Raw genomic sequence first — 57,671 nt, 5'->3', positions numbered from 1 at the left:
CAATCAGCTCCGGCACGATGTCGATCGCCGCCAGATCCTTCGGCGACAGCAGATACGTCACATCTCCCATCAGGTGATGCTCCCCATCCACCATCATGTCATAAGGCAGGCGGCAGGCCTGCGCGCATTCCCCGCGGTTGGCGGAACGTCCGCCCCACATCTCCGAGGTCAGACACTGTCCGGAATACGATACGCATAGCGCCCCGTGCACGAACACTTCCATCGGCAGCTGCGCCTGCTCGCCAATCTTCTGAATCTGCTTCAAATTGTTCTCCCGGCCGAGCACGACACGCTCCATCCCGTACGGCTTCGTGAACTCCGCCGCCTCGGGAGACGTAATCGTCATCTGCGTCGAGCCATGAATCGGGAAATCAGGCGAAATATCGCGAATCATTTTGACCAGACCAAGATCCTGCACAATGACCGCATCCACACCCGCATCGACGCAAGCCTCAATCAACTCTTTCGCGTCCTCCAGCTCATTTTCGAACACCAAAATATTAAACGTCAAAAACCCTTTGACCCCATAGCTGTGCAAATAAGCCATAATGTCAGGCAAATCATCCATGCGAAAGTTATTGGCGCGCGCCCGGGCATTAAATTTCTCTACCCCAAAAAATATCGCATCCGCGCCGTTCGCCACCGCCGCCCGCATACAATCCCAATCGCCGGCCGGCGCCAACAGCTCTATATCTCCACGCGTTATCCCCTGCTTTATTGTAGTCATGCTCATCCTCCAAGCTAAATTCCTCAGCGCCGCAGCATGAGCTGCGTATCTATCTCTTTTTTTCTGCTGAAGATGCATAAATTAGTATAGCGATCTTTGCGCCGAAACTCCAGTAAAGGCTAGAACTTCCTGATGCTCTCCTGAAGCGGGCCAGCGGGCGATCAACAAAGCGCCCTATCGGACAGCCACTCAAGCCTTCCGAAGCGGGCGCTTCCTCTCTTTATTCCGTTTCAATGATTGCCCAATGCTGTAAATAGGCTGTTTCTTATTTGAAAGTAAAGGACTTGGTTGCCTGCTTCAAACTGTCCATCAGTTCAGGTGTCATAGACGCATCATAAACCGTATACAGAACTGTATACACGTGACCGTTATCGGCGACTAATTGCATGCGGGTCGTATACGGTGCGTTAATGTCCACGTCTCTGCCCGTCAACTCGACCAGATAGGCCGACTTCCCCTGCAGCGTCGTCTTTTCCTTTTTCACAAAGTGAACCGCATCATCTTCTAACAGTACTTCTTCCCAACGAGCCAACGCTTCATCTACCGTTCGCGCCTCTTCGATATAGATGAAGAAATTGCTGTTCGGCAATGAGTAGCTGGCAATTGTGCCTTCGCCGAGCTTATCCTCATAGCCTTCCATAACATAATAGTTGGCGTCGTGCAGCCACCATTCAGGTATTTGCACAGTAAAGCCGAACAGCTTCCCGTCGCGCTGCACAGACTTCTCCCAAGACATCAGCCAATTTTCCCCCGAAGGGAGCGCGTTCAAGTCGTCCTGCTTCTCCTTCATCTTGCCGTCCACACGCACCGAGGCGAGAATGCGGTCACCGACTTTTCTATCTTCCGCATTATCCTGTCCATAGAAAGACACCATATATTGAACGCCCTCATCCATCGCGATGAGATGCATGCTCAAGCTCCAATCCTGCTCATTATAGCGGTGCTTATATACGCTCAGCTTGGCTAAAGTCCCGTCTGCCAAGGAGATGTCCTTGGTTTCGACCAACTTCACATATTCCGGCTTGTACAGCTTCTTCAAGTAAGCTTCATGCCGCTTCACCAAGCCGTCCGGCGTCATTCCCTCTTCCGCCGTTCCATAGTAATATTCTACACTTTTCCAGTCTCCAGCACCCGCCAGCACGCGCGGTATCCCATACTCTTTGTACCAGTCCACTGGAAAATCAACGGACAGTCCTTCTCCCCACAGCTTCATATGACGATAGCCATCCTTAACCGTGCTCACATTCGTAATCGTACCCTGTCCTGCTGCATAGCTCGGACGGAATGTATTCAAGAAAGGCTCATATTGAAGCAGCTGCTTCGACTGTTTTGCCGCATCATCGAAAATCCGCACGACGTACCGTTTGCCATTCGCGCTAAACACCCGCGCCAGATACATCCCATCTCCGTCATCAGAGACGCCTTGGGCATAAGCCACCCCTTCCAGCTTCCCGGTGCGCTGATATACTAGATCTCCTGCATAAATCACTTCCGTCTGCAAATGTTCCATTAACTGCTTCTCGGTCGCCACGCCTTGGAACGCACTCGTCAGATGTTCCAACTCGCCTGAATTCCAGTCCGTCACTTCCACTTGCGCCACGACAGAACTGGATTCATTGCCGAGCACGACCACACTCTCTGTTGGCGATGTCACCTCATAGCTCCAACCTTGCGGGAGCACCATGGACCACAGGTAATAGGAGTCTCCGATACGCGGCGCCGTTGCGTTCACATGAATCGAAACGGCAGCCAACGGCTCAGGTCGCTTCCAGCTCAGCACCATCGTCTGGTCTGAATCCGTCTTGCAGGTTGCCCCGAATGCTTCCGCTATCTGCTTAAGCGGCACCATCGTCGTTCCATTCACCAATTCAGGCGCGACCAGAAGCGTTGTCAGCTTCCCGTTCAGCATAGCCTGCTTCTGACCGATTCTCATGCGGATGGAAGAGTGGTCATTGGTTAACGTTACCACATCGCCCGTTTCCAGCTTAAGCGACGCATCGAACGCGCGTGTAAAAATGCTCAGCGGCACCATCGTCGTGCCTTGCTTCACATAAGGCTTCACGATCGTGATCGCTTCTCCGTTCAGCGATGCATTGGTGCTGCCCGTCTTAAAGCGCAGTTGATCCTGAATCGCCGCCGTTGCAGCAGCTGCCGACACCGGAGATGCCGTCAGCCCCACGACTCCCGTTACCATCGCTATCAGCGTCAGAGCCACAATGGCTGAGCGGATGCATTGACGCGGCCTTTCTTCGCGGAACGTCGTCGGCTCCATAAAAACACTCCCCCTAGAATAATTCCAGTTATAAAAAGTGTTGTATTTACCTGTCTTATTAGCGATTCTTTTTATTTCTACGCTTTTTGGCAATTCCCTGCTCAATCCGCGACTTCTTTGCTCTGTTGCTCCTCAGACTTCTTCACGGGCTTTTCTTCCGTCAACGTTACCGTCCGAGCGACGAGGTCGCCGCCCGACTGCATCATCAGCTTCACCTGCTGGCCCGGAAGCTTCAGCTTCAGCGCTTCATGCACATCCACGATCGTCTTTACAGACTTGCCGTTAATGGAATACAATACGTCACCAGCTGCTATGCCAGCCTTCTTCGCCGATGCGCTCTGCACGGTCGTCACCTTAATTGGATCATCCGATGGCAGCCCGACATACGCAGCCCAGCTTTCCTCCATTTCTACACCGAGTGAAGCCCGCTTTATCTTCCCGAATTTGAAAAAGTGCTGTACAGCCATCTTCACGGTGTCGGCAGGGATGGCAAAGCCCATATTTTCAATGCCAACCGCAGCGAACTTCATACTATTAATGCCGACGACCTCGCCTTTCATGTTCACAAGCGGGCCGCCGCTATTGCCCGGATTTATGGCTGCATCCGTCTGAATCAGCTTATAGCTGGATTCTACTGCACGATCGGTTCCGCTAATAATGCCCGTCGTCGCCGAATTGCGCAGCGTGAAGGACACCGGCGTGCCCAATGCTACGACCGATTCCCCTACCTGCAATGCCGCATCAGGCTGTACGAAAGAGACCGGCTGCAAGCCCGTTACAGCAATCTTCGCGATCGCCAGATCGCTTTCTTCGTCGGCGAACCATTTTGTGACCGGATATGATTTTCCGTTCGGCGTCACGACCAGCGGATGCACCAGCTCCGAGATGACGTGCGCATTCGTAACAATCCACCCATCTTGACGCACTACGACGCCAGTGCCGTGAGCCAGCCAATTGTCCGAATTATCCTCCGCATCCCGGTGCTTTCCAATGATGGAGACGACCGATGGACTGACCTTTTTTACGATGGCTGGAATATCATTTGGCGCGTAACGGTATGTCTTCGTCTTGGCATCATACATCCCTTTGCTCCCCGTCATTTGCTCGAACGCATCCGCCTCGATGTATACCTTGTCTTTCACCTTCGTTGCTTTCATCGTAACTGAATTTGACGCTTGCCCGGACACACTCGTGACCCCCAGCGTCAGTCCCAGCACGATACTGATCCCCACGCGCCACGTCCGCCGTCCGATGCTGTTCTTACGCCGCTCTCCCATTTGTTTGCTCCTTCCTTGCTCTGCAGCCTCTACTGCTCTACATACCAATATTGATGATATTCCCCTATTACGCAAGCGAAAAAAAGGCTCTTTGATGAATTCCCACCAAAGAGCCTGTCTGTTCTGAACTTTCTTATGTATCGCGCAACTTGACCATGCCATCTTATCCCGCGATGTAATAATCCGTGTTTAAACTAAACTACCTCTAAATATAGAATCGTGGAGGGATGCCCCTACCAACCCTGAATCATGATCCAGTCTGCAAACAAGAACACAAGCAAACTGACTACGGCAAAGCCGAGTGCTAATAAATTACGTTGGCGCTGCTTCACTTGACGAATAACCGCCCACACCAGGATGATCGTAAACACGATCATGAATATGTCGAACAATTGAAATAAACTTTCAGTTTGTTGTGCTCCCTCGGCCAGAAACATGGTGCGACCTCCCTCTACACGCGCATTTTACCTATCTGAGTCTATGTTATATTTACCCAGCTTCAGATGCAAGTCAAAATCATTATATTTAACAAGATTGTCACCAATTTTTCACGTTTTATGCTTGATGCAGCCTGAATTCGATGACTGATGTCATAGATAAAGGGATAACGCTTACTTTCAGCCATTTCATAAGCAATTTCGCGATCATTTATCAGAAAGAGTAATACCTTTTTTTACCTTGCCTTATTGTGGGCCTTCTGTAAATATGCTACGATGAGCTAAAGCTTAATTCATACTATTTATATCGGAATTAATCAGATTAGAATTTAGATGAGGAAGCGAGGGATTACCTATGGCGTATGAGCCGGTGTGGATGCAGGACCCTTCGAAGTTGAATAAGTTTGAGTTTGTCAAAATGGAAAAGGACGGACTGGATGTCATCCGCGACATTATTGAGACGTATGCGCTGCGAGGCTACGAATCCATTCCCGAAGACGACAAAGGCCGTTTTAAATGGGCGGGCGTCTACGAACAAAAGCCAAAGGATGGCTATTTCATGATGCGCATCCGCATTAATTCAGGAATTATGAACGTGGCCCAAGCCAGAGCGTTGGCGGATATTGCCCAACTGTACGGGCGCAGTCTGATGGATGTGACGACGCGGCAAGCGATTCAATATCATTGGCTGCGCGTGGAGGACCTCCCAGATATTTTCAAGCGGCTGGAAGACGTCGGCTTATATTCCTATGAAGCCTGCGGCGACTGCCCTCGCACGATTGTTGGTAATCCCCTTGCTGGCATCGATCCAAATGAGTTAATGGATACGACCGCGCTCGTGAACGAAGTAAACGACTTTTTCCTATTGAATCGTGACTTCTCCAACCTTCCCCGCAAATACAAAATGTCCATCTCCGCCAACCTTTACAACAATGCGCACGCGGAAATTAACGACCTCGCCTTCACTCCAGCCGTAAAAGAGATCGACGGCGAGCAGGTGCTCGGCTTCCACGCCCATGTGGGCGGCGGGTTATCAGCGAAGCCGTTCTTGGCCAAGCCGCTCGATATGTTTATTCGTCCTGAGGAAGTGCTCAAGGTGGCGATCGGCGTAACGACGTTGTTCCGTGATAACGGCTTCCGGGAGAAGCGCCATCAGGCGCGGCTCAAGTTCTTAATCGCTGCCTGGGGCGTCGAGAAATTCCAAACGCAATTGGAAGAACTGATCGGGAAGTTCCCGGCACGTGGCGACGATAAAACGCTTGGCTGGCAGGCTGCCTATTTCGATGGCGTTCATCCGCAGCATCAAGCGGGGCTGCATTACGTAGGACTTAATGTGCCTATCGGGCGCCTGAACGCGGAGGAGTTCCATCAGTTGGCTGATCTGGCTGAGAAGTACGGTGACGGCACCCTGCGAACGACCATGTCGCAAAATATAATAATAACAGGGATTCAGGAGAAGCATCTGGATACCGTGCTGTCGGCTCCCGTGCTGCAGCGGCTCACCCCGTTCCCGAAGCCGTTCATGAGCCGCACCGTGTCCTGCACGGGCAACGAGTTCTGCAACCTGGCCATCGTCGAAACGAAAGAGCGCGCCCGCCGCGTTGCTGAGTATTTGGATGCGCGCGTGCCAGAGCTGAACGAGTTCATCCGCATCCACTTTATCGGCTGTCCGAATGCTTGCGGGCAGAAGCACGTGGCAGACATCGGCCTGCAAGGAGCGTTGGTAAAGACGGAGCAAGGCATGATCGACGCCTTCGATATCGCCGTGGGCGGCATTCTTGGTCCGAATGCCCGCTTCAACACGACACTGAAAGGCCGTGTGAAAGGCGACGACGTTCCGCATGTGTTGGAGCAACTGCTGCTCTACTATAAACAGGAACGTCACGCAGGCGAATCGTTCCATGCCTTCTTCCTCCGTGTCGGAGCAGAAGCCTTCCAGGCGAAATTAACGGAGGTGTTAACCGCAACAGCCTCGGCGTCTTAGTCAATTCGTGACAACTGAAACCGTATATTACAATCATCACCCTTCAATGCATCCTTATTTATGGTATTATTTCTATAGAAATTCGTTTTATTATAGTCATACATGAATAAACTAATAAAGACCGCAGATGCTGGAACATCTACGGTCTTGCAATAGATTGCCCTTAGGGCAGTCGACTAAGATTGACAGAAAGTAGACCTCCTGGCCATCTAAGCTCAAGGGAGGTCTACTTCTTGTTATGGAAGGACAGCATGGGAACGTATTTTCCTATTCCTCTGCATATAAAACCAATAAATTCCTTCAATAGCAAAAAAAACCTCTTATCCGACTAGCTATCGGATAAGAGGGGTTTTTTCATGCTCTATTATTATAGCGTCAGCTCGATTTCATCATACGCGCGAATCATGACATCTGCCTTAGCCGGCTTGACATCGAATTGGCGCTCCTCATCAATGAACACCTGCAACACCGAGCCCGCGCTGTGGCCCATCTCCATATCGCCAACGGAATCGCCGATAACAGCCACTTCATGCGGCTGCAAGCCGAGCTCCCGGCAAGCGAGCTCCACCATATCCGGATACGGCTTGCCATGCTCCACGCAATCGTCGCCAATAACAGCAGCGAAATAGTGGCGGATGCCCATCTTTTCCAGATGCTGCTCTGACGGACGCTTGTCGTCCGCTGTCACTACGGCCATAGGCAGACCGAGCTCGCGGCAACGTTCTAAGAACGGCACGACGCCGGATATCGGCACGATGTTCGCACGCTCCAGCACTTGATCGTTCGCATACTCGAACACTTCCGTCACTCGCTGAACCGCTTCGTTCCATGGCACGCCTTCCTTATATAGCAGGTATGTGGCAATGCCTATCATTTGTGAAGGCGAGCCCATCGCGAGCGGCCCTTGGCGATCATGCTTGCGCACGGAGCCATCCTCTTCAATGTACACGCCCAATATATAACCCGGCTGATCCGGTAATTCGCCGCCTTCTTTCTTCAGCTCCCGTTCCAATCCCGAAAGCACCGTCTCTGCCCACCAACCCCACAGGCTAATAAATTGCAGCAGCGTCCCGTCCTTATCGAACAGAATGCCGCGCACCTGTGCGCTGCAGCCGCCGACGTTCATCTGTACCATCCACATCTCCCTTTCCCCGGTTGATGGTATCATAGTTCGGCGCACGGAGCATATTTCCTGCTTTCCCGTACAAGATTATTCGTTATATTTTTAGGCGTCCAACCGCTCCGTCCGTGTATACGCGGCGGCTGACACCATCCACTTGGCATATGTCTCTTGCTGAACCGTCACTAGATAATCATCCAATTGCTGGCTCAGCATGACGATCTCATCATCCGTGAAGCTCTTCTTCTCGTTCACCGCCTGCACCAATTCACGTCGAATTCGTTCAATTGTCTGCATCAACGCTTCTTGCGTGCGTTTCCCCGATAAATGAGCGATATTCATTAGCTAGGTCACCCTTTCCGGCTGGAAACGGTCTGACGACAATTCGTTATCCAGATTCTGTATTCTGACCTAGTATAACCCATGTTTCTCGAAACCTCGCTTTTGGATTCTCTAGAAAACTCAATAATTATACTAATCTGTAAAATAAAAGAACACCCTTCCTGAAGGGCGTTCCATGGAAAATTTCCGCTACGGTATAACGAAATGTTTTACCACTCCACTACTCCGCCGCCGGCGCCCGCGAACGCTTTAAATACGTCAGACTGCACAACCGTCTCGAACAGAGGATAGACAAATACGGCAACACCCAGTGCCATAACTGATAAATTGCTCCACATTTTTTTCATTGTAAAACCTCCTGATGGATATTTTTCAGCGCATGAAACGCTGCTCTTACCTTCTGCAGTAAACCGTATAGCTGTTCGATGTTTTCATTCTTTGCTCTGATCTCGCCTAATAGCCGATCAAACAGCAGCTCAAAACAACTATGAGCGTTATTTTTCCTATCTATCTTAAAAAACAAGGTCGCGCTTTTTAGCAAACAATCAACGGATTCTTCTTTCCTGTTCAGCCTATAATAGTAGTCGCTTTTTAACTTGTAATAAAAAGATTGATCGGAAATAACGAGGGGATTTAACCGAGTAAGCTCGATATAATCCTTTTCATTTGCAATAAGCTGATCGATCGCTTTAAAGTTGTTCTGATGAAGATACAAATCGATGAGCTCGCATATAATGTATATTTTTCCGGGGTTTCTCATCAAACAGCCTTGCAACTGGTTAGTAGCCAAAGCAAGCCTTCCTTTTTTTGCATTCAGTTTTCCCCGCATGAACTGTACATTTTCTAAAACAGCAGGAAACGAGTAGGTTTCATATTTATTGATATTCGCTTCAGCCATATCGTAATTGCCGATAAAAAAGCAACAAAAGCTGACCAAGAGAACAGCATCCGCTTTTAATTTGCTTTCCGTAACGTCCAGCTTTTCGACATAATGGAGCGACTCTATCGCCTCTTCGTATTTATTCAGGTGGTAGGCATGAACGCCCAACTTGTAATAAAGCTTAATTTGTTCTTCGATCGTCAAGAATTGAACATAATTCAAAATACTTTTTCCGGTGTGATATGTAGTTTGCAATTCTTCATACTTATCTCGTTGAATCAGGTACTCCTGCAGCAGCGCCTTAGCGTAGTACGTTTGGATGCCATGTGAACGCGTATAATCAATGATAAGCTTGTACAAGGCTAATCTAATGGCTAGATTGTCTTTGACCGTTCCAACAAAGGTGTATAACTCTTCTACCAAATCGTAGCTGTCTTTTCGCTCGTCTAGTAAATAGCGGGAGGCAATGCGGGTACATAATGAGGGCGCGCTGGTGACGGATTGTCTTAAGATGGACATAAGCACGTCGGCTCTTTGTTCCACGGAGAGATATAACTCCACAATGTCTGCATAAGGAAAGTCAAGGGCGCTCGCGAGGGCCTGCATCGTTTTGAAATCTGGACGCTTCGTTTCCCCGTTCTCAATCTTGGAAATAATCCCTTTTCCTACGCCAGATCTCTCTTCCAGCACGGTTAAAGTTAAATTGGCTTCCTGTCGGCGTGTTCTGATGAGGTCGCCAATAGATGTGAACTCTAGCGACTCCATTCTCATTCCCTCACCCTTCCAAATAACACTTATCGACTTTTCATTACATTTTACCACATATTCCCTAATAAGTGAATAACCATTGCTTAATAACTTGCAAGTTTCCACCCATCTCCATACGACTGTGCAGGCCTTCCAACTGTTCAACGATAATCTGTTCCTTAAAGAAAGTGCCCCCGTGAATCATGAAGATCACAAGGGCACCTATGCTTTTAGCTCGCCAAGCTCGTTAACTCAAGCGCTTCCGGCAATACTTTTTTGGCGGCATCCAGCCACGTGCGCGCCTCAGGTCCGATGCGGAATACACGGTTAGAAGGATTGTTCACAATTTGAGATAACTCGGAATAGATAGGGTAATCCTCCTCTAAGGCACTATATACACTATGGCGTGCCGGCAGGAGATATTGCGGATATTGGCCGTCAGTATGAGGCCGCAGGGCTTGTTCCACCGTATCCGAAGCGGCCACGACATTCGCTAGCTCTTTGGCTAGTTCGGGATGGGATGTCTGAGAGTTCACACCTACAGCATCACTGTAGAAGAGCGGAATGTCTTGAGCGGCCGATGACGAAATCGGTTTAAACCCTACCTGATCTGCGTAAGCCCCCATTCGCATCATCGACTCGCTGTAGCCGATAAAGGCTCTGCCACTGCCCTGCGCGAACCAGGAGGCTCTTGCATACGCGTCGCCATCCTCCGGATAATATTGCGACTGATTTACACCTGCCATATCGATTAGCAGCCTCAAGCCGCGAATGGCCTTCTCATTCAGATGGTCCAGCGGCGGAAGAACGTCATATTTTGTATAACGGTTGGTTACATCGATGAGCGCTTCCAAATACATGCTCGCCTTGGTCGTACCTCCAGACATGTCGATCAGCAGCCCCTTATTTGCCGGAGGCGGGATTTGATCGGAATGATTGGTGCCGACTTGCTTGTATAGCTCATAAATATTATTTACTTGCGCCATTTTCAGATCATCTTTCCGGTAAAAGAGCAGGTTCGTGCATAAAATTTGCGGAAGGGCATACACTTTCCCGTTTCGTTTCGCGCCCTGCAGCGCAAAGTGCACAAAATCATCCGCCTGGTCGATTTCATTGCTGCTGAAAGGGAGCAAATACCCTGCATCCACGAAATGGCTGAGGAAAATCGAATCTAACACGAACACGTCCAGATCCTCAGGCGGTTCCGTTGAATAGGAATCCCAAGCCACAAACTCCAGCTTGACGTCTGGCTCCTTCCGCTCCCACTGTTCGAGAACGGCCGCTTCAAACCGGGAAGAATCAGGCACGTAGGGATATACCGCTACCTTCAACGTAATATTTGCAGGTACGTTGAGATGGTCCGCTCCAGCCCCTGCCGGACTGACGACAACAAGCAACAATGCCAGCATAATCATCATATTTCTGTAAATGATTCCTTTAAAACTTTTCATGCCGCTATCACCCGCCTCTATTAAAATGCAAATCACCATCTAACTTGATAGATTTCGAGTCAACGAAAAAAAGAGATAGATTCATCCGCCAGGGCGTCCGCGATCCACCGGGGATGCATCGTCAACATATTATCCGGCAGCGCATCCAGTTCAAAATATTGCACATCCAAGGTTTCGTCCCCTTCTCTGACCAGCGTTCCGCCCACCACCTCACAACGAAAGTACGTCGTCACAAAATGGCTGACCTTCCCGTTGGGATACGAAAAAACTTGGGAATCAGGGTTCGAATATACCCCGATCAACCGCGTCACTTTTACGTTCAGGCCGGTTTCCTCGGCGATTTCCCGAACGATCGCTTCCTCTACGGTTTCTCCCAGCTCGACATGACCCGACGGAATCCCCCAGCACCCATTATCTGCACGCTTCATCAGGAGAACCCTGCGGCGTTCATCCATAATCATGCCCGCTACCCCCGGCTTGATGTCATCCGGCCAAGGAAAAGCCGGGGCCGCCCAAGGCTCCAAGCGTACCTCTTGATCCCATAAGCTGCGCAAATCGGGAATGATAGCATCGGGTTTGCGAAAATCCCGCGCAGATGGAAACTCGGAACGTGGAACGCTTGATACGAGAATTGCCGATATGCCCATCCGGTGTGCGCCAACAATGTCCGTATCGGGAGTGTCACCTATCATGACTGCGCGGGACAAGTCCTCCACATATTCAAGCGCCTGCTGGAACATATAAGGAAATGGCTTGCCCACAACGTCCGGGGTTATTCCCGCAGACATCTTGATAGCTTCAACAACCGTTCCGACCGCCATCATAGGCCCTTCTGGACCCGGGAATATCCTGTCCGCATTGGTGGCAATGCATTTTGCGCCCTTAACAATTCGCGTCACGGCTCCCTGTATCTCCCGGAGTGTAAGTTCATCACTCCAGCCGACGACAACAGCTTCGGCGCTGCTCACATCAACAAGCTCAAGGCCTGCCTGACGGCATTCCCATTCCAAATGCTCGTCCCCCAGCACATATACAGAATGGACTTGCTGCTCACTTAAATAACGCGCTGTTGCCCATCCCGATGTGACGACTTCACCAACTTTCGCTTCAATCCCGAGGCCGTTCAACTTAGCCGCGACTTGCTCGCGCGTCATGCAGGGATTATTGGTCAGAAACCGAACCGTCTTGCGTTTGGTCCGAAGGCGTTCGAGCGCTTGAACTGCACCCGGCAGGGCCTCGGACCCAATATAGATCACGCCATCCAAATCAAACAAGAACACATCAAATCTATCCAGCAACACGTCATTCCTCCTTACGTTCACTCTGCCGTTTTGCCATGAGGTTATCTCCCGTCTCTGATTGGGAAATCGGTGCTCACGCGTCTTTGACTGCCCGATAAATGAGGAAGGGAGGATAATCCCGCTCCATTTTCCATTGATCAAACTGACTCGCTTGCTCTATTTCTCTTAATTCATCCGGAGGGATATGCCGTAAAGTAGGCTCCAAACATTCAATATTTTTGAAACCAACCTCCTGTAGGAGCTCGTGATACATCTCTTTAGGCCAGTGGAAATCATGAAGAATCATATCCTCCCGATCCGGAAGATGGAGCCATTCTTGCCGCGCTTCACCATGTTTATATTTTCTTCCCGGCTCCCCATTGCGGAACGTCGAAAATTCGATACCCGTCGAATCCGGATGCGTGTCCAAAATCGCGTAGGGAGCACCCGGGGCCAGTACCCGATGAATCTCCCTCATAATTCGCTGGATTCGATCTTGGCTGCTTGTATTGATGAACACATAGCAGGTCATGGCGCCATATACCGAATTGTCCTCTAGAAATGTTAATTGATCATTTTCGATTCGGTGGTAGTCCACCTGAGGGTGGGAACGTTTTTGAACGGCAATATCAAGCATATTGCTTGATTCATCCACGGCAATAACATTCAAATCCATGCTCTCTGCCAGCCGGTAAGCTACTTTTCCGGGTCCGCACCCATAATCCAGCACCCGCTTCCCTCCGGGAACGGAGCTTAAAATATCAAACACAAATCGAAACCCCAAAGTCTGCTCCAGAATGTCATTGTAAGCCTCGAACTGATTAGCTACGACCTCTTGCTTCCACGACGTCTGCATCCCTTTGCCCCCTTATCACTGCTGGATATGCTGCATATTTGATATAGACAGATCAGGCCACTTATTTTGCAACAGCCTCTGATAGATCGGCCACAGAGCATGGAACACGGAAGCATCCACCGGTCTCTTATAAGCTACAGATTGGTAGAAGCTGAACAGCAGCAATACCTGCCGCCAGTAAGCAGGCATGTCCAGCGCCTCAATATCCGGGCCTGATAAGGTGATTTGGTCTTCTCTCAGCAACGATTCATACTCCAGTATGGTCTGAATATAAGGCCACTGGCTTCCCGAAGGCATTTCGGGAAAAGTGTCAACGCTCTGATTGTCATGCGTCTCAGAATGAGCCTCTTTCAGCACCTTCTCCACGACATGATTATCCGGCTGATATATATGTACCGAACCGACCACATGATAATAATCGCCCAACTCCAGCTGAAGCTCCCTGGCAAGCAGCTCCTGCATGAACGTGAATGAAAAAACATCGCTGACCATGCCTCGAAACGCATCGTTCGCACGCATGTAGGCGACAGTATACAACTTCCGCTCCCGCACAAAAAATTGGAGCCCAATCGTACAGGAAACATCAATGTTTGCTGATTCCAGCGATTCATTGGCATCAAAAATCTGGATAAAAGCCCGCTTGGAATCCGGGTCATCTTGACCCAGTAAATGCGCGATTCGTTTCCATTGATTCACCTTGTCAGATCCGAAACGAAAAATTTTGGGGCCGTAAGCCGTTCCTGTAAGCGTACGGCCATTCATAGAATAATCGTTCATTTTCCGATTGTAGTAGCCGATATAATCCAGATCGTCCCTACCCGACAGATACCACAATGCTTCGGCAAAATTGAATATGATATTCGTGCGGCGGCTCGACAAATAACAGACGCGCTCCACGGGATTCGCGAGGGCAAATTGATAATTCAGCCTCTCGCGGCTCTGATGACCACGCGGCGCATTAGAGAACTGCGGTTTGTTATAAATTTCGTCTAACGTAGCTATATAAGAATCGTGAAAATGGTCGAAGCGCACCAACCTCTCCTCCTTCTATTCCGCAATGCTAAACATTTGTTCGAGCTTGGACAGGTAATCTTTTTCTTCTTGATAGGAAATGAACGTCACATCGGCGACTTTACTGAGCCCCCTGATTAAGAATGCATAATCCTTGTTCTCCTCCAGCAGCAGAATGATAGGCTTGCCGAAGGCAGAAGCCCAGCCGATTTCAATATGCGTGCCTGGAGAAGCGGGCGATCCGGGAAATGCAACGAACAGATCGCAGGCGCGGATTTCCTCGAAGTCAATGGCCGTACATTGTTCAGGCGTCATGAAATCTTTGCCCCAGCCTTCGCGCTTATGCGCATTATGAACAGCATAATTTCTCGCTTCAAAAAAAGAGATCAGCTGGATCAGTCTTTGCTGCTCGCTTTCTTGCATGCAGCCTGTTTCGGCATCTACCAAACTTTTGAATGGTCCCGCCAAAAACAACTTCTTGATACCCGATTTGTTCACGATACTCATCTCGCAGCTTCCACCTTTCAAATTTGGCTATACATTGACGGCCAATGATTGATTTATCGTCCCCTAGCTGTTCATTTACGGCTCTAGCCGGCGTATTCTAGCCGCCGATTCACGAATGTCATTCCCCCCGGTTATCGCCGAAATGACGGCTACGCCATCCGCGCCCGCTTGCATGACCGCAGCGGCGTTCGCAGAAGTAATCCCGCCGATTCCGGCGAGAGGCACATCGATCCCCGCTGCGCGCATCTGCCGAATGATGGACACGCCCTGCACTTCATGCGCATCGTCCTTGGAGCGGGTAGGGTATATTGGCCCGATTCCCAAATAATCCGCTCCTTGTTCCACGGCGAGCCGCGCCTCCGCAACCGTATGCGCCGATACTCCGAGTATTTTATCGCCGATCTTCGACCTAACACGATCTGCCTGTTCATCATCCTGACCAATATGGATGCCATCTGCATCGAGCTCGAGCGCAAGTTCGATATCATCATTGACGATAAATGGAACGCCGATCCTGCGGCAGAGGGCTTGAATCTCCAATCCCAATTGCCTTTTCCTGTCTCCGGTCAGCGCGCCCGCTCCCTTTTCGCGATATTGAAACAGCGACACGCCTCCCGCTAGCGCTTCTCGCACTACATATAACGGATCCAGCCGGCAATTGACGCTTCCCATCACCATGTAGAGCCGCAAGTATGCGCGCATCCGTTCCGCTGGAATTCGGCTCACGACCGCACCGCCCTTCTGCGGCCGTAAGCCCAGTGGTTGGTCGGACCATGACCTTGGCCGATGCCAAGCGTATCTTCAAGCGCCGCCTGAATGAACGCGCGGGCTGTCCCTACGGCATCAACGACAGACGAGCCTTTGGCCAGTTCTGCCGTCAGGACTGAAGAGAAGGTGCATCCCGTTCCATGCGTATGCCGGGTATGAACCCGCTTACCATCCAGCTCGGTGAAGTGTTGTCCGTCATATAGCAGGTCCGTCACCTGCTCATTCTCCTCGCTATGACCGCCCTTAATGACGATATAGCGGGGACCGTAAGCACCGATCCGCTTAGCGGCTTCACGCCGGTCTGCCATTGTTCGGATGGACATGCCGGTTATGGCCCCGGCCTCGGGAATATTCGGCGTGACGATTAGAGCAAGCGGCAACAGACGCTCTTTCAATGCTTCCACCGCCGCCTGCTGCAGCAACTCGGAGCCCCCTTTGGCGATCATCACCGGATCGACCACGACCGCTTTCCAGCCGAAGTGCTCAATCCGATCTGCCACGGCCGCAATAATATCCTTGCTGAAAAGCATACCTGTCTTGACCGCATCCGGCGCAAGATCGGACCCGATCGCGTCCATTTGACCGGTCACTGCTGCGGTAGGAAGCGGGTACACGGCCTGAACGCCCAGCGTATTCTGCACCGTAATGGCCGTAATCGCAGACATCCCGAACACGTCCAGCTCCTGGAACGTTTTGATATCCGCCTGGATCCCCGCGCCGCCTCCACTGTCCGAACCGGCAATCGTCAGAGCTTTATATACGTTCATTGCGCTTCACCTTCCTTTACGGAAGACGGCAGGAATTCCCGCACTTCCGTATTTGCCGCCAGAGAATCCCTGTTCAGCCTAGATAGTTCATCGATAAGGGCGATTTGGAAGCTCCCCGGTCCCGCAGCTTCCGTTCGCTCTGCAGCCCGGTAGGCGGCAGCTCCGTAAAAAGCAAGCCCAGCAGTTCCTGCCAGCTGCAAATCCCGTTCCACAGCGGCAAATGCCCCCAGCACCGATGTCAATAAACATCCGGCACCCGTCACCTGCATCAACAGACGATGGCCGCCCTTCACGATGCAACCGGTCTGTCCGTCAGTAATGACGTCTTCCGGTCCCGTTACAGCGACGACCGTACGTAGCTTTCTGGCAGCTCGGGCTGCTAATTCTACTCTCTCGTCACCCGCTGATTGTCCGGCATCCACCCCTTTAATGGCTCGATTTTCTCCATTCAGGTGCGCTACTTCGGCAGCGTTGCCCCGGAGCAAGGACACCTCCACCTCGCGTAAGATACGCAAGGCAGACGCCGTCCGAAACGGTGTCGCTCCCGCCCCTACCGGATCGAGCAGCACTGGGACCCCGTGTGAGTTGGCAGATTGCCCAGCAATAATCATCGCTTCTACCAGCTCCTCAGAGAGAGTGCCAAGATTCAACACCAGCGCTCCAGCTATTTTGGCCATATCAGCCACTTCCTCGCGCGCATACGCCATCACCGGCGAAGCGCCCAGCGCCAGCAATCCGTTGGCCGTAAAATTCGTCACCACCACATTCGTCATATTGTGTATGAGCGGCTGTTCCTTGTGAAGTTTATCAATGAGAACGGATACTTGGTGTAAGGACATGATCAATCCAACCTTTCTTTAGGGCCGGGAGCCTGCAGAGGGCAGATGATAGTCATGAGATTTATAGACTGCTAGCGTTTTCCTAACCTTTATAGTGGTTGTTCAACAAGCCTCCTTTTGATCACGCGCTTATGAAAATGATAGACGGATTATGATTGACTGAGTTTACAACTGGATTGAACGATTGCAGGAAGGAAACAGAGCACAACGCAACATAAGCAAGCATTTTCCAGACTCCGATAGACTTGTGGTACAAGAAAGCTTGTTATAGTAAGGGGATGAAAATAGTATTTTTACAACAAAAAACACATGCGAACAGCATGCGTCGTACATTTACATGTTCGCTTCCTACGCTGGCATTACCCAACAGGTTCAATCGGTCTACAACAGACTAGTTGTACTCTCAGCTTGCTTCAGCAGGCTCCCGCTAGTTATTTTTGTTAATTTTCTACTTTTGTTCTTTCTTATTTCATATTATAGGTTAAATTTGTAAAATGCAATGACATATTTGGAAAGGAATGCGATCAGAGTCTCCTTACTGGAAAATATGCTGTTTTTATCGCACAAATACAGTCGATGAAACTAAGGGTGGTAGGAGCAATTGTGCATTCGTGATCCCTCAATCCTATTTCGATTCCACCTTTGGTTCACTCTCCCAATGATTCAGATTGTTCCAATGAATAGCTCTGCAGTGAATTGACTCATACATGCAATGAATGGGCTAGTGGGCAGAAGAGTTTCCTGGACGAGAAAGATCGACTTCGCACAATTGTTGGAGCAAGCCAAGCGTTGAGAGATGCATTCGTAAATGGACGGTCTGAAAGGTTCTTCTCCCCTTCGTTCAGAATGGCAGCCCCCTTTCCTTTTCAAACGAGAATAGGTTGTCGGACTACTCGGCAAATGGTCCTTATGTCCATTCTCCCATACCGTCAGGAAGGATGAAGACGTGGATGAGATACATGCCAATTTGAATATACCTTGCCATAACGCGGCCGCTCATGATGGCAGATAACCAGAGTCGTCCTTGGTCGTGGCGCCTCCTGAAGGATGGGGAGAATGAAGCAAAGGGGGCGATGAAGCAGAGCACCGTCAGTCTGAACGCGCCATGACACGAGCGGAACATTTCGTTCATGATGAAAAATCAATGAAAGTATAATCCCATCAGCAAAAAACCGTCGCCTGCCCACTCGGCAGACGACGGTTCATCGTCAAGTTGTGCTCAATTGCATGTTACGCGTCCTTTGTTGCTGCGACGAGCGACTTCTCTGTCCGCTCGCGGTCGCGTTCAAGGACAGGCTTCAAGTAGCGTCCGGTGTAAGAGGCATCTACCTTCACGACGTCTTCCGGCGTGCCTTGGGCAACGAGCGTTCCACCGCCGTTGCCGCCTTCCGGACCTAAATCGATGATATAGTCCGCCGTCTTGATGACATCGAGATTATGCTCGATGACGAGCACGCTCTCACCGGAGTCAACGAGGCGGTGCAGCACCTGCAGCAAGCGGTCGATGTCAGCTACGTGCAGACCGGTCGTCGGCTCGTCCAAAATATAGAACGTCTTGCCAGTGCTGCGGCGGTACAGCTCAGCTGCGAGCTTCACCCGCTGCGCCTCGCCGCCGGACAACGTCGTCGCCGGCTGGCCAAGCTTCATATAGCCAAGGCCGACATCCAAGATCGTCTGCACCTTGCGGTGAATGCGCGGCACGTTCTGGAAGAACTCTACTCCATCTTCTACCGTCATTTCAAGCACATCGGCAATGTTCTTGCCTTTATACTTCACTTCCAGCGTTTCACGATTGTATCGTTTGCCCTTGCATATCTCGCACGGCACATATACATCCGGCAGGAAGTGCATCTCAATCTTAATAATCCCGTCTCCGCGACAAGCCTCACAGCGGCCGCCCTTCACATTGAAGCTGAACCGGCCCTTCTTGTAGCCGCGAATCTTCGCTTCATTCGTCTGTGCGAACAGATCGCGAATATCATCGAACACGCCGGTATAGGTGGCCGGGTTGGAACGCGGTGTCCGCCCTATAGGCGATTGGTCAATTTCGATTACTTTATCGATATGCTCTAACCCGCGAATTTCACGGTGCTCACCTGGACGAACCTTGGCTCTGTTCAGATCGCGCGCCAATGTCTTGTACAGAATCTCGTTCACCAGTGTCGATTTCCCCGATCCAGAGACGCCCGTGACTGCCGTGAATACGCCAAGTGGAATTTTCGCATTGACGCCACGCAAATTATTCTCCTTGGCTCCGCGCACTTCGATCCATCTTCCGTCCAACGCCCGGCGCTCCAGCGGAACCGGAATGAACTTGCGCCCGCTTAAGTATTGGCCGGTGAGCGATGCCTGATCCGCCATAATTTCCTTCGGCGTGCCTTCAGCAACGACCTTGCCGCCATGTATTCCGGCTCCCGGACCGATATCAATAATATAGTCAGCCGCAAGCATCGTATCCTCGTCGTGCTCTACGACAATCAGCGTATTGCCCAGATTGCGCATATGCTCCAACGTCTCAATGAGGCGGTCGTTATCGCGTTGATGCAGTCCAATGCTTGGCTCGTCCAATATATACAATACGCCCATCAAGCTGGACCCAATCTGCGTCGCGAGACGAATCCGCTGTGCCTCGCCGCCGGACAGCGTTCCTGCCGCACGGTTCAGCGTCAAATATTCAAGTCCGACATTCACGAGAAATCCGAGGCGCGAATTAATCTCTTTCAAGATGAGATTGGCAATCATCTGCTCCTTCTCGCTCAGCTCCAGACCAGAGAAGAAACGCTGTGCTTCCCCGATCGACAGCGATGTGACATAGGCCATGTTCTTATCATTCACGGTCACCGCCAATATTTCCTTGCGCAAGCGATGACCTTTGCATACGCTACACGGCTTCGCGCTCATAAACCCTTCGATGTACTCGCGGATGCCTTCCGAGGCCGTCTCACGATAGCGACGTTCCAGGTTGTGAATTACGCCTTCGAACACAACGTGAGCTTCCTTCGAATGTCCGAAATCATTCTCGTAACGGAACTTCACCTTCTCGCTGCCCGTGCCATGCAGCAGCTTCGTCATCTGATCCGGCTCGAGCTGCGCTATCGGAATATCGGTCGGAATGCCGTAATGGTCGCAGACCGACTTCAGGAACTGCGGATAGTAGTTCGAAGTGCTCCCGGCCCATGCTTCGAACGCTCCGTCATCAATGGTTTTCTCCTGATTAGGAATCAACATCTCGGGATCGACAATCATCTTCATGCCAAGTCCGTCGCATTCCGGACAAGCGCCGAACGGACTATTGAACGAGAACATCCGCGGAGATAATTCATCCATGCTGAAGCCGCAAGTCGGACAAGCCAGATTCGAGCTGAATATGAGTTCTTCTTCGCCGATAATATCGACGAGCAGCTTGCCGCCTGACATCTGCAGCGCCGTCTCGATCGAATCGGCCAAGCGAGCTTGAACATCATCCTTGACGACGATCCGGTCAACGACGACTTCGATGCTATGTTTGCGGTTCTTGTCGAGCTCAATGCTCTCCGATACTTCGCGAATCTCGCCATCTACGCGTACGCGCACGAAGCCCTGCTTCTGGATGTCGGCGAGCACCGTCTTATGCTCGCCTTTGCGTCCGGAGATGACTGGCGCCAAGAGCTGCAGCTTGGTCCGTTCTGGATAAGACATGATGCGGTCCACCATCTGCTCGACCGTCTGCGACGTAATCTCAATCCCGTGCTCCGGGCAATGTGGATGCCCGATGCGGGCGAACAGCAAGCGCAAGTAATCGTAAATTTCCGTGACTGTTCCAACGGTGGAACGCGGGTTGCGGCTTGTCGTCTTCTGGTCGATCGAAATGGCTGGAGATAAGCCGTCTATCGAATCGACGTCCGGCTTCTCCATCTGTCCTAGAAATTGGCGTGCGTAGGCAGAGAGCGACTCCACGTAACGCCGTTGGCCTTCCGCATAAATGGTATCAAACGCTAAAGACGATTTTCCCGAGCCGCTTAAGCCCGTCAGAACGACGAACTTATCACGAGGAATCGTCACATCTATATTTTTCAGATTATGGGCACGCGCCCCTTTAATCACTATATGTTCACTCGCCAATGGGTTACCCTCCTGCTTTTCGGGTTCACTCGAACCTCATGAAGCCTTCCGAATTGTTATTCCATCGCCCGTAGTTCAAGCAGAGCGTCACGCAGCTCGGCCGCGCGTTCGAACTGCAAGTTCTTGGCTGCATCTTTCATTTCTTTCTCCAAACGCTGAATCAGTGATTGGCGGTCTTTCTTAGACAGCTTCTCCACGGACTTGCCAATATCATACTCACCCTTCGATTCAGCTGTCTTCGTCGCTTCAATGACGTCGCGAATTTTCTTGCGAATCGTCTGCGGCGTAATGCCGTGCTTCTCATTGTGCGCAATCTGTATGCTGCGGCGGCGTTCCGTCTCCTTAATAGCCTTCGTCATAGAGTCGGTCATCTTATCAGCATACATAATGACGTATCCATCCGAGTTGCGCGCCGCACGTCCGATCGTCTGAATGAGCGATCGGTCCGAACGCAAGAAGCCTTCCTTGTCGGCATCCAGTATCGCAACTAACGACACCTCCGGCAAGTCCAATCCTTCCCGCAGCAGGTTAATGCCTATCAGCACATCGAATACGCCCAGGCGCAGATCGCGAAGCAGCATCATGCGCTCCAGCGTCTTAATATCAGAGTGCAGATAGCGTACTTTAATACCGATTTCCTTCAAGTAATCGGTTAAGTCCTCTGACATCTTCTTCGTCAGCGTCGTCACGAGCACCCGTTCATCCTTCGCCAAGCGAATGCGGATCTGCTCGATCAGGTCATCGATCTGTCCTTTCGTCGGACGCACCTCAATGACAGGGTCAAGCAGTCCAGTCGGACGAATAATCTGTTCGATCATTTCCGGACAGTGCTCTATTTCGTATGGTCCTGGCGTTGCCGATACAAAAATGGATTGACCCATCTTCTGTTCGAATTCCTCGAACTTAAGCGGCCGGTTATCCAGCGCAGACGGCAGACGGAAGCCATGCTCCACGAGCACTTCCTTCCGGGCGCGGTCTCCGTTGTACATCCCGCGAATCTGCGGCAGTGTTACATGCGACTCGTCAACGACAATCAGGAAATCATCTGGGAAATAATCAAGCAGCGTATACGGAGTCGCTCCGGGTTCCCGGAACGTTAGCGGACCCGAGTAGTTCTCGATCCCGGAACAGAAGCCCATCTCCTGCATCATCTCGATATCATACCGCGTCCGCTGTTCTAGACGCTGCGCCTCCAGCAGCTTGCCCTGATCACGCAGCACTTCCAGCCGTTCTTCCAATTCACGCTCGATATTAACGAGCGCCACCTTCATCGTCTCTTCAGCCGTAACAAAGTGAGAAGCCGGAAAGATAGCGATATGGTCGCGTTCACCGATAATTTCTCCCGTTAATACATCAATTTCCGTAATGCGCTCAATCTCGTCCCCGAATAGCTCGATGCGCACCGCATGCTCACTCTTCGAGGCCGGGAAGATTTCTACAACATCCCCGCGCACGCGGAACGTCCCGCGGACAAAGTTCATATCATTGCGCTGATACTGAATGTCTACCAGCTTCGACAATATGACGTTGCGCGGCTTCTCCATTCCGGTACGTAGAGATAACACAAGATTTCCGTATTCAATCGGAGAACCCAAGCCATATATGCAGGATACACTCGCTACGATAATGACGTCCCGCCGCTCGAACAGCGAACTCGTCGCAGAGTGGCGCAGCTTATCAATCTCTTCATTGATGCTCGAGTCCTTCTCGATATACGTATCCGAAGAGGGAATGTACGCCTCCGGCTGATAATAATCGTAATAACTTACAAAGTAATCTACCGAGTTATTCGGGAAAAACTCTTTGAACTCGCTGCATAACTGCGCCGCGAGCGTCTTGTTATGCGCAATAACGAGCGTCGGCCGGTTCACACGGGCAATCATCTGGGCAATCGTAAACGTCTTCCCTGTTCCCGTGGCACCGAGCAGAGTCTGAACCTTCTTTCCTTGATACACACCCTCTACCAACTGTTCAATAGCTTGGGGCTGATCTCCTTGAGGCGCAAATTCCGATTCTAGCTCGAACGTCTTCGTGCTGATTTCCAAATCTGCCATCACTTCACCGCACTTTCCGTATTCAGTTCTTACTTCTATTATTACCATCTTGCGAATGGTTCCTTAATCCTGATTTCACCTGAAGGGTATTCATTCATCTAGGTCCCCCGACTCAAAACGCATGCAAAACATGACGGGGTGGATCCCTCCCTAAACTTTACCCAATCTTCACCCGATAAAAATAGGAGACAGCGCAAAAATTAGAGAAGCGGATGCGCCATCCAAAATGACCGCTTCTTCAGTTCTTTTTATACGTGGATAAGGACGGTTGCGCTCCTGTCTAGCCCAAGTCCTTAATACGTTCAAAATAGGAATGTTTGTTCCCTTTTCATTATACTCCTTTCATGGATTGGATGCAAATGGGAAATGTATGTTTAACGGGAGAGGATTAACTTATGGATAAAACGACGGTAATTGGCATTATCGCAGGATTAGCCGCATTAATCGGCGGCTTTTTGTGGGAAGGAGGCCAGATCAGCGGTTTATGGGAGAAGACCGCCGCACTCATCGTATTTGGGGGCACGATTGCAGCGGTTGTCGTCAGCTTTCCGGGCAAACGTCTGCGCAACATCCCAAGCGCACTCAAAATGGCTTTCCAGCGCAACCCGACAGACGCGCAGAAGCTGATTGACGACATCGTGGCGATGAGCAATATTGCCCGCCGTGAAGGAGTTCTGGCCTTGGAGAGCCATGCGCAGAAGCATGAGAACGGATACTTGCGCGATGGCATGATGATGGTGGTGGACGGCACAGATCCAGAGCTAATCAAGCAGATGCTTGAGCTTGAAATGGATGGCGTCGAAGAGAAGCATGACGGCTATGCCAAAATATTCGAAGCTGCCGGCGGCTATGCGCCTACTATGGGAATTATCGGAACGGTCATGGGGCTGATTCACGTGCTTAGCAATCTCTCCGATCCTTCAGCGCTCGGTCCTTCCATTGCAGTCGCTTTCACGGCTACTCTGTACGGGGTCGCAACGGCCAATGTCATCTATCTTCCGATCGCGAGCAAGATCAAATCGCGCAGCGAGGGAGAAATTCGCTTAATGGAAATGATGGAGTACGGCATATTGTCTGTCCAGGCGGGAGAGAACCCGCAAATTGTGCGCAAAAAGCTTGGCTCGTTCCTGCTCGCCGAAGATTCGTTACAACCGCTGAAGATGGTTCCGGACGCAAAGCGAGGGATGATTCATGAGACGCAGAAATAGAAAGGGCGCCGCCAAGACAGAGAGTCACGAGCGCTGGCTTATCACCTATGCCGACTTGATTACGCTGCTCATGATATTTTTCGTCATCATGTACGCCATGAGCCAAGTGGATGCGGATAAGTATGAATCACTTTCCGAGACGCTTCAACTCTCCTTCCGCAATGCCGATTCCGCCCTGCCGAAGGGGTCTGGCATCCTGGACGGCGGTTATCTGAAGACCGGAGAGACCGGCGCCCTCGACACCGCTCAAGACGGTGGTTCGGGTGACATGAAGGAAGAGCATGCAGTTGCGATTGGAACGATAACGAACAAAGATTTAGCATTTCGCAAGCAGGAAGAGGAATTGAAAAACTTCATGAACGTCATTCAGCAATATGTGGATGACAACAAGCTCGGTGAGCAAATTGAAGTGTCGGATATTCCGAAAGGGATTGCAATCCGTATGAGCGACAAGCTGCTGTTCGACTTGAGCCGGGCCGATCTGAAGCAGAAAGCAATGCCGACGATGGACAAGCTCGCCAGCTTGTTCCCACAGCTGAATACGACCATCAGTATTGAAGGGCATACAGATAATCTTGCCTTCGCGCCAGGCGGACGATACAAGGACAACTGGGAATTGTCCGCAGCACGCGCGTTGTCTGTGCTTCGTTTCCTAGTGGACGAGAAGAAGCTGGATCCTGAACAGTTCCAAATTGCCGGATATGGTGAAACCCGCCCCGTTGTGGATAACAAAACGGAAGAGCACCGCCAGCAGAACCGAAGAGTCGAAATTATCGTTCTACGCAATATGGTGCAGTAATTCAGATTATTACGCCATCAGTCCTATCAATCACATAATGTCTGGAAATACACAGTTTATGCACAATGTTAACAGAGTTATCCACGTTATGCACTGATATATCAACAGTTTGTTAACAACTTCTGGACAATTCAGACTGTTTCGCAATCAGTTATCCACAATTCACAGCAATTATCTATATTTTGATATAAAAAGCTCACATCCTGCGTTGGATGTGAGCTTTTTTCATTTATATCGAGGTGTCCGTCGTTGCAGTCGGCCGGTGAGCTTCTTCATGTTTATCCGCCCTATCGTTCCCTATGGATATTCCTTGCTCATCTTGCTTCGGGCCGAACCCCTGCTTCAGCTTCGCCCATGGTGCAGCGAGCAGCGCGAAAAAGGAAGGCTGCCTCGTTACTGCAACAAAGCTGACGCTATTGTCCGGTGCCAGCAGCACGCCCAGCTGATGATGCTCTCCCGCATACAGCGCACGCTGCAGGAAGCGGACTTCTCCGTTCGCATCGTACACTTCAAGCTTGCAAAATGCCGCATTTGACCGCAGCGCCTGATGCAGCTGTTCCTTCGTTCGCACGGAAATGCCATTTGCCTTCGCGATGACCTCGCCGATGCGGATGCCGAGCTCCTGCGCCGGGCTGCCCGGCAGTACCGCCAGCACGCGCAGACCGCGCGCATCCTGTGTGAAGACAGGGCTGCGTTCACTTTCCTCGCGGCGGCTGTACCAGATGAGCGCTTCGTGAAGCACGAGCGCGGCGATAGCAGCAACCGGCACGAGCGGCGACCACCATGTCGCTGCCAAGCCGAGCGCGAGCAGCACCGCCGCGTATGCGAACAGGCGCGAAGCGCTGACCGCCGCCTTCTCTTGCGGCAAGCGTGTGAACGTCAGCTCGGAGAAGCCGATCATGACTGGAAATGCAATAAGCGTCCAGCCCTGCAGCCAGATATCACCGCCGAAGAGCGGCGTCCAAGGCAGCGGCGTTCCCGCTGTCGCTGTCGGAAAGAGCAGCATGAGCGGCACCGGCCAGAGGCTCTGCATCTGATACGCGCCGACGATGCGGCCGCGCTTGCTCTCCATGAACAGCGGCCCGGCCATCCTTGCTGCTTGCTTGCGAATGAGCCAAGCTTCCGCGGCATGCAGCAGCGCAACGAGCACCAGCAGGCCAGCCGCATCCATGTCACGGATCGCTGCGATCATCGTTCCGCCCCATCCGTCCACCGTCCAGTCTGGCGCAAATACGCGCAATCCGAACTGCAGCAAGGCAAGCACGCTGGCAGAATAAGCGAGACATAAGAAACGCACACGCACAAGCAGCAGCAGCAAAGCGACAATCCACAGCGCAATAACAACCTCGCGGGTTACGGTAATTCCGAGCCCGATGGCGGCCGCCGATACGATGAGGCCCGCTGCGAGACCACCAAGCCACGCATGCCATGTTTGCTCCGCCCAACTATGCATCTTGACGGAGAACAGCCTTCGTTCCAGCGTCACCTGTCTCCGATAGTACATCGCAATGAGGATGATTGCCAACCAATAAAATGGCGACAGCAGCCATTGCAGCAATCCTTCTGCCAAATGAACACCGATTTCCGCTAGGAGGTCCACTTCACCCGCTCCTTTCCACAACCCAACCTGTCTTACTCTCATGTATATCAACGTTATGTTCCAGCACTATGCAACAAGGAAATAAAAAAAGGAAGGTACAAGCCGAAGCTTGCGACCTTCCTTGTATTCGACAGACTTTACCGAATTTCCTTCTGCAATGTGTCTACCGCTTTATGCAATTGCGCATCGTTCTTCGGATCACGCATTGCCTTCATAATCGCTTGCTCCAGTTGTTCACCTGTCTTAGCGTCCACCGAGCCGGTGACCCCCAGCTTGTGATCGCGCTGGAATGCCTTGATCGCCGTTTCCGTCTCCTTCGAGAAGTAGCCGTCCTTGCGTCCAGGCTTATAGCCGAGGCCATCCAGCATAATTTGAACGTTTTTCACGTCCGCATCATTCATGTCGAACTTCAGCGTCGTATCTTTAGTAATCGGAGCCACGTAATAGAAATCAGGCTGCTGCACCGAAATATCCGGTTCGATGCCCTTCTGGTGAATCCAGTTGCCGTTTGGCGTCAGCCATTTGGCAATCGTAATCTTAATCAATCCGCCATCACCGGAATCGTAGCTCGTCTGAACTGTGCCTTTACCGAACGTATGCTCACCGACCAGCTTAGCGCCTGCCGATTCCTTGAGCGCACTGGCCATAATCTCTGAAGCGCTGGCGCTGCCTTTATTCGTTAGCACCGTCACTGGATAAGATTTCACTCCAGCTGCGCCTTGGGAATTGTAACGATCGCGCTCTTTGTTGCGATTTTCAATCTGGACGATCGGTTTGCCCTTCGGCACGAACAACTCCGTCATCTTCTGCACGATATCCAGCACCCCGCCCGGGTTGTTGCGCACATCAATGACGAGTCCCTTCATGCCCTGCTTCTCCAGCTTCTCCAGTTCCTCTTTAAATCGCTCGAATGTGTTCAGAGAGAACTGGCGAATCTCGATATAGCCGATTTTGTCTTCCAGCATCTTCGGATAGACCGTCTCCATATCCACTTCGTCCCGCACGACGACAAGCTCCATCGGCTTGGATTGGCCGGCGCGCTTAATTGTAATCTTCGCCTTCGATCCTTTTGGGCCGCGAATTTTCGCTACGGCCTCGTTCAAGTTCTTGCCTTCCAGACTCTCGCCATTCACCGACAGCAGGACGTCCTTCGGCATAACCCCCGCCTTCTCAGCTGGAGATCCTTTAATCGGCGACACCACCGTCACTTCGCCATTCTCCATCGTAACTTCCGCGCCAATTCCGGTAAAGGCGCCTTCAATACTGTGATTGAACTGCTCCGCTTCCTCTTTCTCCATGAACGTAGAGTAAGGATCTCCGAGGGAAGAAATCATGCCATGTACGGCACCGTTAACCAGCTTCTCGCGATCGACCGGCGTAAAGAACTTGTTCTCGATAATTCCCATTGCTGAATTAAGCTTCTGCATTTCTTGCGTCGATAGGCCACTGCCCGTCGCGGCAGCTTGTCCTCCGCTTGCAAATATCGGCAAATCCACAGCGGTCAGCGTTAACGCGCTGCTTACCAGCATCGCCGCTCCCACAAGCAGAGCGACGGTACGCCCTTTGAACGACATATAAATCACCGCCTTCGTCTTGTCCGTATGCATAAGCTCGGGGCCATTCAACCTTCGGTTTATACAACCGGTACCTTATAAAGCATCTTGGTGCAAATGGAATCAGAAAATATTGCTTTCACATCATGCAGGTGCTGATTCATCACGCAGAAACCGTACGCCCTCAGACGAGGACGGCACAGCCGTTTCCACGTGACACTCACTATTATATGTCAAATATTCCGCAATTATTTTAAATAATCCTCTGGGTCAACACGTTCGCCGTTCAAGCGAACTTCAAAATGAAGGTGATTGCCTGTGGCGCGCCCAGTCGCCCCGACTTCCGCGATTTTGTCACCACGCTTGACCGTATCGCCCTTCTTAACCTTGATTCCACCGTTCTTGATATGACCGTATAAAGACCAAAGCCCGTTCCCATGGTCAATAATAACACAGTTTCCGTAGCCACTCCACCATTCTGCCAGTATGACGGCTCCGTTTTCTGCGGCATAAATCGGCGTTCCACCCGCTACGGCCATGTCGATACCGCTATGGAACGCGCCGCTTTTGCCATTAATCGGATCTGTACGGGAACCAAATTTCGATGAAATGTAATAATCGGCAGCGAGCGGCACCCCGAGCTTACCGCCAGTATACGTATATACTCGCTGCGGACTCTTCTGTGTTGGCTTCGGCTTGTTCAAGCTATTCTTCTTCCGGATTAAATCCGCGCGCTTCTGCGCGAATTCCATCAGCAAGCGTTCCTGCTCCTCGCTCGCCTCATCCGATTCATCAATCTGTTCATTGTAGCTCGCAATCATGACTTCTTTTTCTTTTTCCTTCAACATCAGGTCTTTCTTGGCGCTGTCCAGCTTGGCATATAACAGCTTGACCCGCTTCAATTCCGTCTCGATTTCCTGCTTCTTCTGTACGACGAGCTGCTTATCACGCTTATGCTCGGCCAATATTTCCTTATCCTGCGCCGCAATTGATTGCAAAGAATCGATTCGATCGAGGAAATCGGAGAAGCTCGTAGCACTGAACAAAACATCTATGTAGGATACGAATCCGTTCGTATACATAAGCCTCACGCGTGTATCGAGCAGCTTCCCCCGGTCTTCAATACGGTGGTTAACCTCTTGAAGCTCATGCGCCGTAGTTTCCAGGTTCGATTCCGACGTATCGATTTGCGTGGCGACGGAAACCATCTCATTTGCTTTCTTATCGATTTCGCCCAGCAGCACATTCATATCCTTAGTGGTCTTGACGACCATCTTCTGCGCTTCTGCCTTCGTCGATTTTGCTTCCTGCTGCTTCAGCTCCGCTGCGCGCATCTCGCTCTGCAGCTGCTTCAGTTCCTTATTAACCTTATCCAATTCGGACGCTTGTCCAGTGGATGGCGGCACCATCGAGAAAAGAATTGCAAAGCTTGCAAACAGTGCTATCCATCTTTTTTTCCCGTACTTTGGTTTCAATCCGGCTCCTCCTCGAACTTAGACTTTCAAAAATTTACGGATGGAGATCGTGCTTCCCCACATGCCGATGACAATTCCCAAGCCAAGCAAGGTGCCGCCGATAAGAAGCCATACGTCCTGCAGCGGGACCAGCTTAATCATTAATAAACCGAACTCGAAATGCGTGATCAATTGCTGATATCCGTAGAACAACAGTCCGAGTGTAACGGCCGAACCGAGAATGCCCAAGAGCGCTCCTTCTATAAAAAACGGTCCGCGGATAAACATATTCGTCGCCCCTACCAGCTTCATAATGCTTATCTCGCGCTGCCGCGCCATAATCGTTACTTTAATTGTGTTCGAAATGAGGAACATGGCCGTAACCGCCAAGCCTGCTACGACGATTAACCCAAAGTTGCGTACTGTCTGCGTAACTTTAAAGAGCGATTCTACCGTGCCCTTGCCGTATTGCACTTTCCAGATTGGCTTCGCGCTGTTCGTCTCATTAATGGCATTAATCTTCTTCGCTACCATAGCGATCGCCGTCGGCTCGTACACCTCTACCGTAAATGAATCCGGCAGCGGATTCGTTTCCTTCGTATAGCCGCTCAACAGATCCTTGCCATCTTCGCCCAAGCTTTCCTGCAGCAGCTTCATGCCTTCTTCTTTGGGCACGGGAATGACCTTGCTCACTTCGGACATGTTGCCAATGTCCGTCTCCACCAGCTGTCTCTGTTCCTCTGTAGTATCCAGCTTCATAAACACACGAATTTGCACCTGATTGTCTATTTGGTTCGTAATGGTGTTCACATTAATAGATAAGAACATGAACACGCCGAGAATGAACAAAGAGATGACGATAGAAATGACGGAAGCGAATGACATCCAGCCGTTGCGAAAAACACTCTTGCTTCCCTCTCTGAAGTGGCGGGCCAAGTTGTTAAAAATCATAGCCGTATTCCCCCCGCGCTTCATCTCGAACGATATGACCATGCTCAATAGCGATGACGCGTTTGCGCATCGAGTTCACGATATCTTTGTTATGCGTCGCCATGACGATGGTCGTGCCGCGAAAATTGATTTCCTCCAGCAGCTTCATAATTCCCCACGATGTCTCCGGGTCCAAGTTCCCCGTCGGCTCATCCGCTACGATGACAGATGGATTGTTCACGATTGCTCGGGCAATCGCGATCCGCTGTTGTTCCCCGCCCGACAGTTGAGCCGGGAGACTCGTTGCCTTATGCTTCAGACCTACCAGTTCAAGCACTTCCGGTACGCGGCGCTTAATGACCTTCTTCGGCGCCTCGATGACCTCCATTGCAAAAGCTACATTCTCATATGCCGTCAGCTTCGGCAGCAGCCGGAAATCTTGGAACACCACCCCGATATTGCGTCGGACAAACGGAATTTTGCGATGCTTCAGCTTGCCGATATTAAACCCGCTGACGAAAATTTGCCCCTTGGTCGGAACTTCTTCTCTATAGATTATTTTCATAAAGGTCGACTTCCCCGCTCCCGAGGGACCAACCAAATAAACGAATTCATCCTTTTCGATACATACAGATATCCCGCGCAAAGCATGCGAGCCATCCTGATACGTCTTCCATACATCTTGCATTTCTATCAAATTATCACACCCTATGTTTTAAAGATTAGCCTCTATATATTCGACACCCGCTCAACAATTCCTTTAAAAGAAAGCGAATTTCAACATCTTTTTACTCTCTGCACCAAGTTCGACATGGTCATATTACGGAAAATGTCGATCGAACCATAAATGAATCCTTCAGGTTTATTACGATTTTTAATGGTCATTCTAGTTATGTTACAATCTCAATACTTGCATTAGCGGGATCAACTAACAAACTAAATAGTAGTAGTAACAACTAGAAAGGAAAGGTTGATTCGAATGAAAAAAAAGAAAAGGTTTTATCAGAAAAAACGATGGATGATTCCTATCTCTGTTATCTCTATCCTTGTTATTCCTATATTGCTCATATTCATAATTGGTCAGTTTACGCCTGCGATCAACGCATTACTAATCAAACAACTTTTCGAAGCAAAACCCTTTGCATCGCCTCAAAACATTGAAACCATAATAAAACAAGTTAATGTCGAAAAAGATATTGTGTATGATAAGCACGGAATAGAGAATAGCCTTTTAGATGTCTATTATCCGAAGAATGCTGCCAAGGATCTCCCTGTTATCATGTGGATACATGGAGGTGGGTTTGTATCAGGCAGTAAAGAACAAACGCAAGAATATGGAATGGCACTAGCGAACGAGGGATATGTAGTGGCAAATATTAACTACGCCATTGCGCCGGGGCAGAAATATCCTGGTCCAATCATTCAAGCCAATCAAGCGCTGAAATACTTGCAGGACAATATGGCGCGATATGGAGGCGATATGAATCGATTGTTCATTGGAGGCGATTCGGCGGGTGCACAAATCGCCAGTCAAACCGTTGCGGTTATATCTAATGAAGAACTAGCAAAGTCTATGGATATTCACCCTCACATCGATAAAAAACAGCTAAAAGGAGTTCTTTTATACTGTGGAGTTTTTAACATGGATAGAATGATTAATCCTCCGTCGTCTGCAATACTGAAGATTGGGATTCAGACGGTATTTTGGTCATATACAGGAGTAAAGGATTTCGCCTCTTTCTCTAGATTGGATGAGATGTCTACGGTCAAACAGATAACACCTGATTACCCTCCTACCTTTTTGACAGTTGGGGATGTCGATCCTCTGGCGCCACATTCAGCAGATCTGATAGATGTTCTAACAAAGAATAATGTGGAGGTGGAAAGTGTTTTATTTGACGGGACCAATCCCGAATTAGGACATGAGTATCAATTTGATTTTACTTCCCCGCATGCTGAACAAACGTTAGGGAAAACAGTTGAGTTTTTAAAAAAACACAGCAGATAAGTATAGTTTATGAATACAAAATCAAGGGTGAAAAAGCCGTCTTGTCCACCCCGGTGAGCATCCCGATCGCTTTCCAAGTAAAGTTTGCCTAACCCCGCGCATATAGTGAAAAAAGATTGATTTTTCACTTTTTTAATGCAGGAGGCATTGCTTTGAAAAAAATACATGCACTGTTTATCATCCTCGCCTCGCTTCTGTTAGCCGTTACCGCACTGTGGGGATGGGGGCATAGCTACGCCTCACAGGCTACGATACCGCCTCAGGTACGAATTTCATCATGGGATGTCAGTGGACAATCTATTGAAGGATTCCGTCAGGAGCTGAGCGAGCGTATCCAACAGCTGGAACGTACTCCGTTCATTTTTACATTTGGGAGCTCTGGCGTGGACCCAGTCAAGACGACACTATCTGAACTCGGGGTTCAATACGACGCCGGCGAAATCCTGATCGCATTGCAGCGACTACAGGAAGGCTCTCTCCTAGATCGTATCAAAGCCAGATGGAAATTCCCTAAGGAATGGACGCTTCGCTTTCACTGGAAGGAAAATGTATGGAAGGAACGCTTGACGCCAGGGTGGGAAACGAAGTCGTTCGGGAAACCCGTCAATGCCGTGCGGAAAATTGCAGATGGCGATCAGGTTCAGTATACGCCTGAGAAAACGGTATATCGCATTGATCGCATGCAGATGGAACAGCTTATACGAGCTGCTATCCCGCATACTTGGCATGAAGGGCAAACGATTGCGATTGAAGTTCCGCTTGTCGTGAGCGAGCCGCCGGTGACGATGGCATCATTAAAGGCAGAAGGCATTGAACGGAAAATCGTCGAGTTCTCGACGAGCTTCGTGCAAGCGGAAGACGGGCGGACGCACAACGTCATGTCAGCGGCGAAGACGATTGACGACATGGTGTTGAAGCCAGGAGACGTGTTCGACTACGACAAAGTTATCGCGGAAACGGAGAAGAAGTACGGCTTCAAGGAAGCTCCCGTCATTTATAACGGCAAGCTCGTTCCGGGAATCGGGGGCGGCATCTGCCAAGTGTCGAGCACGCTATACAACGCTGTGCTGCGCACCGGACTTGAAATTGTCGAACGGCGCAATCATTCCCTGCCGGTATCGTATTTACCGATTGGACTCGATGCAACCTTCTCGCAAGGATATATTAATTTCAAATTTAAAAATACGACCGGCAAGCATCTGCTCATCCGTACCACTGCTGAAAATAATCGTCTCTCGATTAAATTTTTCGGCACGATGGATTCAAATGTGTCTTACAAAATGGAGACCAAGACGGTGAAGGTGTTGGAGCCTGCGATTAAATATGTGAAAAATGCGGATCTGCCGGTCGGCGGGCACGAAACGTTGCAGCGGGGCAAGAAGGGATATGTCGTCGAATCGTACCGCATTAAGCTCATGAACGGCAAACAAGTCGAACGCCAGCGTATCGCAGTGGATACGTATAGACCGCAGCCGACGCTCGTTGCCGTCAACACGGGAACTTCGGACCCGCCGGCCAATCCTAAGCAAGAGCAAGGCCCGATTTTGGAGGATGGCGTCAACGGACCTGATTTCCAGTAACCATAAGAATAACCCCTTGCTTTTTCCGAACCTTGTACTATATTTTTAGAAATATATTGATAAGGGGTGTTCCTATGCAGCCTGTTCTGGAAACGGAAAGGCGGCCGTTCGAGCTTCGCGATGCCCATCACGTGCAGCAATTGGCCGGACATATTGATATTGCGAAGACCACACTATCCATTCCCCATCCCTATCCAGATGGCGCCGCCGACTGGATTGAATCCAGACAAGAGGCGGCCCGACTGGGCAGCGGTTATGCGTTTGCCATTATCCACAAAGACAATGATTCGTTAATGGGGTGCATGGGCATCAACATCGCCAGCCATCATCGGCGGGGGGAATTGGCCTATTTTGTTGGAAAGCCATACTGGGGGCAGGGCTTTGCTACGGAGGCGGCACGGCGTGTTATGGCATTCGGCTTCGGGTCCTTGGAGCTCCACAAAATGTGGGCTGCGTCAATGGCCAGCAATCCGGCCTCAGCCAAAGTGATTGAAAAGCTCGGTATGAAGCAGGAAGGAATGTTCCGCGAGCACGTCCTGAAATGGGATCGCTTCGAGGATTTAGTGTATTACGGCATGCTTAAATCGGAATACGAAGTATTGGAAAGATAGTATACGCTCGGCTCATTGCATACTCCTCACAGACATTGTCTTTTACCAAAATAATTGAATGAACGCTTAACTGCTCATACCTGTTTTGAATCCCTGAGTCGCGGGGAGAGTGAAACAAAGGCGCTCAGCGGGACTTGCACATCAGCTGCATAACCGGATACTAGGACAAGCTAAAATGCAAAAACATGCTGCGACATGGTATCGTGTCCGCGTAATGCAAAAAACTCTACGATATCGAGTCCTGTCCGCGCAACGCAAAAAGCCCTGCGATATTACGGCCATGAACGGCCAATAATCCGAAGGGCTTTTCGCTGCCGACGTTGAACCAATCGGCATTTATTCGTCGTGCTTTGCAGAATTTCTGGTGACTGCCACTTCTACCGTAAAGAGCTGGGCATCATCTTCGATGTAGGCTGCAATTTTCCGAAGAAGATTGGCGGCGTCGGAACCATTCAACGAGAGGTTATACTTGAAGCTGACGGTATCGGCACTGGCGTTCACCTGTGCTTGCGGACCGGATTCCACAGTCTTCTCGTTCCGATGCATGTCCATAAATCTCTCTTGTCGGTACATGTCCATTGCTCGCTCCTGCTGATACTTTTCCATGGTTCGTTCTGGCGTTGGCAGTTCGGCCTTATGCAGCTCTCTTTTGCCGCACAGCTCTTCATAGATGTCTTGTTTTTTTAGCCACGCATAGTAGGAAGATGAATTGTTGAATCCGAAATTGTGCGCCATCTCGACAATGCGATAATGAAGGCGCAATGCTTTAATCGTCTCGATTCGCTGCTCCTTGGACAGCAGTTCGAAATCTTGACGAGACGGAAATTCCATTGGATCACCCGCCCCTATCTCCTAGTATATTCGACAACGCCGCTGAAGCTGTATGCACACGGCTTTACAGATATATTACATCCTGCAGCGCAAACTGAAAAGCACATAATTTCACCGCATTTCTTTCAGTTGGTCAGATGCGAGTTAAAAACAAGAGAATGGCTGAAACGCCATCCTCTTGTGGGTCACGCCCTACGCCGTCCTCGTGCTCAAAAGCTGCGGAAATACGTCGTCATCTCCCAATCGTGCACTTCCGCCGCATAACTGTCGTACTCCCGGTATTTTTCCGAGACATACTCTTGCATCGCTTCCTTGCCCATCACATCCCGGACAAGCGCATCTTGCTCCATATGCTGCAGCGCTTCGTACAGATCGCGTGGATATGCAGCCCAATTGGAACGGTCTTGCTCTGCCAGTGCGTGAAGGTCGCCCTTCGCTTCCTCCGGCGGAGCTTCCCGATTCCGAATGCCTTCCAAGCCTGACTTCAGCATGATGGCGAACAGCAGATACGGATTGGCCGTTGGATCCGGCGGACGATATTCCACCCGCGTCCCGGCACCGCGTGCCGCTGGAATGCGGATTAGAGCGGTGCGATTGCTGCCCGACCATGTGATGTGCGTCGGCGCTTCATATCCCGGTAGCAGCCGCTTGTAAGAATTGACGATCGGATTCGAAATTGCAGCCATCCCCTTCGCATGGTTCAGCAAGCCGGCGACAAAATGCAAAGCCGTATCGCTAAGTTCAGTCCGCGACTCCGGGTCATGGAACGCGTTGCCGCGCCCCTTCTGCTGCAACGATTGATTGCAATGCAGCGCGTTGCCATTATGACCGCTCATCGGCTTCGGCATAAAGGTCGCATGCAGCCCATTGCGTATCGCCACTTGCTTCGTCAGCTGCTTGAACGTCTGCCAACGGTCAGCAATCATGAGCGCTTCGCCAAAGCGGAAGTTAATCTCGTGTTGACCGGGAGCCACTTCGTGATGCGAGGCTTCCAATTGAAAGCCCTGCTTCCTCATCTCTTGCAGCAGTTCCAGCTTCGCTTCTTCTCCGCGATCCAGGGGAAAAGGGTCGAAATAACCTCCCTGGTCATGCGTCTCCGGCATCGGTACACCTTGTTCATCCAGCGGATAGAGGAAAAATTCGCCCTCTACGCCGATATGATAAGAATAGCCCATCTGATTCGCTTCACTTATCACTTTACGGAGCATGCTGCGTGTACACCCCGGCGCACGATCTCCGTCTACGGTCCGTACATCGCAATATACCGACGCAATGCGTGTGGCCTTCACGTGCCACGTCTCCACATGGAATGAAGTTGGATCCGGATGCAAGGCGAGATCAGAGCGATCTACGCCGCCGTACCCTTTGACCGATGAACCGTCAAACAACACTTTTCCCTCCAAAGCCGCTTTTGCCTCGTCACGATGCACGATGAGCTGCTTCATGGCACCGAACATGTCGGTAAATTGCAGACGAAGGTATTCTACAGCGTTGCGCTGCATTTCTTGAAATACCCCGTCTGCATTAATAATGGGGGGCGCCTCTTCTTCCGAGCCTTGCTCCGGGGAGGCGTTAGGTGCTGCCGCTTGGCTTACCGGCGGTACAGAACGTTGCATTACGCATCCCTCCTCGTTCGCCGCTGTGGCATATCAGGAAGCGCGTTCACTGAAACGATGTCCTCCGATTTTTTTTGCGGTGGCGTCCAATACTGCTCATTGCCCGGCATATCGTCGAACCAGGCGGCATCAGCGGGGCAGTCGAGCACCATGAACTTGCCGTAATTCCCATCACGGGATTGGTGATACTTCAGATACGCTTTCCCGTCCTCTATCGCCAAGATTTCAATCTTGCCCGACGTGTGGCTCATGGATAACCGCACTCTTTTACCTAGTCCAGACGTCTTGGACTTCGCTTCCTCCACGAGACGGTATACGTCTTGAAGAGGCAACACGAACTCGCTGTTTCCCGCCACCGGACGGTTAATAAAGAAATAATAGGGGGTCACGCCAGCCCAGGACAGCTTATCGAGCAGTTCGCCGAGCACGTCGGCATTGTCGTTAATTCCGCGCAGCACCGGCGTCTGGTTGACGACGATCGCGCCCGCTTGATGGAGCGCCTCGAAGCCACGCTTGGCTTCCGGAGTAATCTCTCTGGGATGATTGATATGCGCCATAACATAAATGCGGTTATCAGGGGTAGAAAATTCCCGAATCGTCTCTAGCAATTGCTCGTCTTCATAGATGCGCATCGGATTAAATACAGGCAGCTTGGAGCCTAGGCGAATAACCTTCACATGTGGAATGGCACGTAAGCGTTCAAAAATCATGCGCAGCTTGGGGGTGGCAAGAATTAAGCTGTCTCCACCGGTTAACAGGACATTGTTGATTTCGGGGTGTTCGGCAATGTAAGCTAGGCCCGGATTCACATCGGACATCGCTTCTTTGACATCGTTGCGGAATAAGCGTTTGCGGAAGCAGTATCGGCAGTAGGCGCCGCATACTTCTGACACGATAAGCAGTGCGGTCGTGCCATACTTGTGCTGGCAGCCGGGAACGACGTAGTTCGTGTCCTCGTCTGAGGCATCCCAGCGACCGTACTCTTGAAGCTCGCCCGTATTCGGTATAACCAGCTTCCGTATCGGGTCATCGGGGTCGTTCCAATCAATTAAGTTCAAATAATAATCGTTGACGCGGAATACAAATTTCTCTGTGATCTCCTTAAGCCGTTTCCTTTCCGTCTCGGGCAACTGAGTAATCTTGTCGATGTCGGTGACGTACTTCGGTTGAGGCATGGACATCCCTCCTTATGAAATTGGGTAAAAGCGCAAGCACTTTCGTCAATTATACACAAGTTTACATATGTAGGCAAATGATGGAATTGTGAAAAGTGCGGAATACAAAAAGAGCAAACGCGTCAGCGCCTCACAGGACGCTATTAACGCGCATGCTCTTTTTCGTGCAGCAGGTTTCGATTCAACCGCTCTACTGGGAACGAGCTTTATTTCAGCGAATTCGCTGCTGCCTTCTCTTTCAGCCATGCGTTCGACTGCACCATCGCCTGTTCCGCCCGGTGAATAGCCGCTTCCACTTGAACCGAGGCGGTTCCGCCGAAGACGTTGCGCGCATTGACGACATTTTCGGGCTGAAGCACCTCGTAAATGACTTCGTCGAACAGCGGAGAGAACTGCTGGAACTCGTCTAGCGACAGGTCGAGCAAGTATTTGTTCTGCTCGATGCAATAGAGAACTGTCTTGCCAATGACCTCGTGCGCCTGACGGAACGGCATGCCCTTGTTCACGAGGAAGTCCGCAATGTCCGTCGCATTGGAGAAGTCTTGACGCACCGCTTGACGCATCCGGTCGCGGTTCACTTTCATTGTCTCTACCATCGGGGCGAACAGACGCAATGCGCCATCCAGCGTCTCCACTGTATCGAGCATGCCTTCCTTGTCTTCCTGCATATCTTTATTGTAGGCAAGCGGGAGCGCCTTCAGCACGGTCAGCATGCCGACGAGATGGCCGTACACGCGTCCGGTTTTGCCGCGGACGAGCTCCGCCACGTCCGGGTTTTTCTTCTGCGGCATAATGCTCGAACCGGTGCAGAATGCATCGTCTAGCTCGATAAATTGGAACTCGGTGCTCGACCAGAGTACCAGCTCCTCGCACAAGCGGGACAAGTGCATCATGATGAGCGAGGCATTCGACAGGAATTCCACAATGAAATCCCGGTCGCTCACCGCATCCAAGCTGTTCTCGTAGACCCGCTCGAAGCCAAGCTCTTCCGCCACGAAATGGCGGTCGATGGCGAAGGTCGTGCCCGCGAGAGCTCCTGCGCCAAGCGGCAGCGTATTGATGCGCTTGTAGCTGTCCGTCAGACGCTCGATGTCCCGCTCGAACATGGACACATACGCCATCAGATGATGGGCGAACAGAATCGGCTGCGCCCGCTGCAAATGCGTATAGCCAGGCACAATCGTATCCAGATTGGCCTTTGCCTGCTTCAAAAGCGCTTCCTGCAGCTGTACCAGCAAGCCGGCGAACGTGACGACCCGCTTGCGCAAATACAAGTGCATGTCGGTCGCCACCTGATCGTTGCGGCTGCGGCCCGTATGGAGCTTGCCCCCGACCGGACCGATCAGGTCGATCAGTGTCTTCTCGATATTCATATGGATATCTTCATCGGAGACGGAATAATTCATGTCCCCGCTCTGGATCCGATTCATCACCTGATGCAAGCCTTCTTTGATCGTTTCGACATCATCCTGCGGCAAAATGCCGCACTTGCCTAACATCGTCACGTGGGCAAGGCTGCCTTGAATGTCTTCTTCCGCCATCTCTTTATCAAAAGTGATGGACGCCGTATACTGCTCCACCAACTGGTCCGTCTGCTTCGTGAACCGGCCGCCCCACAATTTGCTCACGTCGTTTCCTCCTCACCATGCGCGTCCGGCTGCCTTCCAATGAAGGCGGCGGGATTGGGATTGTCGCTTAAGGAATCGCCTCCCGCGCATGTCTGTATGTCTTTCCGTTACACTTCCACTTTCACTTGCTCCAGCTTCGCTCCATGAACGCTCGTGCCGTGAACGCCGGAAGCTACCTTCAGGCGCAGCGCGTGCAGATGGATGAAGCCGGTGGCGTCATTCTGATCATACGCTTGCGATGGATCTGCCTCCATCGTGGCGATATCCGGATTGTATAAGCTAAGCGGACTCTGTACACCCGCTCCAATGATGTTGCCTTTGTACAGCTTGAGACGCACTGTACCCGTCACATGCTTCTGGCTCTCGGCGACGAGCGCTTGAATGGCAAGGCGCTCCGGCGCGAACCAGAAGCCGTTGTACACAATCGAGCTGTACTGCGGAATGAGCGAATCGCGCAGGTGCATGACCTCGCGGTCCATCGTCAACGATTCCATCTTGCGGTGAGCCGTGAACAAGATCGTGCCGCCCGGTGTCTCATACACGCCGCGGCTCTTCATGCCGACGAAGCGGTTCTCCACCATGTCGATGCGGCCGATGCCGTGCTTGCCGCCAAGCTCGTTCAACGTCTCCATCACCTGCAGCGGCGACATCTGCTCGCCGTTGATGGCAACGCAATCGCCCTGCTCGAACGCAAGCTCCACCATTTCCGCCTCGTTCGGGGCATCCTCCGGCGATACGCTCAGCACATACATATCCTTGCTCGCATCTGCGCTGGCATCGAACCATGGGTCTTCTAGCACTCCGCTCTCGAAGCTGATGTGCAGCAAATTGCGGTCCATCGAATAAGATTTCGCGGCGGAAGCCTGCACCGGAATGCCATGCTTCTCGGCATAGGCGATCATTTCCGCGCGGCCCGGGAACTGCGCACGGAATTCCTCCGAACGCCACGGCGCGATCACTTGAATATCCGGCGCAAGCGATGCCGCCGTCAATTCGAAGCGAACTTGGTCGTTGCCCTTGCCAGTGGCGCCATGGGCAATCGCGATCGCCCCTTCTTTGCGGGCAATGTCAACCATGCGCTTCGCGATAAGCGGACGCGCGATGCTCGTACCGAGCAAATATTGCCCCTCGTAAAGCGCCCCCGCCTGGAACATCGGATAGATGAAATCGCGCGCAAATTCGTCACGCAAATCATCAATATATACTTTAGAGGCACCGGTCGCAATCGCCTTTTCCTCCAAGCCGTCCAACTCTTCTTTCTGACCGATATCCGCTGTGAAGGTGATGATTTCCGCATCATATGTTTCTTTGAGCCATGTTAAAATGACCGATGTATCAAGCCCGCCCGAGTAGGCCAGCACAATCTTGTTCTTCGCCATCGTATTTCCCCCGTTCGCTGATCGCAATTCTCATCCTGCTAGATTCATATCTCATCCCTGTTAACCCATCAGCGCGGCCATAATCGCCTTCTGCGCATGCAGTCGATTCTCTGCTTGGTCGAAAATAACGGAATGCTTGCCATCGATGACGCCTTCGCTCACTTCCTCGCCACGGTGCGCAGGCAAGCAGTGCAAAAAGAGGTAATCCGGCTTCGCATAGCGCGTCAGCTCCTCGTTCACCTGGAAATGGCGGAATGCCATCTCGCGCAGCTGCTGCTCCGATTCGAAACCCATGCTCGCCCAGACATCCGTGTATACGACATCAGCATCCGCGATCGCTTCCTTCGGATCCTGCGTCACGAGAACATCGGAACCGAATGCTCCGGCCTGCTCCTTGCATTGCTTCACAATACCCTCATCGGGCGTATATCCTTCCGGTGAAGCGACCGCAATGTTCACGCCAAGCTTGCTTGCGCCCAGCATGAGCGAGTGTGCCATATTGTTGCCGTCTCCGATATAAGCGAGCTTCAGCCCTTGCAGCTTGCCCTTCTTCTCGAGCACGGTCTGGTAATCGGCCAACGCTTGACACGGATGATTCATATCCGTCAAACCGTTAATGACCGGAATCGTCGCGCCGCGTGCCAAATCGATGACCGTGCGATGCGCGTACGTCCGAATCATAATGCCGTCCAAGTAGCGCGACATCGTCTGCGCCGTATCCCATACCGTTTCGCCGCGACCAAGCTGGAGGTCATTCTTGCTGAGGAACAGAGCGTGCCCTCCGAGCTGGTACATGCCCACTTCGAACGAAACGCGAGTACGGGTGGATGATTTTTCAAAAATCATTCCCAACGTCTTGCCCTTCAGCGGTTGATAGGTCTCGCCCGCCTTCTGCTTCCGTTTCAGTTCAATGGCGTAGTCAAGCAAATATTGGATTTCTTCTGTCGTATAGTCAGCCAACGCGATAAAGTCGCGCCCGCGCAAATTAATCTTAGTTTGTGTTGTCGTCATAATCCCACCTCCGGGGTTGTTCAAGCTTGAGTATCTATTTAGGTGAAGCTTCGAATGATGTCCGATAGTTTAAGGTCCGGCCTGATATCTATGAGAACGAGGCTACAGCAGCAGATCGCTTCGCCAAAACCGTGTGAATGATATCGACGGCTTCATCCATATCTTCCTCGGTCACAAGCAAGTTCGGCAGCAAGCGGATGACGTTCGGTCCGGCACTGATGAACAGCAGTCCGGCTCCCTGCGCTTCCGTAATGAGGTCGCTCACCGGCTCATGACACTCGATGCCAATCAGAAGTCCAATTCCGCGAATATCCTTGACACCGGGCACATCGCTCAGCTTCACGCGCAGCGCGTTCAACAGATAGGTCCCTTTTTCCGCCGCACGCACCGCGACCTTGTCTTCCAGCATCGTCTCCAATGTGCCGAGCACCGCCGACATCGCCAGCGGGTTGCCGCCGAATGTCGAGCCGTGGCTTCCCGGACCGAACGCTTCGCGCAGATGCTCCTGTGCCAGCATCGCTCCTACGGGGAAGCCGCTGCCGAGCCCTTTGGCCACCGTGAAAATGTCCGGCTTCAAGCCGTAATGCTCATGCGCGAACAGCGCCCCAGTGCGGCCCATGCCCGTCTGCACCTCGTCCACGATAAGCAGGATGCCATTCGCTTCGCAGAGCTGCGCGACTTCTGCCGCGAACGCCGCTTTAATCGGCAGCACGCCGCCCTCGCCTTGCACGATTTCCAGCATGATGGCCGCCGTCTGCTCGTTCACGGCATCCTTCAGCGCCGCGATATCGTTGAACGGCACGGACCGGAATCCAGCAGGCAGCGGCGCAAAGCCGTCCTTCACCTTATCCTGCCCCGTTGCCGTCAGCGTCGCCAGCGTGCGGCCGTGGAACGACTGCTCGAAGGTGATGATTTCGCTGCGTCTGGACTGCGCCACCTTCGCATGGTAACGGCGGGCCAGCTTAATAGCTGCCTCGTTCGCCTCCGCGCCGCTGTTGCAGAAGAAGACCGCATCTGCGCACGTATTTGCCGTCAGCAGCTCGGCTGCCTGCTCCTGCTGCGGAATGCGGAATAGGTTCGACACATGCCACAGTGTATCCAGCTGCTGCTGCACTCGCGCCTTGACCCGTTCCGGCGCATGCCCCAGATTCGTGACGGCAATGCCGCTCATAAAGTCCAAATACATGTTGCCTTGGTCATCCCACAATCGGCTTCCCTCTCCCTTGACGAGCGTCATCGGGAAGCGCGCATAGGTTGGCAGCAAAGCATTTGTTACGGTATCATTTGGCTTTAACACCACTATCACCCCTTTATCATTCTTGTAGCAATTGTTCAAAAAGCCCTCTTTTGCTCACGTACTTATACGATTCTCGTGCCGATGGCTTCTCCTGCCATAATGCGCCGCAGCACATTCGGCTCGGCTCCGTCTGCGATAACGACTTCCTTCACGCCGCCTTCCATGCATTGCATAGCCGCGCGCACCTTCGGAATCATTCCGCCATATATTTCACCGTTTGCAATCATCGCTTCGATTTCAGATGTCGTGACGACGGGCAGGACAGCCTTAACGCCCTGTTCCGTCTTCATAATGCCCGGTACGTCCGTAATGACCAGCAGTTGCTCTACACCGAGATGAGCGGCCACCGCACCGGCTGCCGTGTCGGCATTGATGTTGTAGCGCTGTCCGTTGTTATCGAGCCCGATGGGTGCGATAACCGGCATATATTGCAGCGCCATCACCCCTTCAATCAATCCAGCGTTGACCTGCGTCACATCGCCCACATAACCGACCTCCGCAGCATTCGCTACCGGCCGTGCTTGAATCAAACCGCCGTCTGTGCCGGATAAGCCTATAGATGCAGCACCTATACCGTTCAGCCGCCGCACGATTTGCTTGTTAATCTGGCCCGCCAACACCATCTCGACGACATCCAGCACGGCCTCATCTGTCTTGCGGAGACCTCCGATAAACTCAGACTCGATGCCTAGCTTATCCAGCATGCTAGATATCGCCGGACCGCCGCCATGCACGATAACTGGCATCGTGCCTTCCGCCTGCAGCTGCTGCAATTGTCCGTAGAAGGAATCCGGCAATGCCGCGAGCGTGCTGCCGCCGCATTTCATGACGAACCGCTTCGTCTGAACGGACAGCGCCGATGATTTATCCTGTTCCGATACAGTACGCATCGTTCCGTCCCCCTCCTCACCTTTTATCACGAAGCATCTCACGATGTCGTTCAACATCGAATCTTGCACTCGTCTGAGCCCTCAGGCTTTATGTCCGATAAGCCGCATTAATGCGGACGTAGTCATACGTTAAGTCACAGCCCCAAGCAGTCGCTGCGCCCGTACCCATATGGAGATTTACGTGAAACACGACCGTATCCCCCTTCAAGTAAGCAAGCGCCTCTTCTTCATCAAAAGCTACCGGCGTCGATTGGCTCAGCACCGCAATCGGTCCAACCTGAATGTCGACGGTGTCCACATTTACCTGCTGTCCGGAATATCCAATGGCCGCAATGACGCGGCCCCAGTTCGCATCCGCTCCGAATACGGCCGATTTGACTAAGCTGGAACCGACGATCGACTTCGCAATCGCGCTGGCCGCCTCATTCGAAGCCGCGCCAGCGATGCGCACTTCAATGAGCTTCGTCGCGCCTTCCCCGTCGCGCGCAATCGCCTTGGCCAGCTGCTCGCATACGTATTGGAACGCTTCAGCGAACACGCTCCAATCGGAATGGCTCTCCTGCAGCGTCTCATGTCCGGCAAGTCCGCTCGCCATCGCGAGCAGCATGTCGTTCGTGCTCGTATCACCATCGACGGTAATCATGTTGAAGGTCGCATCGGTCGTGCGCTTCAACAGCGCCGCCAACGCTTCCTGCTCAATGACGGCGTCCGTCGTAACGAAGCCGAGCATCGTCGCCATATTCGGGTGAATCATCCCCGAACCTTTCGCCGATCCGGCAATCGTTACCGGCTTGCCGTCAATGGTGACGACTGCGCACGCTTCCTTCTTCACCAGGTCCGTCGTCAATATCGCCTGCGCGAACTGCTCCGCACCCTCACCAACTGCCGTCAAGCCTGCCGGAAGCTCTGCGATGCCCCTCTCGATGCAATCCATCTTAAGCGGCTCGCCGATGACGCCGGTTGACGCGACCGCAACGTAGTGCGGCGCAACCCCGAGCTGCTCCGCGAAGGCGCTGCGCATGCGGTTAGCGTCCGCTTCCCCCTGCTTGCCCGTGCATGCGTTGGCATTGCCGCTGTTCACCAGCACCGCTCGCAGCTTGCCTTCCGCAGCCAAGCTCGCTCTCGTCACTGCAAGCGGCGCCGCTTGGAATGCATTCGTCGTATATACCGCCGCCGCGACAGCCGGCACATCGCATACAATCGCGCCGATGTCGTTGCGCGACGTCTTCTTCAAACCGCAATGCAGACCGCTTGCCCGGAATCCTTGCGGAGTCGTGACCGACCCTTCTATAATCTCGAACTGTCGTTCCATAGTCATTGTTGCGTATTTATGTTTTCCCATAAGACATCGACCTTCTTTTTTCAAAATGGTATAGGTTGGGTTATTCATGTTATCGCCATATGTCTCACTACAATTAAAATTAAGGATATACCGGCGTCAACTGCAGCCCCAGCGCTTCGTCCCAGCCCATCATCAGGTTCAGGTTCTGAATCGCCTGCCCAGCCGCTCCCTTCACCACGTTATCAATGACGGAAATGACCGTTACCCGCTTCGTGCGCTCATCCACCGCGAATCCGATATCGCAGTAGTTCGAGCCGAACACTTCCTTCGTCGCCGGCCATTGGCCTTGCGGTCGGATACGTACAAAGCGCCGCCCCGCATAATGCTCTTTATATAATGAAATAAAGTCCTGTTCTGAATAATTTCCGGTTAATGAAGCGTACATCGTGCACATAATACCGCGCGTCATCGGCATCAAATGCGTCGTGAACGTTACGGTGACTGGAGTCCCCGCCACTTCGCTCAACGTCTGTTCGATTTCTGGTATATGCTGATGCTTATTTACTTTGTACGCTTTGAAATTTTCGTTTAATTCTGCATAATGCACGCCTAAGTTTACGCCACGGCCCGCTCCCGATACGCCAGACTTCGCATCAATGATCAGACTCGCTGGATCAATCCAACCCGCCTTCACGGCAGGGGCCAGACCCAACAGCGTCGCCGTCGGATAACAGCCTGGATTGGAGATAATACGCTGGCCCTGTGCATACCCGCTATCTGCATACAGCTCACATAAGCCGTATGGCGCTTCCTCCAACAACTCGGCTTGCGGAGCTTCATGCTTATACCATGCCGTGTATACTGCTCCGTCCTTGATGCGGAAATCACCGGACAAATCAATAACAGTCAGCCCTGCATCGAGAAGCTCAGGCACAAGCTTGCCGCTAACGCCAGAAGGGGTGGCCGTGAACACCACATCCGCTTTCCTTCGTATCTCCTCCGCATTCACGCCATCCAACGTATCGCACATAATTTCGTTCAAATGCGGGAATCCGTCCGCAATCGGCGCGCCCGCGCTTGAGGCGGAAATGACCGAAGCAATATTCACGTTCGGATGATTCAACAACAGCCGTATCAACTCCACACCGCCATAGCCCGTCGAGCCGACGATAGCCACGTTCACCTTCTGTTCGTTCCCCATGCCGCTCTCTCCATTCCCTTTATTCACAAAAATATACGCTCCAACTGAATAATTATGTATCATTATACGTCTCAACTTATATAAATACAATACTTTTTATACTTTTTTTAAAACCCCTATTGAGACCTTATGAAGATCCGTCTCTAAAACCGCATACATCCCCATTTTCATGAGGGGTTTATCGTAAAGTCATTAATGTTTATCGCCAAAGTGTTTCCACAACCTTGCCAATGGCACTTTCAGATTGACGGTGCTCCGCTTCATCCGCCCCTTTGCTTCATTCTCCCCATCCTTCAGGAGGCCGCACGGCCAAGGATGACTCTAGTTATCTCATTATGAGCGACCGCTGCATGACATGATATATACGAATTGGCAGATATCTCATTCCCGTCGTCATCCTTCCTGACGGTATGGGAGAATGGATATAGGCAAAATTTGCAGAGTGGCACATGATTCAGAAAAATGCGAACCCCATCGAATCACCGTTTGGCAAAGTTCAATCGCTCTTCACTGATGGGATTAGACCCTTCTTCACGTTTACAGAATCCACTCTACTCTGTAAACATTGTCCTTCTTTTCACAACTGAATCAATACTTGCAGCGCACTAGTCATTCATTGTGTGTCTGAGTCAATCCCTACCGTACCGAGCCATTCATTGCGTAATCTGAATCATTGGGAGAGTGAACATAAGAGGGAATCGAAACAGGGCTGAGGGACCACGAATTTGCTAGTTTTGATATGCACAAACCGAAGAGGGAAACCACACCAATTGAGCAAGCGACTTCTTGGCCCAAATAAGTTTATAACTTCTTATCTGTGAACAAAAAAACGTGACCAGCGGCACACGTTATGTGTTGCCAACTGATCACGTTTAAGCCCGGCTGTCAGGTTGTTAGGCTTGTATTTGAAAGCCCTCTCCCAGCACTTCGTTCGTATCGCTTATAATGACAAACGCTTGCGGGTCAACGGAGCGGACAATCGATTTCAGCTTATAGACCTCCGTCTGCCCGACGACAACCATGAGCACGGTGCGCCCCTCGCCTGTATAGCCGCCTTCGCCCTTCAGCTTCGTCAAGCCGCGGTCCAGATCATGGAGAATCGCTTCTGCCAACTGATCCGCCTCTTCACTAATAATGAACGCCACCTTCGTATAGCCCAAGCCAACCTGAACGATATCGATCATCTTGCTGGTCACAAATAAGCCAATTAGCGCATACATGGCGCTTTCGAAGGACAACAGCACGCCTGCCAAAATAATGATGACTCCATCGCAGATCGCAACCGCCAAGGACAGGTTAATCTTCCCGAACGTATGCAGAAGCTGCGCCGAAATCGCATTTCCTCCCGTTGAGCCGCGTCCGCGGAACACAATCCCGAGTCCTAGACCAAGACCGATGCCGCCAAAGATAGCCGCCAGCAGCGGATTGTCTGTCGCTGGCTCGATATGCGCAGTTAAGAAAATAAACGTCGGGAGTGCAACCGAGCCTATGAAGGTGCGTACACCGAATTGCTTACCCAAGAAGAATACACCGATGATAAACAATGGAATATTGAATGCGTATTGTGTAATGGCCGGATTCCAACCAAATTGTTTCTGAAAAATAATCGATAACCCGGAAATCCCCCCGGATGCAATCTGATTCGGGAGCAGCAAGGCATTAAAAGTTAAAGCCATAATGAAGGCGCCAACGAGTAGCAGCACGTAGTCGAGCACAGTGCGCATCGGATGCTCGTAAGGTATGAGCACGCCGCCGCGCCGAACTTTCTTGGATGAATGGGAAGATGAATTCGATGAGTTGGACATGGTTTCTCTCCTTTATCGGCAATACCTCTCTATACAATAGATGTGCTTGTATGTGTGGACATTGCCCTGCACCTATTCCAATGGACAACATTGGCTGAACCGATATGTATAGTATGCGCAGCCTTTGTTAAGTTAAAGCGATCAAGCACAGCAAAAAACCTGCCCCGATTAAAATCGGCGCAGGTTTGCTGTCGGTGTGCTGCATGTTAATTTTCTGACGATGGTTGTATTAAAGTTCGTAAATAGGCTTCAATGAACGCATCCAAATCGCCGTCCATGACAGCGCCGACATTCCCCGTCTCCACCTGCGTCCGGTGGTCCTTCACCATGCTGTACGGATGGAACACATAGGAGCGAATCTGGCTGCCCCATGCAATATCCATCTGCTCGCCACGGATCTCAGCAAGCTGCTGCCGTTGTTCTTCAATCTTGCGTTCGTACAATTTCGAACGAAGCAAAGTCATCGCGCGATCACGGTTCTTAATCTGCGACCGTTCCGACTGGCATGTCACGACGATACCCGACGGGATGTGCGTAATCCGCACGGCGGAATCAGTAGTGTTAATATGCTGACCACCCGCGCCGCTGGCACGATACGTATCAATCTTCAGATCTTCCGTACGAATCTCAATGTCGGCATCGTCCGTAATTTCCGGTACGACATCACAAGAAACGAACGAAGTATGGCGTCGGCCAGAAGAATCAAACGGGGAAATCCGCACAAGACGGTGTACCCCCTTCTCCGTCTTCAGATAGCCGTACGCGTTGTAGCCCTTAATAAGCAGCGTCACGCTCTTGATGCCCGCTTCATCGCCTGGCAAATAGTCCAGCACCTCGACCTTGAAGCCGCGCTTCTCCGCCCAGCGAGTGTACATGCGTAGCAGCATTTGACCCCAGTCCTGCGACTCGGTGCCGCCCGCTCCCGGATGGAGCTCCAAAATCGCGTTGAACTTGTCATACGTCTCGCTTAACAAGAGCTGCAATTCGAAATTCTCCACGCGGGTGAGAATCTGTTCCACATTCGCCGTTAGTTCGTTTGCCAAGGACTCATCGTCCTCTTCATCCGCCAGCTCGATCATCATCTGCGCGTCTTCATAATCCTGCATCAGCTTCTGATATTCTTCCACACTGCCTTTGACGGCGTTTAATTCGGAAATAATGCCCTGCGCCCGCTCATTATCGTCCCAGAAGTCGGGAGCCGACATTTTTTCCTCATAGTTGGAAATCATCTCTTGCTTCAGATCGAGGTCAAAGAGACCCCCTAAGGTTTGTAAGTTTCGCGGCGATGTCTCGCAAATTATGGCGTACGGATGCGTCGATCATCGTAATTCACCTCGGTCCATAGTGTCTCCCCAAATAACGGGCGGCAAAGGCCGCCCGTCGCTGGTGTTGTATGAGTCGTGACGGATATGCTCCGTCAATTGGCTAGCTAGTATTCGCTTAAGGCTTCGCAGCCTTATCCTTGCTTGCCATGGCACTGCTTATATTTCTTGCCGCTGCCGCACGGACAAGGATCATTGCGCCCGACGGATTCTTCCTTCGTCACCGGGCGCTTCTCCCCAGGCTCCGCATTCGTCGACATTTTGCTCTCGTCCACGACCGCTTGACGTTCCACATTTTGCTCAACTTGCGCCTTCATGATGTAGGTGGACACTTCCTCTTGAATCGAAGCGACCATGCTGTTGAACATTTCATAGCCTTCAAACTGATACTCGCGCAGTGGGTCAGTACCACCGTAGGCGCGCAAGTGAATCCCTTGACGCAGGTGATCCATCGCATCGATGTGGTCCATCCACTTGGAGTCAACGGCACGGAGAACGACGACCTTCTCGAACTCGCGTACCAGTTCAGGTCCGATGCGTTCCTCACGGTCCGTATATTTAGCCATCACTTTGTCAAAGAGGAACTCGATAATCTCATCCTTCTCTTTGCCCCACAGGTCATCCTTCGTGATGGTCCCTTCATCCAACATATTGCGGTGCATGTTATCAACGACTTCTTGCAATTCCCAGTTCTCTGGAATATCGTCTTCGTTGCAATGCACACTGACTACGCGTTCCACGCACGGCTTAATCATATCCATAACAATTTGACGGATATTTTCTGCTTCCAGCACTTCACGGCGCTGACGATAAATGATTTCGCGCTGCTGGTTCATGACGTCGTCATATTGAAGAACGACTTTACGCAGGTCGAAGTTGTTGCCTTCGACGCGCTTCTGAGCGGACTCTACAGCACGCGTGATGAGCTTGGATTCAATTGGTTGATCCTCTTCGAATCCAAGGCGTTCCATCATGCCGAGTACGTTATCCGCACCAAAGCGGCGCATCAGCTCATCTTCGAGCGACAGATAGAACTGCGAAGAGCCTGGGTCACCCTGACGACCGGCACGGCCACGCAGCTGGTTATCGATACGACGGCTCTCATGACGCTCCGTACCGACGATATGAAGACCACCGACATCGGATACGCCCTCGCCCAAAATAATGTCTGTACCGCGACCAGCCATGTTTGTCGCAATCGTAACCTGATTCGGTTCACCCGCGCTCGAAATGATTTCCGCTTCTTCTCGGTGGTACTTCGCATTCAAGACTTGATGCTTAATGCCTTTCTTGCGCAGCTTGTCGGACAACAGCTCAGAGTTCTCAATCGATACCGTACCGACGAGCACCGGCTGTTGCTTCTGATGGCGCTGCACAATCTCTTCTACGACCGCGTTGAATTTCGCGTTCGCCGTCTTGTAGACGACATCCGGGAAGTCTTTCCGCTGGTTTGGCTTATTTGTAGGGATTTGGATAACTTCCAGCCCGTAAATGCTCTTGAATTCTTCTTCCTCTGTCTTTGCCGTACCGGTCATCCCGGCCAGCTTGCGGTACATGCGGAAGTAGTTCTGGAACGTAATCGTCGCCAGCGTCATGCTCTCGTTCTGTACTTCGAGCTGTTCCTTCGCTTCGATTGCTTGGTGCAATCCATCGCTGTAACGACGTCCCGCCATCATACGGCCCGTAAATTCGTCGACGATGACGATCTCGCCTTCGTTCACGACATAATCAACGTCACGGCGCATAATCGAATGTGCTTTCAGCGCCTGCTGAATGTGATGGTTCATCGTAACATTCTTCACATCGAACAAGTTCTCGATGCCGAGCGCTTTCTCCGCCTTCGATACACCCACTTCCGTCAACGCGACTTGGCGCGTCTTCACGTCGATGGTGTAGTCTTCTTCATGCTTCAATTTGCTAACGAAGCGATCCGCAATGAAGTAAAGATCCGTCGATTTCGCCGCTTGTCCTGAAATGATGAGCGGTGTACGCGCTTCGTCAACAAGAATGGAGTCCACTTCATCAATAATCGCGAAGTTGAGCGGACGTTGCACCATCTGCTCTTTGTACAGCACCATATTATCGCGCAGATAGTCGAAGCCATACTCGTTGTTTGTCCCGTACGTAATGTCGCAGGCATATGCCTCTTGCTTCATCGCATGGTCCATACCGGATAAGTTCAAGCCGACAGTCATCCCCAAGAAGTTGTACACTTGGGCCATCATTTCACTGTCACGCGTAGCCAAATAATCGTTGACCGTAACGACGTGTACGCCTTTACTTGACAACGCGTTCAAATAAACAGGAAGCGTTCCGACGAGCGTCTTCCCTTCACCGGTCTTCATCTCTGCAATCTTACCTTCATGAAGCACCATACCGCCCAGGAGCTGCACGTCATAGTGACGCATGCCTAGCGTACGCTTCGACGCTTCACGCACCGTTGCAAACGCCTCTGGCAGCAATTCATCCAGCGTATCGCCCTTCTCCAAGCGCTCACGGAATTCATCTGTCTTCGCGCGCAGTTGATCATCAGACAACTTTTCAAATTCCGGTTCCATACCACTGATAAGCTCCACGGTCTTCATTAACCGCTTCACTTCGCGTTCATTGGCGTCGCCGAATATCTTCTTCACAATTCCTAGCATGGTTAACCCCTTTCACGCAAATCCAATCGTGATTTTATGGCCGCTCCCCCTCAGGTCGATCTGTAGAGAAAGAACGGTGACAATGACTTGTTTTGCAATAAATTGTAACAGTTTCAACAAGGTCCCGCAACCGCCGCCAGGCAAGTTTTCATACGTTTTGCGTACATTTTCATGCCGATACAGCAATATGGTGGGAGTCTGACTGATTTCGTAAGTGATATGAAGCTTTCATAATACTATATTAATTATGTTCAAAGGAGCAATGACTACCTCTATTATACGCGAAAAGAGCCCATTCCGTTGTGGAATTAGGCTCAGTCCTTTTTTGGTATCAGGTGCAGTCTCTGCTAATTCTCAATTCCAGATTCGCTATCCCGTTCTTAGCCTTGTTCTATTAGCCCATAGCGGCCGTCGTTCCGACGGTACACCACGTTCACTTCTTTACTCTCCGAATTGGAGAACACGAAGAAATTATGTCCGATCATATTCATCTGCAGGATAGCTTCTTCCACGTCCATCGGCTTCAGCGTAAATCGCTTCGTCCGCACAACTTCGAGCATATCCTCTTCACCCGCAGGGAGCTGTGTCACTTCGTCGCTGAACAGATGGTCCGTGCTTCCCGACTGGCGGAATTTCCGGTTCACCTTCGTCTTATGCTTGCGAATTTGGCGCTCCAGCTTATCCACAACGGAATCAATAGAAGAATACATATCCTTACTGCGGTGTTCCGCCCGGAGAAGCAATCCAGTTAATGGAATGGTTACTTCAACAATGTGTAAATCACGAATCACGCTCAACGTCACGTTGACGTCTGAGGTAGGGGGAGCTTCAAAATACCGTTCCAGTCGACTTAATTTCTTCTCGACATAGTCAAGTAGCGCGTCTGTAACTTCAATGTTCTGACCTCGAACTTTATAATTCATAGGACACTCCTCCTTTGATGTCTATATTATAACATATATTTGGGCACGGAACGAAAAAAACGGTTACAATTCATTTACAATTCCGTATCCTTTATTAACCTTGTCCGAAGGGGATTAAACAGTGCCGACTCAATTATTTGCCAGAGTCATTCTCCTCTGTAATAATTCCTCTGCCGCATGAAAATCATCTATAGTATCAATCTCTACAATATCCCCCACTTTACAAGGTCTGACATAAACATTATAGTTTTGATTGTATAAATTCGTGGGGATTTCATCCCAATAGCGCTGTTTGGCGCTATCTGATTGTATTTCCTTGATAATATCCTGCTTCAATTGCTTGCCTGCCTTCTCATCCCAGTAAGAGACCCCATACATCAGGTAACAATTCTCACCGCCTAATTTCATTGAGGCAACTCTTTCGCCTTCAATTTCCAAACACCAATCATCCGTTTTCTTCTGGAAGATGCCTGCATAATTGCAGCGATATTGGTATTTCTGTAAGATAGCCTTATTCGTCAACAAAATATCGCCATCGAAAATATACGTATTTTCAAGATAATCTTTAGCCAAATAAGCGGAATAAATATTATTGTATTCTTCATATTTGTCATTATCTATAAAGATGATATGGGGATACTTCTTTAGTAGAAAGTCGAATTTTTCCTTGAGGTATCCTCTTACTATCACTACTTCCCGAATGCCAATATTGTGAACCGTCTCCAACATGTCTTCGATCATGCTTTTTCCGTTGACTTCCACGAGGGACTTAGGTCTGTCTTTCGTTAATGGATAAAGTCTGGTGCCCATGCCTGCAACTATGAAGACGGCACGTTTCACTCTGTACATTTCCAATACATCCAAGCCTTTTTCCGTAATCATAACTTTATCGTCGTCATGAAGGGTTACCCATCGTGCTGCTGTCAGTTGATTGAGCATGCTTTGATCGATTTCGTTTTTCGGGAGTCCCGCATCTCGATTTTGTTCAAGCTGCATGATTATGTCGAATTGTTCTTTCGTTAACATTTTTATCGCTCTTTTCTCCGCTCGTATTTGTTTAAAATAAATACTTTTTAAAAAGTGAAGCAATCCATTTAAAAACTAAATTCACGCACAATATCAACAGCACAACGACGGACGCTTCTTCAAACAGCAGTTGCGCCTCGTATTGGTTAATCATTAAGGCGATCGTCATATTTTTTGTATTGCTTAAAAATGCGACTGCGGAAATCGTTACCATTGAATTGATAAAGAAAAAGCTGAACATGTTCATGATAGTAACACTTGTGCTAGGTGCCAATATGTCTTTTATATACTTCAGTTGTTTGATTCCCATCGTATTAGCCACTTGTTCCAATTCCCCGGGAATTTTATTTTGGCTGTTGTAGGCCAGTAAGTAGGGGGTTGAGAAGAAATGCATGATATTTACCAAAATAATGATGTATGCCGTTCCGTATATCGGCGTAAAGCTGAAAAATTGGATATAGCCTAATCCAAGCACGATCCCTGGGATGACTAATGGAAACACGGCCAAGGAATAGATTGTCCTTGCCATAAATTTATTGGGCAATCTAATACTGACATATGCGATAAGGTAAGCTGCTGCGGTGCCTATTAAGGCAGTTGATAATGAGATGATAAGGGAATTATACATTGCATTTCCCGCCCCCCCATAGACGACAGCTTGTATATGTTTCAATGAAAACGTCATATTATTGGGATATTGTTCAACAAACCCGATTCCAATATAAGAAATAACGGGCATTAGGGCAATAAGAGCTGCTATCGCACATATAGCCGTATACAATATGTCTCTTGCTTTATTCCTTGTTGCCGTATACGCAGAACTGTTCACTTGATCCAGTTCTACATTGTTTATCTTTCGGCTCAGCAGAAAGGTTATAATCGCCGGTATTAAGAGCACAATAGCTATAAAACCGCCTTTTGAGAAGTCCAGCAGCCCGATTACTTCACGGTATAACAGAACAGGCAGGGTATTCACTTTTCCGCCTATGGCCAACGCCACGCCATAATCGGTGAATACAATCGTAAATACGGTTGAAGCAACGATCAACAACTGTTTTTTTATCAATCCCAACGTAATGTCGAAAAACACTTTGGTCTTGGGAATCCCCAATGTCCTGCATGCATCATAAATTCCGGTATCCATATATTTTAAAATATCGGAAAACATTAAGAATGCTATAGGCAATGCATAAATAACGCTTCCGAAGACGATACCTTTAAGACCGTACAAATTAATGTTAACGCCAACTGCCTGAGTAATAAGCCCGTTGTCTCCAAATAAATTGATCAGGCCAAATCCATGTGCTATGGAAGGCACCAGCATGGGGAGAATAAACAGCGCCCGCCAAACTTCTTTGCCTTTTATATTGCTTCTGTCAATGATATAGGCCAAACCAAAAGCCAGGATTACGCTGATAAGAGTAGTGCATGCGGCCGCGATAATCGAATTCAACAGACTCTCCAGGAATAAGGGGTCGCGGAAAACCTCTACAACCGTAGTCCAATCGACATTAAGAAACGAGTACGCCATCGGTAATATAATGCTGATGAAAAAAAAGCTTAATATAAGAACAATAACGTAGGGACTGAATAATATTTGCCTATTTCTTTTCATATAAATCTCCAACGAGCTGCTGCATGCTATTGAATCGTTTCCGCAAATTCACATTAACAAACTCTTCGATATACTTGCTTTTAGGCGTCTTGCAAATATTGAACGGCGTATCCAACTGTTCGATTCTGCCTTTGTTCAGCACCAATACCCGGTCCGAGATGCTGAGCGCCTCTTCTTGATCGTGAGTTACATACAGTATGGTTACGTGAAATGTTTTTTGAAGTTCTTTGAACTCGGCGCTAAGTTTCATCCGATTGCTTGCATCCAATGCGGCCAATGCTTCATCGAACAATAGGACGTCCGGTTCAAGCGCCAATGTTCGCGCGATAGCTACTCGCTGTTTCTGGCCTCCGGAAAGCTGGTTGGGCATCTTATCCTTATGCTCAACCAGGCCCATCTTGGCCAATAGTTTCAGAGCGGTTTGCTCAGCCTCTCTTTCCTTTTTTTTGTTCGCTATCAATGGATACATGATGTTCTCCATGGCATTCATATGCGGGAACAGCGCGTAGTTTTGAAACACCATTCCAATGCCTCGTTCATGAGGCTGCAGTTGGTCTATTTTGCCGCCGTCTTTCCGGATTTCTCCACTGTCTTGTCTCTCAAGTCCGATCAAAATTTTAAGCAATGTCGTCTTTCCGCTCCCGGAATCACCCAATATGCTCAAAAATTCTCCTTCTTGAATCGTAAAGTCGAGATCCTTTAATACCGGATTTCCTTCAAATTGTTTATTTAATTTATGAACGGCTATTTTGGGCAATGCGCTCAATATTTCCACTTCCTTAGTAAATCCTGCTTAATCGCAGCTGATTTTAATCCCTTCATGTTTCCATACTTGATATGCTTCGGGTAGTGCGGCACTTTA

47 protein-coding genes (2 of these 47 running past the window's edge) are annotated in these 57,671 nt (G+C 50.7%); 6 read left to right on the top strand and 41 right to left on the bottom strand.

Annotated elements, in window-relative coordinates:
• The 4 genes from A372_RS0130685 to A372_RS0130670 form a co-directional block, all read right to left on the bottom strand.
• Nucleotides 1-727 carry the start of a U32 family peptidase gene (locus A372_RS0130685; RefSeq protein WP_019424778.1) on the bottom strand. Its footprint begins 1,799 nt before the window's first position, so the window shows 727 of its 2,526 coding nt (coding positions 1-727); its start codon is at nucleotides 725-727; its stop codon lies off the left edge, out of view.
• Between the two features lie 265 nt (nucleotides 728-992).
• Entirely contained in the window at nucleotides 993-2,999 is a 2,007-nt protein-coding gene (locus tag A372_RS0130680) for a stalk domain-containing protein (RefSeq protein ID WP_019424777.1), read from the bottom strand.
• Between the two features lie 101 nt (nucleotides 3,000-3,100).
• Nucleotides 3,101-4,276 (bottom strand): S1C family serine protease, encoded by a 1,176-nt coding sequence (locus A372_RS0130675; protein ID WP_019424776.1) that lies wholly within the window; start codon nucleotides 4,274-4,276, stop codon nucleotides 3,101-3,103.
• Between the two features lie 233 nt (nucleotides 4,277-4,509).
• A complete protein-coding gene (locus A372_RS0130670; RefSeq protein ID WP_019424775.1) occupies nucleotides 4,510-4,713 on the bottom strand; it encodes a DUF2759 family protein in 204 nt (67 codons plus the stop codon).
• 355 nt (nucleotides 4,714-5,068) lie between these two features.
• Here A372_RS0130670 and A372_RS0130665 point away from each other — a divergent pair, with 355 nt between their 5' ends.
• On the top strand, nucleotides 5,069-6,697 hold the full coding sequence (locus A372_RS0130665; protein ID WP_019424774.1) for a nitrite/sulfite reductase: 1,629 nt from the start codon (nucleotides 5,069-5,071) through the stop codon (nucleotides 6,695-6,697).
• A 367-nt stretch (nucleotides 6,698-7,064) separates the two neighbouring features.
• On the opposite strand, the gene A372_RS0130660 is transcribed toward A372_RS0130665, so the two are convergent.
• The 14 genes from A372_RS0130660 to uvrB all read right to left on the bottom strand — a co-directional run bounded on the left by A372_RS0130660 (nucleotide 7,065) and on the right by uvrB (nucleotide 23,420).
• Complete coding sequence (locus tag A372_RS0130660) at nucleotides 7,065-7,832, bottom strand: HAD family hydrolase (RefSeq protein WP_019424773.1); 768 nt, start codon at nucleotides 7,830-7,832, stop codon at nucleotides 7,065-7,067.
• Between the two features lie 90 nt (nucleotides 7,833-7,922).
• Nucleotides 7,923-8,159, bottom strand: coding sequence for an aspartyl-phosphate phosphatase Spo0E family protein (locus A372_RS35110; protein WP_019424772.1), 237 nt, complete (start codon nucleotides 8,157-8,159; stop codon nucleotides 7,923-7,925).
• A 209-nt stretch (nucleotides 8,160-8,368) separates the two neighbouring features.
• On the bottom strand, nucleotides 8,369-8,506 hold the full coding sequence (locus A372_RS37800) for a hypothetical protein (RefSeq protein WP_019424771.1): 138 nt from the start codon (nucleotides 8,504-8,506) through the stop codon (nucleotides 8,369-8,371).
• Complete coding sequence (locus tag A372_RS35105; protein ID WP_019424770.1) at nucleotides 8,503-9,804, bottom strand: helix-turn-helix domain-containing protein; 1,302 nt, start codon at nucleotides 9,802-9,804, stop codon at nucleotides 8,503-8,505. Before A372_RS35105 ends, A372_RS37800 begins: the two co-directional genes overlap by 4 nt.
• A gap of 212 nt (nucleotides 9,805-10,016) precedes the next feature.
• A complete protein-coding gene (bcmE, locus tag A372_RS0130635; protein WP_019424768.1) occupies nucleotides 10,017-11,237 on the bottom strand; it encodes a thiamine pyridinylase in 1,221 nt (406 codons plus the stop codon).
• 59 nt (nucleotides 11,238-11,296) lie between these two features.
• Nucleotides 11,297-12,538, bottom strand: coding sequence for an HAD-IIA family hydrolase (locus tag A372_RS0130630; RefSeq protein ID WP_019424767.1), 1,242 nt, complete (start codon nucleotides 12,536-12,538; stop codon nucleotides 11,297-11,299).
• 73 nt (nucleotides 12,539-12,611) lie between these two features.
• Nucleotides 12,612-13,373 carry a class I SAM-dependent methyltransferase gene (locus A372_RS0130625; RefSeq protein WP_019424766.1) on the bottom strand — a complete coding sequence of 254 codons (762 nt, stop codon included), beginning with the start codon at nucleotides 13,371-13,373 and terminating at the stop codon, nucleotides 12,612-12,614.
• Nucleotides 13,374-13,388: 15 nt separating this feature from the next.
• Nucleotides 13,389-14,405, bottom strand: a complete 1,017-nt coding sequence (locus A372_RS35100; RefSeq protein WP_019424765.1) for a thymidylate synthase — start codon at nucleotides 14,403-14,405, stop codon at nucleotides 13,389-13,391.
• Nucleotides 14,406-14,420: 15 nt separating this feature from the next.
• Nucleotides 14,421-14,891 carry a nucleoside 2-deoxyribosyltransferase gene (locus A372_RS0130615; protein ID WP_019424764.1) on the bottom strand — a complete coding sequence of 157 codons (471 nt, stop codon included), beginning with the start codon at nucleotides 14,889-14,891 and terminating at the stop codon, nucleotides 14,421-14,423.
• Nucleotides 14,892-14,966: 75 nt separating this feature from the next.
• Nucleotides 14,967-15,593, bottom strand: coding sequence for a thiamine phosphate synthase (gene thiE, locus A372_RS0130610; protein WP_036705705.1), 627 nt, complete (start codon nucleotides 15,591-15,593; stop codon nucleotides 14,967-14,969).
• 20 nt (nucleotides 15,594-15,613) lie between these two features.
• Complete coding sequence (thiD, locus tag A372_RS0130605; RefSeq protein ID WP_019424762.1) at nucleotides 15,614-16,426, bottom strand: bifunctional hydroxymethylpyrimidine kinase/phosphomethylpyrimidine kinase; 813 nt, start codon at nucleotides 16,424-16,426, stop codon at nucleotides 15,614-15,616.
• On the bottom strand, nucleotides 16,423-17,265 hold the full coding sequence (gene thiM, locus A372_RS0130600; protein ID WP_019424761.1) for a hydroxyethylthiazole kinase: 843 nt from the start codon (nucleotides 17,263-17,265) through the stop codon (nucleotides 16,423-16,425). Before thiM ends, thiD begins: the two co-directional genes overlap by 4 nt.
• A 1,230-nt stretch (nucleotides 17,266-18,495) precedes the next feature.
• Nucleotides 18,496-21,366, bottom strand: coding sequence for an excinuclease ABC subunit UvrA (gene uvrA, locus A372_RS0130595; RefSeq protein ID WP_019424760.1), 2,871 nt, complete (start codon nucleotides 21,364-21,366; stop codon nucleotides 18,496-18,498).
• Between the two features lie 56 nt (nucleotides 21,367-21,422).
• A complete protein-coding gene (gene uvrB, locus A372_RS0130590; RefSeq protein WP_026011392.1) occupies nucleotides 21,423-23,420 on the bottom strand; it encodes an excinuclease ABC subunit UvrB in 1,998 nt (665 codons plus the stop codon).
• A gap of 395 nt (nucleotides 23,421-23,815) precedes the next feature.
• Between uvrB and A372_RS0130585 the strand changes: the two genes are divergently transcribed.
• Together A372_RS0130585 and A372_RS0130580 are read left to right on the top strand one after the other, a co-directional pair.
• Nucleotides 23,816-24,628 (top strand): flagellar motor protein, encoded by an 813-nt coding sequence (locus A372_RS0130585; RefSeq protein WP_019424758.1) that lies wholly within the window; start codon nucleotides 23,816-23,818, stop codon nucleotides 24,626-24,628.
• Nucleotides 24,612-25,427, top strand: a complete 816-nt coding sequence (locus A372_RS0130580) for an OmpA/MotB family protein (RefSeq protein ID WP_019424757.1) — start codon at nucleotides 24,612-24,614, stop codon at nucleotides 25,425-25,427. Before A372_RS0130585 ends, A372_RS0130580 begins: the two co-directional genes overlap by 17 nt.
• 229 nt (nucleotides 25,428-25,656) lie before the next feature.
• Here A372_RS0130580 and A372_RS0130575 read toward each other — a convergent pair whose 3' ends face one another.
• From A372_RS0130575 to ftsE, 5 genes are all read right to left on the bottom strand, one after another.
• Nucleotides 25,657-27,027: a PDZ domain-containing protein gene (locus tag A372_RS0130575; protein WP_019424756.1), complete on the bottom strand. Its 1,371-nt coding sequence runs from the start codon at nucleotides 27,025-27,027 to the stop codon at nucleotides 25,657-25,659.
• A gap of 137 nt (nucleotides 27,028-27,164) precedes the next feature.
• Nucleotides 27,165-28,601, bottom strand: coding sequence for a S41 family peptidase (locus A372_RS0130570; RefSeq protein WP_026011391.1), 1,437 nt, complete (start codon nucleotides 28,599-28,601; stop codon nucleotides 27,165-27,167).
• Nucleotides 28,602-28,828: 227 nt separating this feature from the next.
• Nucleotides 28,829-30,055, bottom strand: coding sequence for a peptidoglycan DD-metalloendopeptidase family protein (locus A372_RS0130565; RefSeq protein ID WP_019424754.1), 1,227 nt, complete (start codon nucleotides 30,053-30,055; stop codon nucleotides 28,829-28,831).
• Between the two features lie 18 nt (nucleotides 30,056-30,073).
• Nucleotides 30,074-30,985 carry a permease-like cell division protein FtsX gene (gene ftsX, locus A372_RS0130560; RefSeq protein ID WP_019424753.1) on the bottom strand — a complete coding sequence of 304 codons (912 nt, stop codon included), beginning with the start codon at nucleotides 30,983-30,985 and terminating at the stop codon, nucleotides 30,074-30,076.
• Nucleotides 30,975-31,661, bottom strand: a complete 687-nt coding sequence (ftsE, locus tag A372_RS0130555; RefSeq protein ID WP_019424752.1) for a cell division ATP-binding protein FtsE — start codon at nucleotides 31,659-31,661, stop codon at nucleotides 30,975-30,977. The genes ftsX and ftsE overlap by 11 nt, the downstream gene beginning before the upstream one ends.
• 282 nt (nucleotides 31,662-31,943) lie before the next feature.
• Between ftsE and A372_RS0130550 the strand changes: the two genes are divergently transcribed.
• The 3 genes from A372_RS0130550 (at nucleotide 31,944) to A372_RS0130540 (ending at nucleotide 35,163) form a co-directional block, all read left to right on the top strand.
• Nucleotides 31,944-32,972: an alpha/beta hydrolase gene (locus tag A372_RS0130550; protein ID WP_019424751.1), complete on the top strand. Its 1,029-nt coding sequence runs from the start codon at nucleotides 31,944-31,946 to the stop codon at nucleotides 32,970-32,972.
• Nucleotides 32,973-33,124: 152 nt separating this feature from the next.
• A complete protein-coding gene (locus tag A372_RS0130545) occupies nucleotides 33,125-34,552 on the top strand; it encodes a VanW family protein (RefSeq protein ID WP_019424750.1) in 1,428 nt (475 codons plus the stop codon).
• Between the two features lie 74 nt (nucleotides 34,553-34,626).
• Nucleotides 34,627-35,163: a GNAT family N-acetyltransferase gene (locus A372_RS0130540; RefSeq protein WP_019424749.1), complete on the top strand. Its 537-nt coding sequence runs from the start codon at nucleotides 34,627-34,629 to the stop codon at nucleotides 35,161-35,163.
• Between the two features lie 336 nt (nucleotides 35,164-35,499).
• On the opposite strand, the gene A372_RS0130535 is transcribed toward A372_RS0130540, so the two are convergent.
• The 18 genes from A372_RS0130535 to A372_RS0130450 all read right to left on the bottom strand — a co-directional run.
• Entirely contained in the window at nucleotides 35,500-35,994 is a 495-nt protein-coding gene (locus A372_RS0130535; RefSeq protein ID WP_019424748.1) for a hypothetical protein, read from the bottom strand.
• A 209-nt stretch (nucleotides 35,995-36,203) separates the two neighbouring features.
• Complete coding sequence (locus tag A372_RS0130530) at nucleotides 36,204-37,610, bottom strand: glutamine synthetase family protein (RefSeq protein WP_019424747.1); 1,407 nt, start codon at nucleotides 37,608-37,610, stop codon at nucleotides 36,204-36,206.
• A complete protein-coding gene (locus tag A372_RS0130525; protein WP_019424746.1) occupies nucleotides 37,610-38,785 on the bottom strand; it encodes a KamA family radical SAM protein in 1,176 nt (391 codons plus the stop codon). The genes A372_RS0130530 and A372_RS0130525 overlap by 1 nt, the downstream gene beginning before the upstream one ends.
• A gap of 206 nt (nucleotides 38,786-38,991) precedes the next feature.
• Nucleotides 38,992-40,413 carry an argininosuccinate lyase gene (gene argH, locus A372_RS0130520; protein ID WP_019424745.1) on the bottom strand — a complete coding sequence of 474 codons (1,422 nt, stop codon included), beginning with the start codon at nucleotides 40,411-40,413 and terminating at the stop codon, nucleotides 38,992-38,994.
• Between the two features lie 107 nt (nucleotides 40,414-40,520).
• Entirely contained in the window at nucleotides 40,521-41,792 is a 1,272-nt protein-coding gene (locus tag A372_RS0130515; protein ID WP_019424744.1) for an argininosuccinate synthase, read from the bottom strand.
• A 60-nt stretch (nucleotides 41,793-41,852) separates the two neighbouring features.
• A complete protein-coding gene (argF, locus tag A372_RS0130510; protein ID WP_019424743.1) occupies nucleotides 41,853-42,803 on the bottom strand; it encodes an ornithine carbamoyltransferase in 951 nt (316 codons plus the stop codon).
• An 88-nt stretch (nucleotides 42,804-42,891) separates the two neighbouring features.
• Nucleotides 42,892-44,100 (bottom strand): acetylornithine transaminase, encoded by a 1,209-nt coding sequence (locus A372_RS0130505; protein ID WP_272943487.1) that lies wholly within the window; start codon nucleotides 44,098-44,100, stop codon nucleotides 42,892-42,894.
• A 62-nt stretch (nucleotides 44,101-44,162) separates the two neighbouring features.
• Complete coding sequence (gene argB, locus A372_RS0130500; RefSeq protein ID WP_019424741.1) at nucleotides 44,163-44,990, bottom strand: acetylglutamate kinase; 828 nt, start codon at nucleotides 44,988-44,990, stop codon at nucleotides 44,163-44,165.
• Between the two features lie 88 nt (nucleotides 44,991-45,078).
• A complete protein-coding gene (gene argJ / locus A372_RS0130495) occupies nucleotides 45,079-46,332 on the bottom strand; it encodes a bifunctional glutamate N-acetyltransferase/amino-acid acetyltransferase ArgJ (RefSeq protein ID WP_019424740.1) in 1,254 nt (417 codons plus the stop codon).
• Nucleotides 46,333-46,411: 79 nt separating this feature from the next.
• A complete protein-coding gene (gene argC / locus A372_RS0130490; protein ID WP_019424739.1) occupies nucleotides 46,412-47,473 on the bottom strand; it encodes an N-acetyl-gamma-glutamyl-phosphate reductase in 1,062 nt (353 codons plus the stop codon).
• Between the two features lie 893 nt (nucleotides 47,474-48,366).
• Nucleotides 48,367-49,278: a YitT family protein gene (locus A372_RS0130485; protein WP_019424738.1), complete on the bottom strand. Its 912-nt coding sequence runs from the start codon at nucleotides 49,276-49,278 to the stop codon at nucleotides 48,367-48,369.
• Between the two features lie 206 nt (nucleotides 49,279-49,484).
• Nucleotides 49,485-50,601 (bottom strand): peptide chain release factor 2 gene (prfB, locus tag A372_RS0130480; RefSeq protein ID WP_233696340.1). Its coding sequence is split into 2 segments (ribosomal slippage): nucleotides 49,485-50,528 and nucleotides 50,530-50,601, totalling 1,116 coding nucleotides; the frame shifts between segments, so codons are not numbered across the junction.
• 133 nt (nucleotides 50,602-50,734) lie between these two features.
• Nucleotides 50,735-53,245 (bottom strand): preprotein translocase subunit SecA, encoded by a 2,511-nt coding sequence (gene secA, locus A372_RS0130475; protein ID WP_019424736.1) that lies wholly within the window; start codon nucleotides 53,243-53,245, stop codon nucleotides 50,735-50,737.
• A gap of 380 nt (nucleotides 53,246-53,625) precedes the next feature.
• Nucleotides 53,626-54,168 (bottom strand): ribosome hibernation-promoting factor, HPF/YfiA family, encoded by a 543-nt coding sequence (gene hpf, locus A372_RS0130470; protein ID WP_019424735.1) that lies wholly within the window; start codon nucleotides 54,166-54,168, stop codon nucleotides 53,626-53,628.
• Nucleotides 54,169-54,297: 129 nt separating this feature from the next.
• The gene (locus A372_RS35095) at nucleotides 54,298-55,194 is read right to left on the bottom strand and encodes a phosphocholine cytidylyltransferase family protein (RefSeq protein ID WP_019424734.1); all 897 of its coding nucleotides are present in this window, start codon (nucleotides 55,192-55,194) and stop codon (nucleotides 54,298-54,300) included.
• Nucleotides 55,195-55,225: 31 nt separating this feature from the next.
• Nucleotides 55,226-56,647: an ABC transporter permease subunit gene (locus A372_RS0130460; RefSeq protein ID WP_237728692.1), complete on the bottom strand. Its 1,422-nt coding sequence runs from the start codon at nucleotides 56,645-56,647 to the stop codon at nucleotides 55,226-55,228.
• A 148-nt stretch (nucleotides 56,648-56,795) separates the two neighbouring features.
• Nucleotides 56,796-57,584, bottom strand: a complete 789-nt coding sequence (locus A372_RS0130455) for an ABC transporter ATP-binding protein (protein WP_026011388.1) — start codon at nucleotides 57,582-57,584, stop codon at nucleotides 56,796-56,798.
• Nucleotides 57,572-57,671 carry the end of an extracellular solute-binding protein gene (locus tag A372_RS0130450; protein ID WP_019424731.1) on the bottom strand. The gene runs 887 nt beyond the window's last position, so only the last 100 of its 987 coding nucleotides appear in the window; its start codon lies off the right edge, out of view; it ends in the stop codon at nucleotides 57,572-57,574. Before A372_RS0130450 ends, A372_RS0130455 begins: the two co-directional genes overlap by 13 nt.

This window comes from Paenibacillus sp. OSY-SE (genome assembly GCF_000283315.1).
Lineage (GTDB): Bacteria > Bacillota > Bacilli > Paenibacillales > Paenibacillaceae > Paenibacillus_B > Paenibacillus_B profundus.
Note: the sequence above shows the minus strand (reverse complement) of the source record. Positions and strands in the feature narration are given on the sequence as shown.

Excerpts from the sequence above, each read along its gene's own strand:
- A372_RS0130665 (WP_019424774.1), top strand. The coding sequence starts at position 5,069 with ATGGCGTATGAGCCGGTGTGGATGCAGGACCCTTCGAAGTTGAATAAG.
- argC (WP_019424739.1), bottom strand. The coding sequence starts at position 47,473 with ATGGGGAACGAACAGAAGGTGAACGTGGCTATCGTCGGCTCGACGGGC.
- A372_RS0130570 (WP_026011391.1), bottom strand. The coding sequence starts at position 28,601 with ATGTCGTTCAAAGGGCGTACCGTCGCTCTGCTTGTGGGAGCGGCGATG.
- A372_RS0130550 (WP_019424751.1), top strand. The coding sequence starts at position 31,944 with ATGAAAAAAAAGAAAAGGTTTTATCAGAAAAAACGATGGATGATTCCT.
- A372_RS0130615 (WP_019424764.1), bottom strand. The coding sequence starts at position 14,891 with ATGAGTATCGTGAACAAATCGGGTATCAAGAAGTTGTTTTTGGCGGGA.
- A372_RS0130580 (WP_019424757.1), top strand. The coding sequence starts at position 24,612 with ATGAGACGCAGAAATAGAAAGGGCGCCGCCAAGACAGAGAGTCACGAG.
- A372_RS35110 (WP_019424772.1), bottom strand. The coding sequence starts at position 8,159 with ATGAATATCGCTCATTTATCGGGGAAACGCACGCAAGAAGCGTTGATG.
- ftsX (WP_019424753.1), bottom strand. The coding sequence starts at position 30,985 with ATGATTTTTAACAACTTGGCCCGCCACTTCAGAGAGGGAAGCAAGAGT.
- A372_RS35105 (WP_019424770.1), bottom strand. The coding sequence starts at position 9,804 with ATGGAGTCGCTAGAGTTCACATCTATTGGCGACCTCATCAGAACACGC.
- A372_RS35095 (WP_019424734.1), bottom strand. The coding sequence starts at position 55,194 with ATGTTAACGAAAGAACAATTCGACATAATCATGCAGCTTGAACAAAAT.
- A372_RS0130525 (WP_019424746.1), bottom strand. The coding sequence starts at position 38,785 with ATGCCTCAACCGAAGTACGTCACCGACATCGACAAGATTACTCAGTTG.
- thiM (WP_019424761.1), bottom strand. The coding sequence starts at position 17,265 with ATGTCCTTACACCAAGTATCCGTTCTCATTGATAAACTTCACAAGGAA.
- A372_RS0130660 (WP_019424773.1), bottom strand. The coding sequence starts at position 7,832 with ATGGTACAGATGAACGTCGGCGGCTGCAGCGCACAGGTGCGCGGCATT.
- A372_RS0130535 (WP_019424748.1), bottom strand. The coding sequence starts at position 35,994 with ATGGAATTTCCGTCTCGTCAAGATTTCGAACTGCTGTCCAAGGAGCAG.
- thiE (WP_036705705.1), bottom strand. The coding sequence starts at position 15,593 with ATGCGCGCATACTTGCGGCTCTACATGGTGATGGGAAGCGTCAATTGC.
- A372_RS0130530 (WP_019424747.1), bottom strand. The coding sequence starts at position 37,610 with ATGCAACGTTCTGTACCGCCGGTAAGCCAAGCGGCAGCACCTAACGCC.
- A372_RS0130625 (WP_019424766.1), bottom strand. The coding sequence starts at position 13,373 with ATGCAGACGTCGTGGAAGCAAGAGGTCGTAGCTAATCAGTTCGAGGCT.
- argB (WP_019424741.1), bottom strand. The coding sequence starts at position 44,990 with ATGCGTACTGTATCGGAACAGGATAAATCATCGGCGCTGTCCGTTCAG.
- uvrB (WP_026011392.1), bottom strand. The coding sequence starts at position 23,420 with ATGGCAGATTTGGAAATCAGCACGAAGACGTTCGAGCTAGAATCGGAA.
- A372_RS37800 (WP_019424771.1), bottom strand. The coding sequence starts at position 8,506 with ATGAAAAAAATGTGGAGCAATTTATCAGTTATGGCACTGGGTGTTGCC.
- thiD (WP_019424762.1), bottom strand. The coding sequence starts at position 16,426 with ATGAACGTATATAAAGCTCTGACGATTGCCGGTTCGGACAGTGGAGGC.
- A372_RS0130675 (WP_019424776.1), bottom strand. The coding sequence starts at position 4,276 with ATGGGAGAGCGGCGTAAGAACAGCATCGGACGGCGGACGTGGCGCGTG.
- A372_RS0130680 (WP_019424777.1), bottom strand. The coding sequence starts at position 2,999 with ATGGAGCCGACGACGTTCCGCGAAGAAAGGCCGCGTCAATGCATCCGC.
- bcmE (WP_019424768.1), bottom strand. The coding sequence starts at position 11,237 with ATGAAAAGTTTTAAAGGAATCATTTACAGAAATATGATGATTATGCTG.
- A372_RS0130585 (WP_019424758.1), top strand. The coding sequence starts at position 23,816 with ATGGATAAAACGACGGTAATTGGCATTATCGCAGGATTAGCCGCATTA.
- argJ (WP_019424740.1), bottom strand. The coding sequence starts at position 46,332 with ATGGGAAAACATAAATACGCAACAATGACTATGGAACGACAGTTCGAG.
- A372_RS0130485 (WP_019424738.1), bottom strand. The coding sequence starts at position 49,278 with ATGTCCAACTCATCGAATTCATCTTCCCATTCATCCAAGAAAGTTCGG.
- A372_RS0130540 (WP_019424749.1), top strand. The coding sequence starts at position 34,627 with ATGCAGCCTGTTCTGGAAACGGAAAGGCGGCCGTTCGAGCTTCGCGAT.
- A372_RS0130515 (WP_019424744.1), bottom strand. The coding sequence starts at position 41,792 with ATGGCGAAGAACAAGATTGTGCTGGCCTACTCGGGCGGGCTTGATACA.
- A372_RS0130670 (WP_019424775.1), bottom strand. The coding sequence starts at position 4,713 with ATGTTTCTGGCCGAGGGAGCACAACAAACTGAAAGTTTATTTCAATTG.
- secA (WP_019424736.1), bottom strand. The coding sequence starts at position 53,245 with ATGCTAGGAATTGTGAAGAAGATATTCGGCGACGCCAATGAACGCGAA.
- argF (WP_019424743.1), bottom strand. The coding sequence starts at position 42,803 with ATGACGACAACACAAACTAAGATTAATTTGCGCGGGCGCGACTTTATC.
- hpf (WP_019424735.1), bottom strand. The coding sequence starts at position 54,168 with ATGAATTATAAAGTTCGAGGTCAGAACATTGAAGTTACAGACGCGCTA.